This window comes from Senegalia massiliensis (assembly GCF_900626135.1).
GTDB lineage: Bacteria > Bacillota > Clostridia > Tissierellales > SIT17 > Anaeromonas > Anaeromonas massiliensis.
This window is the reverse complement of sequence record NZ_LR130785.1, coordinates 1292437-1350107: the sequence shown is the minus strand read 5'-3', so window position 1 is coordinate 1350107 and position 57671 is coordinate 1292437. Positions and strand designations below refer to the sequence as shown.

Below are 57671 nucleotides of genomic sequence, written 5' to 3'. Positions count from 1 at the left end.
ACTTCTTCTATTTTTTCATCTGTCATATATGTTCCGTGTTTTCTTATACTTGGAATAACCTCATGAGTAATCCATCTTTTAAACCTTTTTGCTGATGGTAACTTAGAACTTAAAATCAAGCTATACATTCCACTTTCATTTATAAGATATGTTTTTCTATTTTGCCTGCCATCCCAAATTGGGAATTCAGCTTTTTCATCTTCATCTACATGCATCAATACAGCTTTACTTGTATTTGAATATCCTAATATTTCTGCTATATCTTTTCCTACAAACCAAGGCTCATTATTCTTTCTAATTACTCTCACTTGTCCAAATTCTTCTTTTTCAAATATCTTCATGTTATTCAAGCTTGTACACCTCCTAGAATATCTTTTTTTATACAGTAATCATTTATTATAGGTAACAGTAAACTATAATTTGTAAAAGCTGCAGTGGATCCAGAATGATAATAAACAAATGCTCCTTCCTCTTTTAAAGATTTAATCTTACCTATTTCAACCATATCTCCATTTTTATAAATAACTAGTTGTCCTACTTTAAAATCTGTCATATCTCCAACCCTCTCCTTTTGTATTCATCTTCTATGGTCATACATTTGAAGATATAATTTGGATTCTTTGTATCTAAAACAGCTTGTCCAAATTCTTTTTGTAATTCTTCATCATTCAAGTGCTTCAAATAGAACAAATAATCTTTAGTGTTCTTTACTGATTTTGTTTTCATATAAGTTCACTCCCTATGTTATTTTCTAACCACTCATCTAGCTTTGATATAATAGTGAGTCTTGAAACTCCAAGAATAATAACTGGGAAATCTTTAGAATGAGTTAATCTTCTAGCTTTATCCTTACTTATTCCTAAGACCTTAGCTAATTCTGAAATATTAAGTGTTTTTCTTTTAATCTCTTTTTTATGATTTTCAATCATTTTAGATATATCTTTAGTTTCTGGTGGTGTCACAGTTATACTTGGTTCCATTTATATCTCCTCCTTTTTTACAAAACTTTATACTTAATTGACACTCCCTTTCTCCTTATGTTTATAACTTGATGATTCAAGTAAGTATTCAATTGAAACCCCAAAATAATTAGCTACTTTAAATATAGTATCTGCTCTAGGAGTTGATTTTTCCCATTTACAAATACTTCCTGTTGAAAGTTCTAATTGTTTTTCTAAATAGTAAATGGATATATTTCTGTCTTTACACAATTTTTTTATTTTTTGGTACATTTATATCACCTTCTTTCTTTTAATTTTAAAAATTTTGGGTAGACTATTGACAAGACGCTGAAAATATTCTATTATATAAGCACCACACTTAATTGAATATTTTCTGCACTTGTTTTTTTGTGCTGATTATTTTCTGTGCTTAATTACATTATACAGAATATTTTCTGTATGTCAATCTTTTTTTTGCAGAAAATATTCTAAAAAATTAAATATACTTATTTAGGAGGAACTTAAATGAATTTATTAGATAGAGTTAAAGAATTGTGTTTAGAAAATGGAATTTCTCAAAGAAAGTTAGAGTCAAAGTTGGAACTAAGTAATGGTGCAACTTCAAAATGGGGTAAATCATCACCAAGTGCAGATGTACTTCAAAAGGTGTCCGACTTCTTCAATGTCTCAACAGACTACTTGTTGGGTAAAGTACCATTTAAAAATGAAACTGAAGCACACTATTCTATAAATATAGCAGCAGTAAAATATTTGTTAAATCATAAAGAAGAAATCCCTTATTACTTTGCCCTAGGCACAGGTTTATATAATATGTCAGACAATGATTTTGATTCTGATATTATTGCTTACTCTGAAACTTTACTAAATAAATTTGATAAAAATTTATCCTTAACAGATTTAGAATTATATGAGTTATCTCATATAATGTTTTCTGAAGTTAAAGGACATGATTATACTGGAGTTATAATCCTTAAAAATTTTGAGGACGACTCATTTTCAATCCGTTTAGATTTAAATGAAATAAACAAAGTAAATAAGTTAAATTTAGATAAAAGTTTCTTTTTTAAATCTCACAATACGACTGATGATTCAGTCTTTAAATACAATTCAGTTTTAAGTGAATTAGTTGATTCCAAATTCAAAAATAAAAATGAAATAACTGAAGATGAACAAATAAATACAATAGCAGCCCATCATGCCGGGGAAAATTTTACTGAAGAGGAATTAGAAGAAATTCAAAGATTTAAGGAGTTTGTTAAGTCTAGAAGAAATAACTAAGGGGGGTTATCATGTACGAAAATCTAATAAGAGAAACTGAAGAAGAAGGAATAGAAATTGTGGAAATGAAACTGACAAATAATATAAAGGGTTTGTATGCTGATAAAATCATTGCAATAAATAAAAATATAGATACTAATACAGAAAAAAAGTGTATTCTAGCAGAAGAATTGGGACATTACCACACCTCCAGTGGTGATATATTAGACCAATCAAAATTAATTAATAGAAAACAAGAAAAGAGAGCTAGAATTTGGGGGTATAAAAAACTTGTAGGAATGACTAAATTAATAAATGCTTATAAAAACAACATTACAAATAGATATGAATTAGCTGATTTTTTAGATGTAACAGAAGAATACATAGATGAAGCTCTAGAATATTATAAAGAATATTACGGTATATCGTATAAAATTGATAATTATATAATATATTTTGATCCTTTATCTATCTTAGAAATCTGGGAGTGATAAAAATTGTCAAAGACAAGAACAAAAGCTAATGGAGAAGGTACTATATATACTCAAACAAGAAATAACAAAAAATATTATAGAGGCCAAATTGCCATAGGCTATGATGAAAAAGGAAATTTAATAAGAAAATCCTTCTCTGGATATGACAAAAAAGATGTGCTTAAAAGAATGAATGAATATCAATACAAAATGAATACAGGGTTAATATCAGAAGATGATAAGATAACTCTTCAAGAATGGTTTTACACATGGCTATTTGAATTTAGAAAAATAGATTTAAAACCTTCAAGCTTTGAAAGGTATGAAGGAATATATAGAAACTATATAGAAAATTCTCCTATAGGAAAAAAGAAACTTGCTGATATTAGACCAGCTCATATACAAAAATATATGAATACTCTTTTGGAAACTAAACCTATATCTACAGTTCATACAGTAAGTAAGTTTTTAAGTACTTGTTTAAATGAAGCAGTAAAACAAAACTATATACAAAAGAATCACTGTAAGAGTATTAAACTACCAAAAAAAGTTAAAGAAGAATCCTTCACTGTTTTTACATTAGATGAACAAAAACAATTCATTGAAGGAATTAAAGATCATAAATATGAAATGGCGTTTTTATTAAATTTAAGTACTGGTTTAAGACTTGGAGAACTATTAGCACTTAAATGGGATGATATAGATTTTACTAATAACACACTTACTATAAATAAATCTATAAAACGAGTAACTTTTGTAGATAAAGAAGGAAAAAGAAATAATAGGATAATAGAACAAACTCCTAAAACAGAATCAAGTAATAGAACTGTACCTATACCAGATAATATAATAAATAAACTTAAAAAATACAAAGTAAAACAGCTAGAAACAAAATTAAAAAACAAGGAATTTTATGAAGAAAAAAATTATATTTTCTGCGATAAATATGGTCATCCTTTAGATCCTAAGAATATACCTAGAAACTTTAAATCTGTACTTAAAAAAGCAGGCATTAGAGAGATTAAATATCATTCACTAAGGCATACATATGCCACAAGACTTTTTGAGGCTGACGTACCAATTAAAACTGTTCAGTCTTTACTTGGTCATAGTGATATAACTACTACTATGAATATCTATACTCATGTAACTAAAGAGAAAAAATCTGAAGCTGCAGATAAAATAAATAATTTATTCAGTGTGCAGTAGTGTGCAACGAGTGTGCAGTAGGAGAAATTTTTTTGATTTTCTTATTATAAAAATCGTAATATCAACTTATATATGCGTTGATATTACTACGTTTCATAAAAAACCATTAAAAACCAGAATATTAAAAAACGAGTCCCACCTTCGGCACCATAGAAAAAAGCTTTAAACTATTGAATTTACAAATTCAATAGTTTAGAGCTTTTTTATTTTATTTTATATTATAAACATTGCTACTACAGTAGTTACTACAAGTCCTATTATAACAGGTATCAAGTTTCTTCTAGCAAGCTCAAATGGATTTACTCCACATATAGCTGCTGCAGGTATTACTGCCCATGGTACAATTGTACCTCCACCTACCCAAATTGCAGCTACTTGCCCAAGAGCTGTTAATGTAGCAGCTCCACTACCTATAGCTGTAGAAAATAACCTTGCAATTGGTCCAACTAACGAAATTCCTGAAAACCCTGAACCATCAAGACCTGTAATACTACCAACACTAGTTAAAGTAATAGCACCAACCATATCATTTAAAGGCACTGAATGGGCTAAGGCAACACCTAAATCATTTACTATTCCTTGTGACATTTTAGGTAATACTTCCCCAAATACAGTCACAAAACCCATATCTCCCATATAGAAAAATGCAGCTATAGGTATTACAGGTCCAAAAATTTTAAATCCAAACTGGAATCCTTTAATTAAAAATTGTGTTATCTCTTCTAGACCTTTACTTTTATAAGTACACATAGAAATAAGAGTAAGTATAAATATTGCAGTTCCTCCAACTAAAGCTGTTGCATCTCCTCCTTGTAAATTAGCTTTTATCATAATAAATACATCTAAAGCAAATAATATAGGAATTATTATAGAAAATATCTTTTTTGCTCTACTAGATAGCATTGTCTTTACAATACCACCTTCAGTACCTTTTTCATTGGAATAAAGAGACATATTTATATTATTTTCTTCTGCACTTATCTTATTATTTTTCATATCTCTTTTAAGTATTATAAATGCTACTATAGTTGTAACCAAACCCATAGTAATCACAAGAGGTATACTTGCATTTATTACATCTCCCACAGGTAATCCTGCTGCCTCAGATGTTAATTTAGGAGCACCTTGTATTATAAAATCACTTGATAACGCTATACCATGACCAAATAAATTCATTGCTACAGCTACACCTATTGCAGGAAGACCTACTTTTACTGCTACTGGCAGTAATACAGCTCCCATTAAAGCTACAGCAGGTGAAGGCCAGAAAAACCAAGATATTATCATCATAAGTATACCTATTATCCAATATGCTAAAGTAGGAGTTTTTATAAATTTAGTAAATGGAGATATCATTACTTCACTTATTCCTGTAGCTTCTAAAACCTTACTCATTCCATAAATTATAGATATTATAAGTATAGTCCCTAATAATTCTGTTATAGCATATATAAGACTATTAAATACCCCTGAAATTGCAAGTGGTAAAGATTTAGTAGCGACTATACCAAGTATAAAAATTCCCATAATACATACTAAAGTCGTATCTCTCTTTTTCACCATTATTCCTATTATTAAAAATATGAATATAAGGTATATCCAGTGAAGTGAGTTTAATGTTATAGACATAAACATTCCTCCCATAAAAATTTATTTGTTAATAGTTTATGCCTATATATAAACTTTGTGAGCATTTGGAATTGACAAATAAATAAGCCTAGCATACTATTAATATATATTCATAAATAAAAGGTGGTGATTTTTTTGGACTTTAGACAACTAGAAACCTTTGTTCAAGTAATTGATTCTAAGAGTTTTTCTAAGGCAGCAAATAATTTATATTTAACACAACCTACTGTAACAAGTCATATTCAAAATCTAGAAAAAGAAGTAGGTACAGCTTTACTAAATAGATCAAACAAAAATATAACTTATACTAAAGCTGGTAGTATCCTTTATGATTATGCAAAAGAAATTATTAATTTAAAAGATACTGTCCATTTTAAGCTTGGAGAATATAAAGGTAAAATTGAAGGTAATCTATTAGTATCATCAAGTACTATCCCTAAATTATACATATTGCCTTATCTTTTAAAAGATTTTGTTGAAATATACCCTAATGTTACAATTGATATGATGCGTAACAATTCAAAAGATGTAATTAAAGATATTTTAGATAATAATATGAATTTTGGAATTGTAGGAGCAAAATTAGATAATAAAAATTTAGAGTATATTGAACTAATAGAAGATGAATTAGTTTTAATTTCATCAAAATCTTTAACTCCGAAAAAAAATCAAAAGCTAAGCTTAGATGATATAAAAAACGAAAAATTCATTATGAGAAAACCAGGCTCTGGTTCACGTCTTTTATTAGAAACTGCTTTAAAACAAGTTAATCAAAATATAAATAAATTTAACGTTGTTGCAACAAGTGAAAGTAATGAAACAATAAAAAAATTGGTAGAACTTAATGTGGGTATAAGTTTTATTTCTAAATTAGCTATAAAAGAAGAAATTAAAAGAGGTGTATTAAAATCTTATACAATTAACAATTTAAATTTAAATAGAAAATTTTATTTTGTATATCATAAAAAAAGAAATTTATCTCCTCTTGCAAATACTTTTAAAAACTTCGTCTTAGATTGGATTAAAAAAACAAAAAACGGGGACTAATTAAATTAGTCCCCGTTTATATTATGCTTTATAAAAAGCATTGTATCCCTTATATGTCATATATACATCTGCCTTACTAACTACTTCATAAGGAGCATGCATACTTAGTACTGGAACACCACAGTCTACTACCTCCATACCATATTTTGATAACATATATGCTATGGTGCCTCCACCACCTTGATCTACTTTTCCTAATTCACCCATTTGCCATACAATATTATTTTCATTAAATATTCTTCTTACATCAGAAATATATTCTGCATTAGCATCATTACTTCCACCTTTTCCACGAGCACCAGTATATTTTACAAGTGTTATACCTTTTCCAATGAAAGGTGCATTTCTTTTATCTAATACTTCTGGATAATTTGGATCAAATCCTGCTGATACATCAGCAGATAATACTCTAGAATTAAGTAATGTTCTTTTTAATAATAATTCATTATAGTTATCTTTTACTAAAGATACTACTTCTGCTGTTATATTTTCAAAAAATAAAGAATTCATACCAGTGTTTCCTACACTACCTATTTCTTCCTTGTCTGCAAATAATGCAACTGCAGTTTTAGTAGGATTGTCTATATCTAAAATAGCACGAAGAGATGTATATGCACAAACTCTATCATCATGGGCATAAGCTGCTATAAGACTCCTGTCTAAACCTAAATCTCTAGCCTTACCAGCAGGAACTGCTTGAAACTCTGCTGTTGTAAAATCTTGTTCTGTAATATCATATTTCTCATTTAATGTATTTAAAATATTTAATTTGATTTTTTCATTTAAATCTTTTTCATTATATGGAATACTTCCGATAACTATATTAAGCCCCTCTCCAGTTATACCTTCGCTTAACTTTTTAGACATTTGGTCTTTAGCTAAATGTGGTAATAAATCTGTTATCATAAATATAGGATCATTTTCATCTTCACCTATAGAAATATTTATTTTTTCCCCATTATTTTTTACTATAACACCATGAAGAGCAAGAGGTAATGATACCCATTGATATTTCTTTATTCCTCCATAATAATGAGTTTTAAGTAATGCTAATTCTGAATCTTCGTATAATGGAAACTGTTTTAAATCTATTCTTGGTGCGTCCACATGAGAGCCAATAATATTCATGCCTTCTGTAATATCTTCAGTTCCTATAATATACATAACTACTGATTTCCCTTTATTATTAGCATAAATTTTTTGACCAGGTTTTAACTTTGATTCATTTTTTATAAGCTTATCTAAGTTTTCATATCCATTTTCTTCAGCTATTCTTATAATTTCATCTGTTGCCAATCTTTCTGTCTTTGATACATTTAAAAACTCTTTATAATCATCTCCAAATTCAAATATCTTTTCATTTTCATTTTGTTCAATTTTTTCCCATACATTGTCCCACTTATGAGTTAAAGTTTTCTGTAGTTTTTTCCCCTTTGTTTCTTCTGACATTAAAATCCCTCCATTTTTAAATTATACTTTAATACATATACCCAATTAAATTAAATATATCTAATTCAAAATATTTATATTTTTTTTATGTTATTTTTAAATGCAAAAATGGCAGCTTGAATTCTATCAGTTACATCAATTTTTTTAAATATATTAGAAACGTGATTTTTAACTGTTTTTTCACTTATACATAACCTTTCGCCTATTTCTTTATTATTTAAGCCTTCTGCAATAAGTGTTATTACATCATATTCTCTTTTAGTTAATGAATCTCTTTTTAATTTTTGTTGATATTCATTTTCATCTTTATACCCCTTAACAAGTAATGTTGTTAAGCTTTGTTGGATATAAGTTTTACCATTATTTACATCTCTTATTGCATCCATCAATGTATCTGAATCAGCATCTTTCAATACATATCCATCTGCCCCAATTTTTATAGTTTGTTCCAAGTACTCTCTATCATCATGTATAGTTAAAATTATTATTTTAGAGTTTATACCCGATTCCTTTAAACGTCTTAATGCTTCTATTCCATTTATTTTTGGCATGTTAATATCTAATAATATCACATCAGGACATTTTTCTATACCTTTATTTATTGCTTCTCTACCATTAGAAGCTTCAGAAATAACTATAAATTCATTATCTAACTCTAAAATTTTCTTTAATCCTTGTCTCATTAATGAATGATCATCTGCTATCATCAGTGAAATCTTACTCATAAGACTCCCCCTCTCTATTCATTGGTATTGTAAGTGTTATTTTAGTTCCTTTGTCTTTCTCTGATTTTATATCTAAAATAGCATCTAATAATATTGCTCTTTCTTTTATTCCCATAATTCCATAACCACAGTTTATATCATTACTTGTAGTATCAACCTTATCTAAATCAAACCCTTTACCATTATCTTTTATTACTAAATTAAAACTCTTTTCATTAGATTCTATCAAAATGAGAACTTGAGTAGCTTCAGAGTGTTTTTTAACATTATTTAAAGCTTCTTGAACTATTCTAAAAATTGTAAGATTTCTATATACATCCAATTCTTGCTCCATTGCTAATACCTTTATATTTACTTCAATTGCTGTTTCTTCATAAAAGAATTCAGAATATCTCTTTATTGTTGGTATTAGACCTAAATCATCTAAACTCATAGGTCGTAAATCGTAGATAATTTTTCTTACATCCTTTAAGCTGGCCCGTACAATAGTTTTTAATTCTCTTAATTCTCCTACTGCTTTTTCATTATCAATGTTTATCATTTTTTCAGTTATTTCTGTTTTTAAAATTACATTTGCAAGCATTTGAGCTGGTCCATCATGGACATCCCTTGCAACCCTCTGCCTCTCTTCTTCTTGAGCTTTTATTATTTTAATTCCTAATAATTGTTTTTTGTTTAAATTTTCAACTGTTTTTGATACTTTATTAGCATTTTCAGTTAAATATTTTAAAGCAACACCTATTTGAGCTGTTACCCTCTCAGCTCTTTTTAAATTATTATAATTTGTTTTTAATTTCATTTCCAAATTATTTCGCTGATGAATTAAATCTTTTTCTTCTTTTCTTGTTATCATAAGTTTAATTCTATAATCATTTGCAACTTCATATGCATTTTTTATATCTTCTTCACTGTACTTTATAAAGTTCTTACTTACCTCAGCAAGTTTATTTCTACTTTTCATTTCTTCTATCTCTATTTTATCAATTTCTTTTATTTTATCTTTTATTTTTTTCTTTAATTCATCTATCTCGTTATTAAGTTTTTGACATTCTTCCCTTATAGTTTCAGATATTTCAAAAATTTCTCTCTTTCCGGCTTCTATTGAATCTATTGTTCTGTCAAGTACTTTACTTATTTTATTACCTGTTAGTATATCATCCAGTACAATCACCCCAAAAAGCTAAATTAATTAGCTAATACTTTAGTCAACTTCAAGCTTTTCTATTTTTTGTTTTTCACTATCCGTTAATACTTTTTCTAAATCAATTATTAAAATTAATCTATCTTCAACTTTTCCTACACCTGTTATATATTCTGAATCTATTCTAGTTACCATTTCAGGTGTATTTTCAATATGCTCTTCATCTATTCTTATTGTTTGTGAAGCTTCATCTACCACAAATCCTACTTGTTTATCATTTATATTTATAATTATTACACGTGTATTATTACTTATTATTAAATCATTTAAATTAAATCTTTTTTTCAAATTAACTATTGGAATAACTTCTCCTCTATAGTTAATTATACCTTCTATAAATTCTGGAGAATTTGGTATTTTTACAGGCTCTTTATATATACCAATTTCTTTTACATTTATTATATTTATACCATATTCCTCTCCATCTAATTTAAATACTACAAACTGTTTTTCTGACACATTTACTCCCCCTTTTAAATTGTATAGCATATAATATCTAAATATGTAAAATAAAGAGACTAAGAGTATTCTTAGTCTACTATTTCTATAGAATCTAACTGACTTTTAAAATTTTTTCTAAAAGATTTCAAATATTCTTCTCTTAGTTTTTTCTGTTCCTTTTTTTCATCGTCAGAAAGATTGCCTATCTTTGATTTTTTTGCTAATTCATTTATTCTTGAAATTTTTTCTTTTGATAACATTGTGTTACACTCCTTTAAACTCATATCTATAGTTTAAAGTATATTTGAATTTTTTTCAAGTCTATAGTTTTCTTGAGCTATCTCTTTTTTGTATTTGATAAGGCAGTTTTATATGTTTTTCTTCACTAGGTTCCTTAGATAGTTCTTTAATTATCTTTCTTATAGCAACTGCACCTATATCATAAAAAGGCTCTTTTACTGTTGTAAGTTTTGGTCTTATTAAAGAAGCTATTTGTATATCACCAAATCCTACAATTGATATGTCTTCAGGTGTTTTAATATTGTTATCATAGCAATAATTTAATGCTCCTATAGCTATTTTATCACTACTACAAAGAAGTGCTGTAACTCCATTTTCAGTCAATGAACTATTTAATGCGCTATATCCTTCTCGTATATTTAGTCCTTTTGTTTTAAATATATATGAAGAATCTAACTCCATTTCATTCATTGCCCTTTTATAACCATTTAGTTTTTCATATTGTGTGGAATTCTCATCTTCTAAATACCCTACATATCCAATTTTTTTATGTCCTAAACTTATAAGATATTTTGTCATTTCATAAGCAGCAAAATGATAATCAATACTTACTGTTGGATACTTCTCAGATTTAGAATACCTGCTTAAATATACAAATGGTATATCATACTCACTAACTTTTTTATCAACTTCATCATCAAGTGTAGAAGATATTAATATCATCCCCTCTACTTGCTTTCTGTTTAGCAGCTGAATATATTTAAGTTCAGCTTCTTTATCTCCATAGCTACTACAAAGTAAAATATCATAGTTATACATTTTTCCTATTTCTTCAATTCCTCTTACCATATCTGCAACATATGAATCTGCTAAATCTGTCACTATAACTCCTATCAAATAAGATTTCTTAGTAACTAATGTTCTTGCTATTTCATTAGGCTTATAACCAATCTCTTCTATCACCTCTAATACCTTTCGTTTAACTTCTGGACTTACGGGTTTTGAATCATTTATGACTCGTGAAACTGTTGATATTGATACTCCTGATAATTTTGCTACATCTTTGATTGTTACTGCCAAAATCTTCACCTCCAAAATTTATTTAAATAATAACTGAAATTATATTTGATATTATATTTACATAGTTGTATATGTTATAGTCAAATTCTTTTTCTTTTATTGGAACTGATAATTTGATTAAAGCCTTTATTTCACCATTTAAAATTGCAGGTGTTATTACAATAGACTTCCAATTAGGACTTAATGTTATATTATCAATATCATCAGTTTGTTCCCAATCTATTAAATATTCTCCAGTCTTATTTTCTATAACTCTATTAATTATATCTTCATTTATTTTACTATTATCTATCCATTTATCTATAAATCTTTCACGTGTATATATTCCACTTATTTGTTTTTGATCATTCAATAATATTAGTGAACCTTTTTTTGATTCAGTTATTTCTATTAATCTACCAAGTAATAAAAAGTATTTATTTTGCTTTGGAATATTTTTTTTAATTAATTCTATTATTTCAACTATTGCTAATACCATTCTATGATCATGTACAATATTTCCTGTTATTATGCCTGCTAATTTATCCAATGTTTGAGAAAAATCTTCTAAAGACTTATCCCATTTAACCGACATATTTCTATTTCTATTTTTAGCATTATACAATGCTTTATCCGCATTTTCAATTATCTCTTCTCGAAACTGTCCATCTTCAGGATATTGTGATATCCCTATACTAACAGTTATATCTCCTGGCTTATTTAACAATTTACTACTTGCAATACTTTTTCTTAATTTCTCAGCTACTAAATAAGAACTGTCTTTATTTGTTGAAGGAAGTATTATAATAAATTCTTCTCCACCATATCTAGCTATAATATCAGTATTTCTCAGTTGATTTCTAAGAATATTACCTATTTTTTCTAATATCATATCTCCAGTTGGATGTCCATAAGTATCATTGACTTGTTTAAATTTATCAATATCAAGCATCAAAATAGAAAATATTAAGTTTTCTTTTCTACATTTATTGTATAATTCACTGTAAATACTCTCCATATACTTTCTAGTATATACATTAGTTAACTTATCTATAGAAGATAATACTTTAAAATTATAATTATCAATATTTAAAGATATTAAATTAATTAACTTTTTAATTTTGATATAATTAACTTCATTAAATTTATTAAATAACTTATCTGTGTCTAAATAAATGTAGCCTTTAATCTTTTTTAGATCATTATTCTTATTTCTCCTATCATTTGTAATAAAAGTTGCTGAATTTATTTTACTATAAATAGGTAAAAATAATATAGCTGTAATATCCTGTGATAAATTATTTTCTCTACTTTCCCAAGGTTCTTTAGAATATTGTATATATCCATTTGAATTAGAATGTAACAATCTATCTATAATATTTTTAACCTTATTTGAGTCTTCAATTCCTCTATTCATTATAGTATTAAATTCATCTTTCTTTTCATCATATAAGGATACCATTGCTCTACTAGCTAATATCTCTCTCATTGCATACCTAACTATTAAATTAATATTCTTAAGATAATCTGAGCCTAAATTATCTAGTAAATCATCAATATCTATTATATCCATAATACAAGAATCAGCATATTGATTTGATACTAATGTTAGAAAATTTTCATCTGAAAATAATTCTTGATATTTATCAATATCAAAATAAGAATTAAGCGTCAATTTATTTTCATTTTTAAAATCATCATTCATTAGATTTTTTATTATATATAATTTTTCAATAACCTCATTTACGCGAAAACTTTTAGCAATATTAATCTTTATTTTTTGTTCTTTAAACTTTGATGAAATTTTATAAAAAGATTCTATAAAGATTAAATAGTAATTAGCTGAATCATAATATGTTTCATTTTCAAAATATTTTTTGGCAATTATTTTACTTGTAATTAATTTTAAGAGTGATATATTAAGATCTTGAAATTTCACATATATCAATTTTAATTGTTCCAAATTATTATCTATAGAATTTTTGATTAAATTTTTCATGTTTTTTATTAAATCATTACAATCTTTATATGACTTTTCTCTATCAATGTTAAATAATATTTCTGCTAAATTATAATCATCTTTTAAAACTGCCACTATACCAAATAATAATATAAAGAAGCGATCATACCATTTCACATTTATAGATTTATACATATCAATTAAATTATTAAATTCTATTTCATCATAATTTTTATTATTAATATACTTGATAATTACTTTAATAGTAGTAGCTTTAAAATAATTAATATCATTATAATTTGGATACAAATCTATTATGCCATTCGCTATATTTTCAGCTTTTTTATAATCTGATAATATAAAGTAATATAATAAACTTAATTCTAAATACTCATCTATTTCTTCAATAAAAATTAAATTTTTCTTATGAAACACCTTTAATTCTTCTATATAAGGTTTTATTTTCATTAATTCTCCTGTTTCTAAATAGATTCTTACAAATTTTATATAAGAAGACGCAATTAAACTTTTTTCATCTATATCAAATGCAATGTCCCTCATGGATTTGATATACTTTTTTGCTAAATCATATTTGTTTTTTCTAATATATATTTCAGAAATATTTATATAAAAATGGGACATATCATATCCAGAATTAAATTTCTTAGAAATCTGTAGCCCTTTTTCAAAATAATTCATTGCTTTATCCATATCTTCATAATTTTCACTATAAATAAGTCCTAAGTTATTTATAGGTTTGGTTATTTGTAAGACCTTTTTTGATTTTTCATAATAAAATATGCTCTTTTTATAATATAACTTTGACTCTTCTAACTCTCCTAATATAAAACTTATAATTCCCAATTGATTAAATAATTCAGCAGTATTATGATGACTATTATTTTCTAATGAAATTTTTAAGTACTTTAAACTAGTTGCTAGTATATCTTTATTTACACCAATGGAAAAATTAATCTTATTTATCAAAATTATTGATTTTAATAATCCTTCTATATAATTAATCTTATATGCTACTTCTTTTGAATTTTTTATTATATTAATTGCTTTATCATATTCTGATAACCTATAATATATATCGCTTAATAAGTTTTTTATATCTACAACAACTTTAAATTTGTTTAAATCATATGATATTTCAAGAGCTTTTTCATAATAAGCTATAGCTTTATTTTTTTTGCCTTGTTTATCATATAATTTAGCCAAATTAATATATATTTCAATGTTGTATTCACAAGGCTCAATATTATTTAAAATATCTTTAGCCATTTTCCATATCTCCATGGATTGACTATTTATATTTAACTGTTGCATAGACTTTGCAAAATTTATACTATAATATATAGATTTTTTATATTGTTTAGACATTTTTAAATGATATATTAGTTCTTCTATATTATTCCTATCCTCTTTTTCATATATTTCTTCTAATATATTTGATGCCTTTTCATGTAAAGCTATTCTATCTTCTTCAGATAAATTATAGTAAATATAATTTTTTATTTGGGTATTATATATATCATAAGTATATCCCCAATCCTCTAATTTCTCCTCCAATAACTTTATAGAGACTAATTTTTCAATATTTTCATCTATACCTTCACTTTTAACTTCATAATGCATTTTATTAATTATACTCTTAGAAATAGAAGTATTAAAAATAGCTATTTTTTCTATAGTTCTATATAATTTTTCTGGAAGCAAAGTTAATTGATTTTCTATTGCTTCAGTTATATTATTAGGTATATATAGTTTAGAATATTTACTCGCCTTATAATCCCAAACACCTTCTTGATTTATAAAGAGCTCTTTTCTAACAAATAGACTTTTTATAATTTCTTCTATATACCTAGGATTACCGTCAGTTTCCTTATACAAAAAAGTAGAAAAGTTCATAGGCTTCCTATTCATACCTAAAATATTTTTTATAGATAATGATGTCTCTTCTAAATTAAATTTAAGCAATTTAAAATTCATTACCTTTTTATTAAATTGCCACTTTTCTATTTGCTTTATCTTAGTTTCATTTCTAGTTAAAATATTAGAATTATAGGAAATTATTATTATAACAGATTTATTTTCAATATTGTTAATCATATAATTTATAATATTGAATGTATCATCATCTGCATAATGAATATCATCGAAAATTATGTATTTAGGTTCATTTGATATGTCAAATATATAATTAGATATTCTATCATATAAACGTAACTTTTCCTTTTCCTCACTTAAATATTCAGAAGGTAAAATGTTATATCTCTCTTTTAATTTAGGCATTATTTTTACTAATTCTGAACCATACTTATCTAATAATTTATCTTCATGTTCTCTAATTATAGATTTTAATATACTTTTCATAGAATTTAAGTTGTTTTTATTATCTTTTAACATTTTTACTTTATATACTTCTCTACTTTTCAGCATAAGCCTATATTTAATTTCTGATAATAAGCTTGTTTTACCTACACCTTCTTCACCATCTATTAATATAACTTTTTTTGAATTATTATTTTGTATTTTTTTATCATTTTCCATAATAAAACTTATTTCATCATCTCGAGCTATCAATGGTGTTTTAAAATTTAAGACCTCTCTTGTATCTTTTAATTTCTTTTCATAGTCTACTATATCAAGCATATTTAAATCTTTTAAAATACTTTTAAAATCCTTATATACTACTTTAATATTATGACTTAAAAGTCTATTTTTAATTGTATTTAATTTATTAAATATATTATCTTCATCAATATTATTATAATTTTCATTACTTAGCATATACTCTAAGACTCTTCCTAAAGAATAAATATACTCATAATTAGATGAAAAATTAGAACTCTTAATAATTTCAGGTGTTCTTGAAAACTCAAAATAGGAATTATATTTATTAGTAACTATTTCAAAGGTAACAGATGCTATATCTTTAATCTTTAAAGAAGTAATATCTTTATTACAAATCAGTATATTATCAGGGTGAATATATTCTTTACTTATACCTCTAAAAAACAAATAGTCTGATATAATACATAGTTTTGAAAATATGATCAAAATATCTTTAGAACTAAATTTTTTATTATAATTTACTATAGGAGTACCTTCAAAAAATTCTGTAGTGTAAAAATATTTATCTTTTTTAACTTTTTTGTTATCTATGGAATTAATTACAGAAAAAGTATAATCTCTTAATATTAAACTATTGTTTATAGTACAAAAATATATGAAGTTTTTTGTGAAATGGTCTTTTATTCTAGATATATTGTTTATTATGTTAAGAAATATAGTTCTATTTGAATCAATTAAATCTATAGCTTTATATGTAACTTCTTTATTATCTTCTTTATAAAGATCTAAAATTTTATACCTATTATTTATAATCTCCATATATATCCCCCTTGAAATACAACTATATTATTAATAATCAATATTATTTCATAACATTATATAATTTCATTAAATTTCTAGCTAATATCTCCTTTTCTTCAATATTAAAATCTTCTAATACTTTTGAAAGATAATCCTTTCTTCTATTTAATACATCTTCTACAACTTTGTTTCCTTTATCATTTACTTTAATTCTAACTATTCTTCTATCATTTTTATCCTTAAATCTAGAAACTAAATTATTCCTTTCCATTCTATCTACAAGATCAGTTATAGTACTACATGCAAGTGCCATTTCGTTACTTAACTCTCCTATAGTTAAATTCTCTTTTGATGCTATTCTTTGTAATGCTATAAATTGAGGAGCTGTTATAGAATGATCTTTTAAAATCTCTCTTCCTTTTTTTCTAATTATATAATCTATTTGTCTTAAGCTGTTCTCTATATCAGTAACTATATCCATTACTTCACTCTCCTTTAGAAGAATTTTTAGAACACGATTTACTTTTTTACAAATATAGGTAAAATATTGCGTTTTATTCTTACATTTATAGGTAACTCTCCTGCATACTCTCCGTCAATATCTACATGTATTTCTTTTAAGGATAAGTTTTCAATAGTAACATCTTTAGTTTTAAAATATTCTACTTTAGGATGATTTACATGTTCTCCAGTATATATTTTCAAAAATATTGAAACTATATCTTGAAAGTCTGCTTTTTTTATTATCATACAATCCAGTAATCCATCTTGTACTTCAGCAGTGGGAGATAATTTTTTAAATCCTCCAACTGATTTTCCATTTGATATAACAAATAAGAGAATATCTTCTTCACTGGTATATTCTTCGCTAGTAACCTTAACTTTTATTGTTTCAAATTTTTGTCTTGGAATTTCTTTTATACCTTCAAAATAATAAGCCATTCTTCCTAAAACTGTTTTAATTTCTGAGGGAACTGTATGTGCTACATTTGTAAGAAGGCCACCTGTTGCAACATTTATAAAATAACTATCATTACAAACCCCCATATCTACATATTCAATATTCCATGCTTCAATCATTTTTATAAAATCATTCGTAGCTTTAGGTATCTCCATATATGTTGCAAAATCATTAACAGTACCTCCTGCAAGTATAGCAAGAGGTAATTTCTTATCGCTCCGAGCTATACCAGATGCAACTTCATTTATAGTACCATCTCCACCACATGCAATAATTGCATCCCAACCTTCTTTACAAGTCTTAATTGCTTCATTTTGGGCGTCATTTTTCTTTTTTGTAGCATATTTTCCAACAATATATCCACGATCTAATAGATTAATTATTATTTCATCTATTCTCCTTTGAACCATTTGCCTTCCAGAAGATGGATTATATATTACTTTGATTTTTTTCATTTAATTTATTTCCTCCTGCAACTGATATTCTTATTTATATAAATATATATGATATTATACTTTTTAACTAAAATAGTCAACCTTATTATACCATTAATGCAGATATTAAAAAAGCAGACATATATTTAAACAAACAATTATAATATTGCCTCTAATACTTCTGAGCTTTACACAGCTAATATTTTAGCAATTAAACCAAATATAACAGTAATTAACTTCAAATAACTTCCTCAAGCCTTATATTGATTTCCATATTTAATAAACCTAATTATACTTATTTTACCATATATACTAACTCATAACTATAGAATTTACTGAATTTATTGAAAATAAATCTTGATTAATTGTAATGATTAAAACCATAATGATAATTGCTAAGATAAAGAATATATATTTTTTATAACTTAAACAATAAATAAGACCAACAAATATTATATTGGTCTTATTTTAATTACAAATTAAACATATATAATTTGTATTGATATTTTTCTAGATTAAGTCTTTTTTAATATGTCTTCTTATGACAAATTTATATTCTTTTATTTTTCGTCCATTTTTTCTAATATTGCTTGCAACCTTTTAGCTTGTACTCCACTTTCTTCTGCAAACATTTTAAAGGTTTCTCCTACTTCTGTATCTCTAATATTTTTAGAAAAAGATTCATAGTCTCTTACCATTTCTTGTGCATCTAATAATTTCTTTTTTACAATATCTTTTTCACTCATTTTCATAATTCTCACCTCCTAAATATATATTTACCTATGCATATTATTATTATGTATAAATTGTTTTTATAAAAATTATATGCTTAATAAATTTATTAATATATTTTTTATTTGTAATCTAAAGGGTATAATACTTAGTAATGCGAAATTATAAAAATGGAGGTAACTTATGAAGCATTTTAAAACTTTAAAAAATTTTCTTTTAGAACATAAAAAAAGATATATTCTAGGAATAATATGGTTAGTCATAGTAGACGTTTTACAATTAATATTTCCTCAAATATTAAAAAAGATAACTGATTTATTACAATCAAATCAACTTTCTTTAGATGAATTGTTAAATTATGCGATGTTAATAATATTATTAGGACTAGGTACAGGTGTTGGTAGATATTTTTGGAGAATTTATATTCAAACTACTGCAAGGAAAGCTGAATATTATTTAAGAAATAGATTATTTTCACATTTACAATCTCTTTCTACAAATTATTTTAATACACATAAAACAGGAGACTTAATGGCTCATGCTACAAATGATATAAATGCAGTAAGAACTGCCCTAGGACCTGGAGTAGTTATGATTATTGATTCTGTATTTATAACTATTGCTACATTAATAATGATGATTAAAACTACTAATTTATTATTAGTAATACTTGCCTTATTCCCTTTACCTTTTTTAGCATTTAGTGTTCAAAAAATGGGAAAAGTTATACATAAACGTTTTAGAAATGTTCAAGAGACATTTTCTGACCTTTCTGATAGAGCACAAGAAAATTTTGCTGGTGTAAGAGTAGTAAAATCTTTTGTACAAGAAAAAGAAGAAATTAAAAAATTTTCTAAAGTTAATAAAAATAACTTTGATAAAAATATGAAGTTAATAAAAGTATCTGGTTTACTAAGACCACTTATTCAATTTATATCAGGAATTAGTTTTCTAATTGTTATATGGTATGGTGGAATTTTAGTAATAGAAGGTCAAATATCACTAGGAGATTTTGTAGCATTTAATAGTTATCTGTCATTATTAGTATGGCCAATGATGGCTATAGGATGGGTTATTAATATTCTTCAACGTGGTTCTGCTTCTATGGAACGTATAAATAATATTTTATTTGAAAAGCCTGATATTACAGATTCAGATAATACATTAGATAATATTAAAGATATTGATGGTCATATTATTTTTGAAAATGTATGGTTTAAATATCCTAATTCTAATAATTATGCTCTTAAAAATATAAATATTGATATTGAAAAAGGGACTACATTAGGTGTTGTTGGTAGAACAGGAAGTGGTAAAACTACATTGGTTAATCTTATTTTAAGACTTTATGATATAGATAAAGGCAATATTTTTATTGATAATATCCCTATACAGAATTTTTCAATAAAAAATTTAAGAGAAAATATTGGTTATGTTTCTCAGGATAATTTTTTATTTTCAACAACAGTAAAACAAAATATATCTTTTGCATTTGAACAAGATATTGATGATAACAAAATATACGATGCTGCAAAAAAAGCTGAAGTTTATGATAATATAATTGAATTCCCAAATGGATTCAATACCTCATTAGGAGAAAGAGGTGTTACAATGTCAGGAGGACAAAGACAAAGAACTGCCATTGCAAGAGCAATTATTAAAGACCCTAGTATTTTAATATTAGATGATAGTTTATCTTCCGTTGATACTCAAACTGAAGAACGTATACTTAAAAACCTTAAAGATATTATGGAGAATAAAACTAATATTATCATTGCCCATAGAATATCTACAGTTAAAAATGCTGATCATATAATAGTCTTAGATGAAGGTAAAATAGTAGAAAGAGGTACTCATGAAGAATTAGTTAATAATAAAAAAATTTATAATGATATATATGTAAAACAAATGTTAGAAGAAAAAATTGAAAATATATAAGGTGGGAATATTATGAATAATATACATGAAGAAGAACAATTAAATAAATCTTATGATTCTAAGTTAATGAAAAGACTATTGTCTTATGCCAAACCTTATTGGAAACTATTAACTATTTCAATAATTCTCTTGATATTTGTTACATTAACAGATTTAGCTCGTCCTTATATAATTAAAATTGCTATTGACAATCATATCTCTGCTATAAATGAACCTATGTATGTATATGATTTAAATAAATCACCAGTTGATGGTATTGAATTTGATGGAAAAGAGTATGTAAGAAAATCAAGACTTGAAGATATAGATAATTCATCTAATACCACACAATTATCTACATTAATAAAGTATGACAATAAATATTATTTAGCAAATGGCAATATAACGAATGATTTTAATGATATAAGTATTACTAACAATAATATTAATACAAATATTATAATTAACAACAATACATATTCTGCAACTAGATTAACAGATGAAGAATATAGTCAATTTAGAGAAGAAGATATTTCTAATTTAAATAGGCTAGCTTTAGTATATTTAGCAATTATTTTTATAGGATTTGTTTTTAATTATACACAAACTTATATATTAAATTATGCTGGAAAAAAAATAATTTATAATATTAGAGAAGAAGTATTTACTCATATACAGAAAATGTCACTCACTTTTTTTGATAATAACCCTGTAGGACGATTAGTTACGAGAGTTGCTAATGATACTGAGAAATTAAATGAAATGTATACAGAGGTATTAATAAGCTTTTTTAAAGATATTTTTATGCTTATTGGTATAATAATAATAATGCTTCAAATGAATTTAAAATTAGCCCTTATGAGTTTTACTGTTATTCCGTTTATAGTTATAGCTTCTATAATATTTAGAATACAAATTAGAAAGGTATATAGACTTGTAAGAGTAAAGCTTGCCAAAATAAATTCAACATTAAATGAAAATATAACAGGGATGCAAACTGTTCATATTTTTGGAAAAGAAAATAAAAAATTTAGAGAATTTGATAATATAAATCAAAGTTATTTTAATACTACAAAAAAAGAAGTTAAAATATTTGCTTTGTTTAGACCTTCCATAGAAATTATAAGATCTCTTGGTATAGCACTTATAATATACTATGGAGGCGGACGTACTATTTCTGGTGCTATAGAATTTGGAGTATTATATGCATTTATAAATTATCTACAGAGATTTTTCCAACCAATTATGGAACTTACACAAAAATTCAATATATTACAGTCTGCTATGGCATCTTCTGAAAGGATATTTCAAATTCTAGATAAAACTGAAGATATAAAAAATATTAAAAATGCTAAAAATTTAAAGAAATTTAATGGTAAAATTGAATTTAATAATGTATGGTTTGCATATGATGATAAAAATTGGGTTTTAAAAAATGTTAGCTTTACAATTAATCCAGGAGAATCCATTGCATTTGTAGGAGCAACAGGTGCCGGTAAATCTTCCATTATAAATTTAATTAATCGTTTTTATGATATTCAAAAAGGTAAAATATTAATAGATGGAATTGATATAAAAACGATTGATAAATACTCGTTAAGAAAAAGAATAGGTATTGTACTTCAAGATGTATTCTTATTTACAGGAGATATAAAAGAAAATATAAGACTAAATAAAGAAAATATATCCCTAAATGATATTAAGTATGCTGCAAAACATGTTAATGCTGATAATTTCATTGAAAAACTACCTAAAAAATACGATGAACCAGTAATGGAGAGAGGTTCTACCCTTTCATCTGGTCAAAGACAATTACTTGCATTTGCAAGAGCACTTGTTTATGATCCAGATATACTAGTATTAGATGAAGCTACTTCAAATATAGATACAGAAACTGAGGTTTTAATACAAGATGCTTTATTAAAATTAATAAAAGGAAGGACTTCTATTGCAGTAGCTCATAGACTATCTACAATACAACATTCTGACAAAATAATTGTACTTCATAAAGGTGAAGTTAAAGAAATAGGTACACATCAAGAATTACTAGATGAAGAAGGTATTTATTATGATCTATATAGATTACAATACAAAGAAGACTTTAATATAGAAAATAGTAAGCTATAAATAAGGGTGGAGTTAAATCTCCACCCTTTGTATACTTATCCTCTTATCATCATTACATTCTTTACATTGAAATAAATGGGTACATTCACTTTTCCTTACTCCATCAACTAATTGAGTTATATCATTGGATAAATAAGGACTATAATTATCTAAATAATCTACTATTGGCCCTTGATCAATCATATCTCCTCCACACTTCTTACAACTTTTAATTATTTCTTGTATACCATTACATAAAGGACATACTTCTTTCAAATATTATCACCTCTTTAATGTTTATAATATCGAATTTATCATTTTATTATACATTTTATATAAATGATTTGAATATTTATTAAATATATAATTTTTCTAAGAGGTGATATATTGAATAAAATAAAATTCATATATGGTGCTATAATTTTAGCTTTAGTAAATTTTTTAGTTAGAGCTATGGGATTTGGATATAAGATCATTTTGTCAAAAATAATAGGAGCAAAAGGAATAGGTCTTTTCCAACTCATAAATCCTATTTTAATGCTATTTTTAACCATAACTACTGCTGGATTACCTATAGCTGTTACTAAACTAGTTGCTAAACAAGAGGCTAAAAATAATAGTTTAGCAAGTAAACAAATATTAAAAACTTCGATTTATATCACAATTTTATTTTCACTAATTTTAAGTTTAATATTATTTTTATTATCACCATTTATAAGTTCTAATATATTAAAAAATAAAGACACATTATATTTCTTGTACTTCTTAATTCCAGCAATCTTACTAATTTCTCTATCTTCTGTAACTAGAGGATATTTCTATGGATTAAAGAAAATGGGTATCTCAGGATCATCACAAATTATTGAGCAAATCATAAGAATAGTATTTGTTTTACTCTATTTATATTTTTCTTACCCTATAGATTCTACCTGGGGAGCTTTTATAGCGCTTTTAGGAATTAGTGTAGGAGAATTTTTTGGATTATTATGGCTATTTTTAAATTATAATATTATAAATTTTAAATCTAAAAAAAATATTGTTAATAAGAAATTATCATTAAAAGAAATAATAACTTCATTATTTTTTATTGCTATGCCAATAACTATTTCACAATTTTTTCACGTTTTATTACAGATATCAAATACAATATTAATACCTAGAAGATTGATATTAGCAGGTTATACAATGGAACAATCATTAGAAACATTTGGAAGAGTAGTAGGTATGGCTATGCCTTTTGTATTTTTACCATTTATTTTTACTGGAGCCTTAGTAATGAATATAATACCAAATATATCAGAACAAATTAGTAAAAATAATTTATATGATGTTGAAAAAAGTTCAAGTTTATGTTTAAGAATAACATTCATTTTAACAATTCCTATAACCTTAATATATATTTTTTATTCTATTCCAATAACTAATTTTGTTTATAATGATGTTTTAGTTGGAAGATATTTATATGTCCTATCATATAGTACTATATTCTTATCACTTCATCATACAGCCTCTGGTATCTTACATGGGTTAGGAAAACAAATACAAGCAAGTATAAATCATTTTATAGGTATGAGTATCCAATTACTTGCAACTTTCTTTTTAGTCTCTAATCCTAACTATGGAATATATGGATTTCTTATTGGTTTCTTAGTATGTTCCATTGTAATGTTTAGTCTTGATTTTATAACTCTAAAAAAATACATTAAAATAAAATGGGATATTACAAACTTCATATTAAAACCTGTTATTTCGGGAGCAATAATGCTACAATTTATTAAATTAGGTTATTATTTTATAAATTATTTTGACTTAAATCAATTTTATATAATACTTAATTATTTAATTTCAATATTTATATATTTCATTCTTTTGATTATAACTAAAGCATTGCCTATTAATATAATATTAAAATTATTATCTAAAAAAAGACATAAATAAACCCTTAAGCTTTGCTTAAGGGTTTACCCGACATGCCGTCATGCTCATTAATTCATACCCGCTACTCTCGCAGGTGGGTGCTCTGCTAATAAGTTCTGATGTCCTTTAAAAGGCATACCATACATTATCAGACTCCAAGCTCCCATATTATATATGTCGGTTGAATTAAAGAGAATCTAACGAACATATCAGGAAATTATCTTTAAATACATTATACTACAAAACTCATAATAAATAAACTGTTAATTTATACTACTAACTTTAATACGCCATAATTATTCTGATTCATTGTTTAATACTTCTAATAATTTATCAAGTTTTTTATTTTGACTTTCATTTAACATAGGTCTTAATCTTTCTAGTTTTTTTATTTTTTTCATAAACTCCTCTTTATTATTTTCTTGAGATAATTTTTTATTTAAATTTATTATCTCAAAATATAATTCGTCTTCAGACTTATCCGAATATTTGCTAGCTAAATCCTTTAATTTCTCCATATCTTTATCTTTAGGATTAACAGTTGATTTTAACTTATCAACTAATTCTGATATATCTTTCTTTCCTTTTTTATCATCCATTTTAATTCCTCCTTTATAATATCTATTTAAAAGATATGTATCATAAAGTTTCATTATTACAAACAAAATAAAGATATTAATTTTATCACAAATTATATATTAACCTCATATAATATTATACAGAATTTTAATCTATAGTAAGGAGGTAAAAATGTGAATGATCTCTCTACAACTTTCAAAAAAAAATATGAAAATATACTAGAAAATCCAATAATATTAATTTTTCTTATCCCAATTATTAAAAAATTTTTATCCCAAGAAAATCATAATATTTTAAATTTAAACTTTAATCATTTATCAAAGAATAATTTTTCAAAAATATTTGAAAAAATTGATATTTTAGTTAAAGTAGCTCCTTATCTTCCCAAAGATTTTATAAATATCATAAATAAATATCTTCCTATTTATGATAGAATTAGCAAAGCATTTATTGTTATGGAGTTTTTCCAAAGAACAAGTACTGTGTCCCCTGTTGTTGTTGCTAATGACTTGAATCCAAAAGAAAAAACAAACAGAGTTTCTTACATATTAAAAGAAGAATTACCCCAAATAGAATACCAGAAAATAAGTCCTTTTATTTCCATGGCAACTAATTTAGACATGTATAAAGGAATTCTTAAAGTATTAACTAATATAAATACATCTAATAATAATTCTGATTCTAATAATATTGATAACTTAATTGATGTTATAGGGCCTATACTAGCTAACAATAACCAGAAAACCGAAACTTCACAAGGTAAATCTCCTGATATCAATAAATTGTTAGGTTTGTTAGATTTATTTAATGATAATGATGAAAATAATGAAGGTAATAATGAAAATCAACATGAAGAGGATAATGAAAGTAAAGATAAAAATATAGATTAATTTCAAACATCACAATTATCTAATTTTTACATATTATATAGTGTAACAAATATTACTTTTCGGAGGGATTTTAATGTCAAATAAAATTTTAGGCGGATTTTTTGATGGGGAAAATGATTCTACTTTATTATTTTTCTTTTTATTATTAGTTGTTTTATTTACTAATTGTTATGGTGGATATAAATACTAATACATTGATTTTAAGTCAATAATTAAAGTGAAATGATTAGTTGTTTTAAAACAACTAATCATTTCACTTTTTCTATTAATGATTTTATATCGTAAGGGAAATCTGATTTTAATTCTATTTCGTTTTTATCTCTAACCCTATTAAATTTTAAATAATATGAATGTAAAGCTTGTCTAGATATAAAGTCACTTTCTTCACTATATAAACTATCTCCTATAATAGGATGACCTAAGTATGATAAATGTACCCTTATTTGATGAGTTCTTCCTGTAACTATCTTTAGACTTACAATAGTAACATCTTTAAATCTTTCAATAACTTCAAATTCTGTTACAGATTCTTTTCCATTCTTATCTACTACTTGTTTAATACCTTCTGTGGATTTCATAAGAGGAAGATTAATTATTCCCTTATTTTCTTTTACTACCCCTTTAACAACTGCAATATATTTCTTTGTTATAGTATTTTTAAACTGATCTGCCATTTGGCCATGTGCATAAGAGTTTTTTGCAACAATTAATATTCCAGAAGTATCCATATCTAATCTATTTACTAACCTTACTTTTTTATCTATGTTATTCTTTTTAAAATAATAAGCTATACCATTTGTAAGCGTATTTTGCGGATGATTTTTAGTTGGATGAACTAAAATATTAGGCTCTTTATCTATAGCAATAACATCAACATCTTCATATATTACATTTAAATCCATTTTCTGTGGTTTATACACATTCTGTTCTTTTTCAAACTTTATAGTAATGATATCATTACTATAAACATAAAATTCATTACTCAAAGGTTTATTATTTATAAATATATTTTTTTGTCTAATAAGTTTCTTAAATAATCTTGATGATATATTCATTTTATTATTTAAAAAATCTTTTAACTTTATTTCCTTTTCTTCAACTTTTAAATTTATAATATTATGGCTTTCTTTGGGTATAATCATATTATCATTCCTTTTAGTTTTTTTACATAATTTATTGTATAATGTAATTAAAAGATTTATTCGTGTATTATTTAAGGAGGTTTTTTAATGAATAATTCTACATATAAAAATAAAAAGATAAATGTAATATATAATAAAGATGAAGAGTCGTCAAATACAGCTGCATTATTAAAACAAAAATTAAATATTAGAGGATATACAGTCACTAAAAATTATGATACAGAAGCAATGTTAAATATATGTGTTGGTGGTGATGGTTCCTTTTTAACAGCAGTACATCATTATGGATTCCCTGATATTCCATTTGTTGGAATAAATACTGGGCATTTAGGTTTTTTCCAAGAGATATCACCTACAAATTTAGAAGAATTTTTAGATAAATTAGACTCTAATGACTATATAGTTGATTCTTTATATTTAGTTGAAGCTTTAGTATGTACAAGAACAAGTTGTATTGATCTTATAGGAATTAATGAAATTGTAGTAAAAGGAATAGAATCTAAAGTTATACATTTAAATATTTCAATAGATAATACATACCTTGAAAGATTTAGTGGTGATGGAGTAATTGTATCTACTCCTGTGGGAAGTTCTGCTTACAATTTTTCTTCTGGTGGAAGTATAGTATATACTACTTTAGATGTACTACAATTAACACCTTTATCTCCTATAAATTCAAAGGTATATAGGTCCCTTACTACTAGTGCAATAGTTCCAAGTGATATGGAAATAAAAATAGCTCCAGAATATAGAGATGAAAATTCAATACTTATAACAGTAGATGGAAATCAACATAAATATGAAAATATAACTGAGATTAGCTTTAAACTTTCTAAAATGACTATAAATCTACTCAATATGGGTAAAAAAGATTTTTGGAGTAATGTCAGAGATAAATTCTTATAAAATCTCATATAAATAAACTCCCTTAAAGGGAGTTTATTTATATGAGTCTTTCCATTTTATCTACTAATTCACCAAAAAGTTTTAATGCATCATCTATAGGTTTCTTTGTAGTCATATCTACTCCAGCTTTTTTCAATACTTCTATAGGATAATCTGAACTTCCACTTTTTAAAAATTCTAAGTATTTTTCTACTGCTCCCTCTTCATTATTAAGTATCTTCTGAGATAAATAAACTGCTGCTGAAAAACCTGTTGCATATTGATATACATAAAAATTATAGTAAAAGTGTGGAATCCTTGCCCATTCCATTGCTATTTCTTCATCAATCACTATTTCTTCTCCATAATACTTTCTATTTAAATTCTTATATATATTACTAAAAGATTCAGCTGTTAATGATTCTCCCTTTTCTGTTTTTTCATGTATTATCTTTTCAAATTCCGCAAACATTGTTTGTCTGTATATAGTCCCTCTAAATTGTTCTAAAAAATGATTTAAAAAATATAGTTTTTTTCTTGGATCAACTTCATTTTCTAACATATAATTTATAAGAAGCGCTTCATTTACAGTAGAAGCTACTTCAGCTACAAATATACTATATCCTGAATATATATGAGGCTGATTACTCTTTGAAAAATAACTATGCATTGAATGACCCATTTCATGTGCAATAGTAAACATATTATCTAATGTATTTTGATAATTTAATAATATAAAAGGCTTTGAATCATATGTACCCCATGAATATGCTCCACTTCTTTTTCCTTTATTTTCATAAACATCTATCCAGCCAGAATCAAAGCCTTTTTTAACTATTTCTAAATACTCTCTTTTTAAAGGATTTAATCCTTTTAGTACAATTTCTTTAGCCTCTTCATACTCTATATCCATGTCTATTTCTTTTACTATTGGAGTATATAGATCATAAAAATGAATATCTCCTAAATCAAGAGCTTTTTTTCTTATTTCTATATATTTATGCATCTTATCCAAGTTTTCATTTACTGATTCTAATAAATTGTCATATACCTTTATAGGGATATTGTCTTCATCTAATGCTGCTTCCAAAGATGAATTATATTTTCTAACTTTAGAGTAAAATATATTTTTCTTTATATTAGTGTTCAAAATACTTGCAAATGTATTTTTATAATTGCCATAAGTCTCATATAATGCTTTAAATGCATCTTCTCTTACTCTTCTATCTTTATTCTCCATTAAAGGTATAAATCTGCCGTGAGTAATCTGTATCTCTTGACCATTTTCATCTTTTATAAAAGGAAATTCTAAATCTGCATTGTTGAGCATAGAAAAAGTATTTTCAGGACCATTTGCAATGTCCCCTACCCCTGCTATTATAGCTTCCTCTTTTTCACTTAATATATGTTCTTTTTGTCTGAATATCTCATCTAAATAATGAGAATATTCATTTAAGCTAGGATTTTTCTTCTTAAATATCAAAACATCTTCTTTATTTAATTCCAAAATCTCAGGTACTATAAAAGAAGAAACTTCACCTATATTTACCATTAAAGTTGTTGCTCTATCAGTAAACTGTTGATATTTTGAATTATTAGTATCTTCATCTTGTTTCATTTTAGCAAATGTATATACATTACTTACTGTTCTAGAGATTTCATCTTTTAATTTTAATAATCCTAATAAATTATCTGGACTTTTAATTACATTTCCTTTAAATAATTTCAATTCACCTATTAATGATTTAACTTTTTTAAAATCTTTTTCCCAATCTTCATCATTTTTATACATAGATTCAATATCCCATTTAAATTTAGAATCTATTTCATCTCTTAATTTAACCTTACTCATTTACACACATCCTTAAATTATATTATTTTTTATTATCATAATACTTTACATCCTTTAAAAATTTTATCATACATCCTGCAGTGGTTCTTTGTGCAAGAGGCAGTGAACATTTTGTTATCTTATAATATCTTTCTCTTGAATTTTCCAAATTTTTGTATTTCTCATATTGTTTTAATGCAGTTTTAGCATTAAAAACTATATAGCTGTTTAATTTTTTAAATTCTATTGGACTTTTACTTGTTCTGAACTCTTTCACTATATCATATGTTGTTTTTACAAAATTTTCATATTGTCTATGATTATCTAAAAGACGTATATTTACATGTTGAGGTATTGTCATATCTTGTATTATATGAAGTGATGCTCCTAAATAAAACATAGACCTACTTTTATAACCTTTTTTCCAATATGAAATTGCTTTTTTATAATAATTATTTGTCAAATTCTTTGCATTAGAATGACCAAACATCCCTCTACGTTTTGTAGGACTATAAAAATGACTTGTACTTTTAAAATCTTGATCAGCCCAAACTGCTCCTCTATTTACTTCTTCTAAATAATGATTATATACTTCAAATTCTTCTATATAATTATTATCGGCTAAAAGCTTCATTGACTGATAGTTAATAAATCTATGAACTTTGCATTCTGTAGTTATTATTTTCTTTTTAAACGGATTTAAAGCCCATAAGACGGATTTAAAAGCCATCCCATAATATTTTTCAAGTCTATTCATATTATACCATTCCTTTATGAATATTTATTCTATAATATATATATTACCCAAAAAAGCATAAAAAAAAAGGTGACAAGTCACCTTTTTTGTTTTATCTTAATACTTTTACAAATTTAATTGAATATAAATCTCCAATTATATAATCATCTGTTTCTGCTTCTTGTAAAACTACATAATCTACTCCTACATCTAATAATCTACCTTCTTTGTCTAAAAAGGTATTTGTTCCTATTAAGAAATCTATCCTTACGTATTCTCCTATTAGATTCATTAAATAACCTTGTAAGTATTCTTGATCTTTAAATACTGGGAGTGTCTCTCTATCTTCCATATCTGGCTTTGGAATATTAGGATTTACTGGTCTATTAGGATAGTTATAGTTAGGCATATTTGGATTATTTGGCATAGGACTATAATTAGGCACATTATAATTATTTGGATACATTTATGAAAACCTCCTTGATATTTTAAGTTTCTTTATAAAGTTCAGTCGGATCAAAAAAACAATGCTTTCTTATTCTAGTATTTATCACCCCAGTTCTATTTCGTGGAAAATAAGTAGGACATTCAGGGACAAAAGGATTCATATACCATAAAGACTTCACAATATTCCATTGCTTATTACCTGCCAAGGCCCAATCTGCAATATCATAGTGAATTTGTTCTGGTGGAGTAGCCCAAATTGTTTGAGGATTTCTTCTTCCGCCTATAACATTTCTTACACAATCAAATTGCCCTTCTTGAAATATTACATTTCTTAAATTCCCCATATTCACTCTTTGATACTCTCCATAAGGAATATGAACTCTATTCATAACTACAGTAGCAACTGCTTTCATTCCAGTATCTCCCTCTCCCCCTGCCTCACATTTGATAATCCTAGCTAATAATTCTCTTGCTGACATTGGCATGGAAATCCCTCCTATCTAGCTACTATTAGTATATTTATAATCTTTGATTTTTGATACACTTAATTAAAAAGACTTGTTAATAACTTTTGTTATCAACAAGTCTTTTATTTTATCTAGGAATAAATCCAGTTTTTTTATAAACTTTTCTAAGCGTTTTACGAGCGACTATACTAGCCTTTTCACTTCCTTCTTTATATACCTTTTCTAAATAAGCTTTATCATTCATATATTCTAAATATTTTTCTCTTATCGGTTTTAAAGTATCAATTATAATTTCTGAAATATCCTCTTTAAATTCTCCATATCCTTTCCCAATATACTTATTTTCAATATCTGAAATCTTTTCTCCAGTTAATTTAGAGTAAATTGTAAGAAGATTTTTAATTCCAGGTTGCTCCTCTGAGTATTTAACTTTATTTATTGAATCAGTTACACTTCTCTTTACCTTTCTTCTAATAGTCTCTGAATCATCTTTTAATAATATATATCCATTTTCGTTTTCAGCTGATTTTGACATCTTTTGGGAAGGGTTTTGTAAATCCATTATCCTAGATCCAACACTAGATATAAGTGGTTCTGGAACTTTAAATGTTTCACTATATCTATTATTAAACCTAGAAGCTAAATCACGTGCAAGTTCTAAATGTTGTTTTTGATCTTCTCCTACTGGAACTACATCGGTACCATATAATAAAATATCTGATGCCATTAGCACAGGATAAGTTAATAGTCCAGCATTTAAATTCTTTTCATTTTTCTTGATTTTATCTTTAAACTGAGTCATTCGATTTAATTCACCTAAGTAAGTCATTGAAGATAAAACCCAGGATAATTGAGTATGTTCTGGAACATGTGATTGAATAAATATTGTAGATTTTGAAGGATCTATTCCGCAAGCCATATATAATGACATAATTTCTAATGTTCTTCTTCTTAAGTCTTTAGCTATTTGTGGTACTGTTATAGAATGTAAGTCTACAACACAATAATAACAATCATATTTTTCTTGCAAATCTACCCAATTTCTTATAGCTCCTAAATAATTACCTAATGTTAGTTCACCTGAAGGCTGTACTCCACTAAATATAACTTTTTTTTCACCCATATTCATTCTTCCTTTCAAAAAATAATAAAACCCATCGTCTCTATATATAGAGACGATGGGTTAAGTCGCGGTACCACTCTAATTGACATTTAGTCATCTTTTATCCTATAACGGGGAAAGCCGTCAAATTCTACTATTTTTCAAATTTGAACTCCTAAGTCCATTCAGCAAATACTTAACACTGATCTTCCACCATCATCAGTTCGCTATAGAAAGACTTTTGCTTACTACTCTTAATCAACGCTTTTCATTTATTTAATTTAATATTATATATTATAATATTAAATTTGTAAATAAAACTATATTAATTTTTTAATTTCTTCTAATGCTTTATCATAATCAGGATGGTTAGTTACTTCATCTAAATATTCTACATATTCTATTTTATTGTCTTTATTTATAACTAACACTCCTCTTGATAGTAATCTAAATTCTTCTATAGTAAATCCATACTTATCGCCAAAATTTAAATCTTTATGATCTGATACTACTTCTATATTTCCTATGCCTTCTGCCCCACAAAATCTCTTTTGTGCAAAAGGTAAATCTACAGATATTGTTACAATAAATACATCATCTGACAATTTAGTTGATTCTTCATTAAATCTTTGTGTTTGCAATGAGCATACACCTGTATCTATTGAAGGTACTACAGATATAACTTTTATTTTTCCTTCTGTTTCATTATAGAAGTCAAATTCAGATAAATCTTGTTTTAAAGCTTTAAAATTCTCAGCTTGATCACCTACTTTTACTTGAGTACCTTTTAATGTAACTGGTTTTCCACCAAATGTTATATTTTTATTCGTCATTGAAATCCCTCCACAACTTTTAATTAATAAATCATCTATAACATATACTACCCAAATAAAAATTATTTAAAATTAAATAACTAAAAAGCTATTATTATTCCACCTTCATTTGCATATACCGTACTAATTCCTCTAGCTTCAACTATAATTACATCTTTAAATTTATATTTTTTTAGAATATCCTCTTTTAATTTTTTTGCCCTATCATATGCATTAACATGTGAAATCCCTAATATCTTTTCACTGAATTTAGTAGACTCTCCTTCTTCTCCTATTACATCTAAGAGCTTAGATAGTGCTTTATTTGTGCCTCTTACTTTTCTTACTAATCTTATGTTACCATCGTCTGTAGAACCCATTATAGGCTTTATAGAAAGGGCAGATGCAATACGTCCTTTTAACTTACTCATTCTTCCAGCCTTTATTAGATTATCTAATGACTCTAAAACAAAAAAAGTTTTCATTTCTTTTATATATTGATTTGTTTTTATAACAATATCATTTTCTGATAAATTTTTTTGAATTAACTCGTTTATCTTAATACAAGTTAATGTCTCTCCAACTGAAGCACTCACTGAATCAAATACATGAATAAATTTATGATTTGCTTCTTCTAATATCATATTTTTTGCCATCATTGCACTATTATAAGTACTACTTAATGCTGAAGACAAAGTTACTACAAAGCTTTTATCATCTAATTTATACTTCTCAACAAAATTCATAGGAGATGGACTAGCTGTTTTAGGATAATCATTACTAGCTTTCATTTTCTTTATAAGTTCATCTTTATCTAATTTCTCATCATCTATAATTTCCTCATCATCTATTCTTATAGTTAAAGGAACTAAATCTATATCTAAATTATTTTTTAGTTCATCATTTAAATCACAACAACTATCTGCTATTATCTTCATACTTGTTTCTCCTTTACATTTTTAATTTAATATTATAATATCATATTATCAATATATTGAATAGAATTATAAATATTTATCATATTATTATATGTATTTAGATAAATCTATAATATATATATAGTTTTGAAAGGGGAAAATAATGAATAATATTAAGCTTTTTTCTGATAGTACATGTGATTTACCAAAAGAATTATTAAACAAATTAGATATCTCTATAATACCGTTATATGTTGTATTTGGAGATAAATCATTTAAGGATGGAAAAGATATAAATATTGAAGAATTGTATAAAAAAGTCGATGAATTAGATACTTTACCTAAGACTTCAGCACCTTCTCCTATTGATGTTCATAATGCTTTTAAACCTTATATAGATAAAGGAGACTCTATTATATATATAGGCCTTTCTTCAGAATTATCGTCTACAATTTTGAATGCTAAAATAATTGAAGAAGAATTTCAAGATGCTGATATAACAATTATAGATTCTAAGAATTTATCTGCTGGAATAGGATTATTATTGCTTAAAGCAAATGAGCTGATAGAATCAGGTATTGATAAAGAAAAAATAGTAGAAGAAATTAAAAGCCTTGTTCCTAAAATAAGAACATCATTTATTGTAGATGACTTTGATTTTTTACATAAAGGTGGAAGATGTAGTAGTATACAATCTTTAATGGGAGGACTTCTTAAAATTAAACCTATATTAAAAGTTAATGAGGGTAATATAATACTTGGTCAAAAACCTAGAGGTAAGAAAAGAAAAGCAATTGATTTAACTTTGCAAAACATTTATAAAAATAAAGATTCTATTGATTTAGATAGAATAATAATTGGAGAATCAATGTCTATAGAAGACTCATTATATATTAAAAAACAATTAGAAAAAAATATGAACTTTAAAGAAATATTATTAATAGAAGCAGGATGTGTTATATCTAGCCACTGTGGTAAAAACACTACTGGAATATATTATATAGAAAAATAAAATAGAGGCTTATAAGCCTCTATTTTATTTTTCTATATTTAATTTTTCTCTTAGTTTTTCTAACATATCTTTAGTCATAGACTCTAAATCATACTTAGGATTCCATCCCCATTCTTCTTTAGCAGCACTATCATCTAAAGAATTTGGCCATGAATTTGCAATTTTTTGTAAGTCACCATCTACATCATAATCCATTGTAAATTCAGGAATATGTTTTTTAATTTCATTAAATATCATTTCAGGATTAAAACTCATAGCTGTTACATTAAATGCATTTCTATGTTCTAATTTACTACCATCTGCTTCTATTAAATCAATTATAGCATTTATTGCATCTGGCATATACATCATATCCATATAAGTATCTTCATCAAGAGGACAAGTAAACTTTCCTTTTTGTAAAGCATCATAATATATATGAACTGCATAATCAGTTGTTCCTCCACCTGGAAGTGCAGCATAAGATATTAAACCTGGAAATCTAACTCCTCTTGTATCAACTCCAAATTTCTCATAATAATAATCACATAAAAGTTCTCCAGCTACTTTTGTAACTCCATACATTGTATTCGGTCTCTGTATAGTATCTTGAGGAGTATCATCTTTTGGCGTATTTGGACCAAAAGCTGCTATAGAACTAGGTGTAAACACACCACAATCATTTTCACGGGCAACTTCTAATATATTAAACAATCCATTCATATTAACTTCCCATGCCATAGTTGGTTTCTTTTCTCCAACAGCAGATAATATAGCTGCTAAATTTATTATCCAATCTACATTATGTTTTTTTACTACCTCATTTAACCTATCATAATCAGTTATATCTACAACTTCAAAAGGACCAGAGTTTACTACCATAGAATCTCTCTTACTACGTCCACTAGCTATTACATTTTCATCTCCATAACGTTTTCTTAATTCCATAGTTAACTCAGAACCTATTTGTCCTAAAGCTCCTGTAATCAAAAACTTTTTCACTTGCAGCACCTCCAAATAAATTTTATATTTACAAATAAAGAATAACCTAAAAAAGGATAAAAATCAAGTTACACTTATTTAAAAATAATAAAAAGACTGAGTTTTACTCAGTCTTTTTATTATTTTGATTCTGGTATCCAACTATTTACTAACTCTTCGTTTTCATTCATCCATTCTTTTGCTACTTCTAAAGGATCTTTATCACTATCTGATATAGCACCCATTAAACCACCTAATTGTTCATCATTTAATTTGAAGTTTTCTAAGAATGTTTTAACTTCTGGCATATCTTCAGCTATATCTTTTCTAGCTATAGTATGAATACTTTCACTTTCCCCATATACTTTTTTAGGATCTTCTAAAAATTTAAGATCATATCTTGCAAATTTCCAATGTGGTTTCCAACCTGTTACTACAATTGGTTCCTCATCTGCAATTGCACTAGAAAGTTCTGTAGTCATAACTGGTCCACTACTTTCTAATAGTTCAAGATCTAAATCATATTCTTCTATTGCATTTTCTGTAGCTTTCATTATACCAGCTCCAGAGCCAATACCAACTATTTCTCCACCAAATAATTCTTTATTATCATTTAATTCTTCTATTGAATTAACATCTACATAAGATGGTACTACTAATCCTGTTCTAGCACCTTCATAATTAGTTCCTAAATCTAATACATCATCACCAAATTGATCCATATAGTCACCATGAGTTAAAGGTAACCATCCATCTAAAAATGCATCATAATCTCCTTCTGCAAGAGAAGTATATATAAGGCCTGGTTCTGCTGTAGTTGACTCAACATCATATCCCATTTTTTCTTCTAAAATAGCTTCTGCTAAATTAGTCATTGCTATACCTTCTGCCCAGTTTACAACACCAAGTTTAACTTCTCCTTTGGAATCACCATTTGAAGTGTCATTCCCATCTGAATTATTTGTATCATCACTACATGCTGATAATACTACACTCATTGATAATAAAATTACTAAAAATATAGTTCCTAATTTTTTCATAATAACCTCCTATTTTTATTTATTCTTTTTTAAACTACCTAAACCTTGTGTTATTCTATCTAACACCATAGCTAAAATAACTACAGCTACTCCACCTTCAAATCCTAAACCTATCTTATATTCTTGGATACCTCTAAGTACTACTTTTCCAAGACCTCCTGAACCAATCATTGCAGATATAACAACCATAGATAATGCAAGTAATGTTGTTTGATTTATTCCTGCTAGAATAGTCGGCATAGCTATAGGTATTTGAACTTTAAATAACATTTGACGTGAAGTAGATCCAAATGATTTGGCAGCTTCTACAACTTCTTTAGGTACTTGCCTTATAGCTAAATTTGTAAGTCTAACAACTGGTGGCATTGAAAATATTATAGTAGCAAATGCACCAGGTACTTTTCCTAAACTAAAAAATAAAACTGCTGGAATTAAATATACAAAAGCAGGCATAGTTTGCATAAAGTCCAAAACAGGTCTTAGTATCTTATCAACTGTATCACTTTTTGAAGCTAATATCCCAAGTGGTATTCCAATTATTAGGGTAATAAAAGCAGAGCTTAATACCAATGCTAGTGTTGAAATTGTCTCAGGCCACAATTCCATAGCATCTATCAATAATAATCCAAGTATAGAAAATATTGCTGTACCTCTACCTGCTGATTTCCATGCTATTAATCCTATTATTAGAATTAATACTATGCTTGGTATAAAATTCAATACATTTTCCAGTCCTTCGATAGAACCTTCTAAAATATTCTTTATAAAATCAAATAAAAATTCAAAAGTGTCTTGTAACCATAAAACAAAAGTTTCAAAATATGGCCCTATATGAAATGTAAACATATTATGATTCCTCCCCTACTATTCCAAGTATTATTGATGCTCTTACAATTATTCCAAGCAGAGTATCTTCTTCGTCTACAACTGCTATAGGATAATCTGAGCTCTTAGCAATAGGTAATAAATCAATTATTTGTTCTTGAGGAGAAACTTTTGGAACATCTTTTATTAATATATTTTCTAATGTTTTCTCTCCTCTATCTATAGCTTTACTCGCATCTTCTATAGTAATTATTCCTTGAAGTTTTTTATTTTTATCAGTTACATATACACTACTAAATTCATTTTCTTTCATATTACGAACGGCTACTCTAGGCCCATCTTTAGACGAAACTAAAGCTTCTGGCTTTTTCATTATAGCTTCTGCCGTAACTACTCTAGATCTATCTACATCTTGTACAAACTCTTTAACATAATTATTTGCAGGATTGGTTAATATATCTTCGCTAGTTCCAATTTGTACTATTACTCCATCTTTCATAACTGCTATTCTATCACCTAATTTTAGAGCTTCATCTAAATCGTGAGTTATAAAGATTATAGTTTTATGCATTTTAGCTTGTAATTCTAATAATTCATCTTGCATTTCTTTTTTTATTAGTGGATCTAATGCACTAAATGCTTCGTCCATTAATAATATATCTGGATCATTTGCAAGTGCACGCGCAAGACCTACCCTTTGTTTCATACCTCCACTTAATTCATCTGGCATACTATCTTCATAACCTTTTAAGCCAACAAGTTCTATAGCTTCAATTGCCTTAGATCTTCTTTTATCAGGATCTACTCCTTGAACTTCTAATCCATACTCTACATTTGAAAGTATTGTTCTATGAGGAAATAGACCAAAGTTTTGAAATACCATTGAAATTTTCTTTCTTCTTATTTCACGAAGTTTATCATTATCTACTTTAACAATATCTTCACCATCTATTAATATTTGTCCTTGTGTTGGTTCTATTAATCTATTTAGACATCTTATTAAAGTGGACTTTCCACTTCCTGACAATCCCATTATTACAAAAAATTCATCTTTTTCTACTGTAAAACTTGCATCATTTATTCCTATAGTATTTCCAGTCTTTTTCAATATTTCTTCTTTTGTCATTCCTTTTTCTAAAAGCGGGAATACTTTTTTAGGTTTATTTCCAAATACTTTATAAACATCTTTAACTTCAATTGCTGACATTAAATTCCTCCTTCTATTCTCTTTTTTCGCCCACAGTATTACACGGTTTACAATGGTAACAAATATAAAGTGATATGTCAAATCTATATTAGATATAATAGCCTATTTTTAAAAAATTATCCTACACAATAAAGTGATATAGCTTAACTCTAGAGTTAAGCTATATCACTTTATTAGATCCTTTCTTTGTTTATATCTATCTATTATTAAATTTTCTTCGTCTTTTAGGTTTAAATTTTTAATTCTCTTTAATTCTTCATCTAACTTTTTTTCTATAATTTTTCTAGCTAAATCTTTATCTTTCTTTTTTATAAATTCAGGCTCATTTAATGCTAAATATTTTATTGCATCTCTTATTTCACTATTTATAAATCCATTTATTGATTTATATTTTTTAACTTTAGGTTCTATTTCTTTCTTATAAATATTTTTAATTATATTTCTATGGTAATATTTAAGTAATTTTACAGATCCTTCAGTCAATGCATATATAGAAATCGAATCATCACATCGTTTATTCTCAAATTTATTTTTTAACTTTTGTGGTATTTTTTCCTTATTATTAGTTCTTTCTATTACATACTTTTTACCTCTATAATTATATATTTCAATGATTACCATTGGATTTATATTTCTTTTGATTTTAGGATCTAAGTTAAATTCTTTATCATTGAATATAATACCATCATAATCTTTACAATGATAGTAAATTACTCCTTTTGTTATTGTATGTTTTTCTAGTAGCTCCCCCCACATCTGAACTGCCAAATCATCACTTATATTTTCTAAGTTAAAGTTTTTCTTCATATCCTTGTCCAACTCCTCTTAATAAAAGAATAGAACATGTATTCGTAATTGTCAAGAATTTATTTTAATAATTTATATAATATATTGATTATTTTATTTTTTTATTGTAAAGTAAATTCTATAAGGTGGTGAATATATGAATACAATAAACCAATTTGTAAAATATGTCAAATTAGATGAAGAGAAAAGAATTCTTTTAGCTGTTCAAAATAGTTATCAAACTTTCTTACATGAAAAAGAGAGTAAAAAAATGATATTAGAAGGTTTAAAATCTATTTTAAATGATGATTTTAAAAAATTAGAAATAGGTAAGAATGTTTGTAGAATAACAGTTCAAGAAGGAAAAGAAGAAGAATGCAAAGATAAAATATATGAAGAACTTGTAAAAGGTCTAGAAATGGCAATGGCTTTTATGTCACAAATGCAAAATAAGGATAATCAATAATTGATTATCCTTATTTTGCATTTAATATGATGCTTTATCTAAAGCTATAATAGCTTGTAATGGTTTATTACCTTTTACAGTTCCTACAGCATATACAGTATAATACTGATTTGGATTTAAAATTACATTTGGAACAGTTAAAACTACATCATCTGTTCCAGCTATTCTAACTTGTAATGTATATCTACCAGGATCAACTAATATTTTTTTACTAACTTCTCTGAAACCAATATTTTCAAATAATTTTTTTCCATCTGATAGAGTTACATCTACTTTAGGTGCATCAGGTACTAAATGAACAAATTTCACTTGTGACATATTAGGAGGAATATTATAAGAGGTATCATTTATAACTAATGGTTGTATATCCTTTAAAAAGCCAGTGGCTGCAATAGTATAATCAGAATTAGGCATTATATTTATAACCGTATCTATAACTGGGTTTGACCTGGTTCCTGTAGCAAAAACTTGAACATTATATCTACCATTCATTAATGGTAAATATTCAGTGAAATTTTCATAAGTTAAATTTTGTGCAATTAATGTGTTGTTTAAATATACATCAACACCAGGAGCATCTGGAGATGCATGTAATATTCTTGCATAAGAAGTATTATATCCATATCCATAATTGTTTGTATTATAATACATATTTATCACCTTTTACTTGATTTTTTTATTATCTACTTTATAATATTCAAATTAACTTATTTAGTTACATTCTCAAAAAATAAAATTAACTAAATGTATAATATTTGAAAAGCTAGTAATACTATTCATATACAAATTTAGTTTATTAGGAGGTTATAAGTATGGATAGATTGGCTTTGATTTTAGTTATTGTTGGAGCACTTAATTGGGGACTGATTGCATTATTTCAATTTGATTTAGTCGCTTCATTATTTGGTGGTCAATCAGCTTTTTTAAGTAGAATAGTATATGGATTAGTAGGACTTGCAGGTTTATACTGTATCTCACTTTTATTTAGAGATAGAAATGAAACTGAAAAATAAAAAATAGGATCAAGTATTTACTTGATCCTATTTTTCTAATATGTTATATAAGTCCTTTCTTCTATGTTGTAATAGAGGTAGCTGCATTCTAATATCTTTAATTTTATTTAAATCTATTTTCTCAACAATAATTCCTTCTTCAAATTCTAAATTATCTACTATATCCCCCCAAGGATCTACAATTAATGAATGTCCATAAGAATCATAGGAAAGTTCATCATTTAATGCACCACTACATCCAATAGTATAAACTTGATTATCTAGTGCTCTCACTTTAAATAAATCTTTCCAATGTGCCGGTCCTGTAGTCATGTTAAATGCAGCTGGAGTAATTATTATTTTAGCTCCTTTATCTACCATCAGTCTTGATAATTCTGGAAAACGAATATCATAACAAATTTGAAGTCCTATCTTACAATATTCAGTATCAAATACAGTAAATTTATCACCTCTACTTAATACATCTGATTCTTTAAATTTGGCTCCATTTTTAATATTAATATCAAATAAGTGTATTTTTCTATGTTTTGCTATAATTTGTCCCTTTTTATCAAATACATAACTAGTATTATATATCTTTCCATTATCCTTTTCAGGAATAGAACCTGCCACTATGTATTTTTTAAATTGAATGGCAAGATCTGAAATCATTTTTAATGTTTTACTATTTTTCTCTTCTTCACTATATTCTTCAAAATATCTTATATCATATGGACAATTAAACATTTCTGGCAAAATTATTATATCAGCACCTAATTCTGATGCTTCTTTAATCATTTTCTGTGCTTTAACTAAATTAATATCTTTATTTTCTCCTACTCTCATTTGACACAAACCAATTTTCAAAATATCACTCCTTAGATGTAGTTAATAAATTTATAACCTTTTCTATTTTTGTAATTTTACTATTCATATCTTCCCTAAGAATAGGTTTGAAACAATTCATAAAAGATATAGCTGATTCTAATTTGTCAGTAGTTTCATATCTAAATGAATTATTATGAGCTTTTATATTATCTTTAGTTTTATATATATTTCTTTTAGTATTTACTAATTTTGAAACTAGTTCTTTACTTTCACCTCCACTATATTCACCAATTTCTGTTAATATCATTTCTATTCTATCAATAGTCGGTAAATCTGCTTTGGCCTCTATTATACCATCGTATCTATTCAGTCTAATTCTATTTATCTTGTCTAAAATTTCGAATGCATCTTCTACTTTTGACAAAGTTACCTGTTGGTTTTCTGGAAAATATCTTTTAATATTTCTTATCATTTTTACTTCATTTCTATAATTTTTATTCAAAATACACACCTCTATTCTTATATGAATTTCATATAATTATGATATGCATTTTATAAAATAAAAGTGAGGAACTTACTCTAATCCTGCATCACGTCTCAACTCAGTAATTGACTTAGTAGTTATTTGACTTTTATCTAATTCTAATAATTCTATTGCTCTATCTAAATCTTTCTTGTTTTTTATTTCTATTTCCATATAAGTTTCTGGATAAGTATCTTTATCCCAAGTATCAATTTCAAATAAAATACCTTGAAACTCATATGAAATTCTTTCTTTATACCCAATATAATTTGTTACAAGACCTAACATTTCAAATATTTCAAACATATTTTCACTATTATCTATTCTCACTTCAATTTCTTTATTTTCCCTATATTCTTTGTCAGATAATATTGTTTTTAAGGTTACCTTTTCTACACAGTTATTATTAATGTTATGATTTGTTGTTCTTATTCTTAAATATCCATTATATTCATTTTCTATTTTTTTATCTTTAGTATCTAATATTATGTTTTTTTGTTTTTCATCTTTTATTTTTTTAGCACCCATTTTTTCTAACTTATTTATCATTTTTTGTTTGTCTACACCTAAAACTTTTACTTCAAGCTCTTTAGTCAAAAAATCACCTCTAATCTAATATTTTTATAGGGATAAAATTTATATAATCACTTGCTATACATCTAAATTCTATTCCATCAATTATTCCTTCTTTTATGTGTTTATGTCCTTCTCCATGAAGATGACCATAAACACATATATCCACATTATATTTTTTCATAATTTCTACAAATTCATTAGGTTTACCAGATATATTAAAAGGAGGATAATGAATCATAACTATCTTTACTGGCATTTCTTTAATACATTCCAATGATAATGTAAGTCTATTAAGTTCTCTTTCAAATATTTTTTTATCTTTATCTTGAAACTCATCACTATCTTTAGAAATCCAACCTCTTGTTCCAGCAATTCCTACGTTATTATACTTATATCCATCATTGAATAAAAAATGAATACTATCAAGTTGTAATTTATTCAATTTTGACTTAGTTTCCCACCAATAATCATGATTTCCTTTGGAAATTATTTTGTAACCTGGAAGGTTAACAATCTTTTTTAAGTCAATTTCTGCTTCTTTTAATTTTAGTCCCCAGCTTATATCTCCAGCTAAAAGTACTATATCATTATCTTTTATTCTTTTGTTCCAATTGTAAAATATTTTTCTTTCATGATCTTCCCACTTAGAATCAAAAACATCCATAGGCTTATCACCAATAGGATCTAAGTGTAAATCTGCAATTGCATATACAGCCATTTTTTCACCTCTGTTAAATTTCAATATAATTAAAATTATATCCTTTGTTTTTCAATATATTTTTCTCTCGTGTTTGACAAGTAAATAGTATAACTTGTCTTTGTTTTGATTGTTCATAAATAAAATCTAATATAGAATCCAGCCTTATATCATCATATTGTATAAAACAGTCATCTAATATTAATGGTATCTTCTTATCTTTTTTTATTATATCAATGATGCCAAATCTAAGAGAAAAATATATCTGATCTATAGTTCCATAACTTAAATTCTCTATATCAATTAACACGTCATCCTTAGCAACAATTTTAGTCTCTAAGTTTTCTGTTATCTTTATGTCTTTATATTTACCTTTTGTAATTGTAGATATAATATCAGATACTTCTTTGTTAAGTTTAGGAGCAAACTCCCTATGAATACTTTTAGATATCTTTTCAATTGTTTCTTTAGCAATTTCTATAGATTTAATTTCATTTTCACATTTTAATATTTTTTGTTTTTTTGTATAGATTTGTTCTTCAATTTCTTGAATTGGACGAAATAAGGAATGCATAGTTTTTATTTTTTCTTCTAAATTAGAAATCTCTTTATCTTTTTCAATAATAACATTATTCAATTCCGATAATTTTTCCATTAAAGAATTATCTTCTAAATACAGATTATTTATATCAATATCAGAACACCTTTTTACTTCTTCTTCTAATTCTTCAAAAGTTTTATTATATAATATACTACTTAATATCTCTCTTTTATAATTTATTTCATGTATTATATTTTCAAATTTTCTCTTCTTTTCTATACCTTTTTTTAACTCTTCAGGATTTTCAAATTTATTTTTATCTAATATAAATTTAATACCCATATTTTCATTGTTTAATTTTGCTTTAAGCCTTTCTAGTTCAACATTTTTTTCTACTAGCTGATTTTGTAAAAACCTTTCATCTTCTCTTAATTCTTCTCTTTGTAAATCTTTTTCTCTATTGTATATATTAATTAAATTATTATTATCACTAATAACACTTTGCTTGTTCTTAATTTTAATATTAAGATAAAAATTTATTATTATAAATATAAATGACATAATAAAAAATTTATTATCTAATAAAAATCCTAGAGTTAAAGAAAAAATTAAACAAACTAAAAATATTATAAAAAATGTTTTAGTAAGCATAAGAGAGTTTTTAAAATTTTTGTTTTCTTTTAATTTTTCTGTATTAGTATTTAAATTACTATTTAATTCATATTCTTTAATTTGATCATTTATAGAATTTAACTTTTCTTTTATATCTAAGATGTTTTTATTTATTCTTTCTATATTTTCTTTTATTGTATCTATAGTATTTTCATATTTTATTATTTCGCCATAATCTTCTATTTTAATATCTTTATATTTTTTAATCTTATAAGAGTTTTTATGAAGAATATCTATTTCTTCTAATAATTTATTTGCTTTTTCATATTTCACATTTAATTCTTTACAATTATGTTTATAAATATCCTCTTCTAACTTTTCTTTTTTCTTATATAGTTCATCTAATATATTCTTTTTTTCTTTTAACTCTAGTTGAAATTCTTTAGTATCAGAAAATAATTTATAGGCCTTTTCTCTTTCTATATCTAAATCATTAACCTCTCTAATTAGATTCCCATAAGGAGAAGTCCTAAGCCTATTTTTAGTCCCTATATCATTTAATCTTTTTTCTAATCTTTCTAATACTTTTTTTATTGATATTTCGTTATCTAAACTGCCTCCTAGATTTATTAAGTTATCTTTTACTTCTTTAGAAAATCTATCTTCAGTCTTACTTTTAAGCTGTGAAATACTTATAGTATTTTTATATATAATTTTATTTATTCCAAAATGAAGACTACTAGGTTCTATTGTTCTGGAAATAGGATTATATTCAAACATTCCACTTATATTTTCGCCTGTTCTTTCATCAAAGATTTTTACATCATCATTACCTTTTATAAAATTGCGTTCTACTCTAAATAAATCATTATTATAACAGTATTTTAATATTCCTTGATATTTACTATCATTCCATGGAAAATACTTTTCATAATCCTTATTATATCTTTTTGTTTTTGTATATGACTTAACAAATCCAAAAAGCATTGATTCAATAAATTTATGTATAGTACTCTTTCCTGCTTCATTCTCACCATAAACTATATTTAAACCTGGTTTCAATATAATTTTTTTATTGTTAAACTTCCCAAAAGAAAGAATATTTAATTCACTTATATTCATTATATACCCTTCTCTCTTAATAATTCTTCTAACCCTATAGTTAATGCATTAGTTATAGTTTCATCTTCTAAACCTTTATCTTTCATTTCCATTATATATCTGCCAATAATATTTTCTTCATTATCTTTTAATAAACCTTCTAAATCATAATTTTCTTTTGTATTATCTATTATTTTTATAAAATAAAATTTATCTTTTAATTTATATTCTAATTCTTTTATTTTAGGCTTTATATCTTTGTCTATAAATCCATTTAAAATTATCCTAAAGAAATCTTTTTGTAATACTTCATTATCACCTACATTAATTACATTATCTAATATTTCATTATAAGTCATATCTTCATTTATATTTAATCTTTTTATATGATATCTTCTATTAGATAATGGTATAAACTTTGTTTCTAAGCCATTTTTATCTATTAGCCCTTCAATGATCCCATGATCACCTGTTTCACCAAAATCTAAAGGTTCTGGGCTTCCACAATAGCAAATATTATTAGATATACATTGATGCTTGTGTATATGCCCTAGGCCTATATAATCAAAGTCTAAATTTTTTAGATGATTTTTATCTATTGGCATATATTTTGATTTTTTATCTATTATATCTCCATGAAGTAATAATATATTATTTCTATCTTTATTCAATTTGATATCTTTAAATCTTTGTGCTGATTTTTCTCTTTCATACCAACTAAGACCCCAAATATCAGTATTGTATTCTTCAAATGATAATTTACTCAAATTTTTCTCTTTGATTATATATACATTTTTATTCCAATCAATTAAGTTATATAAAGATTTATCATTCAAATAATCATGATTTCCAGTTATCATAATTATTTTTGTATTTTTTATATCTTTAAAACTATCATTTATAATTTTTAAGTCCGCTATAGTACATAATTCATCTTCAAATAGATCTCCTGCTATAAGTAAGAAATCTATTTTTTTACTTTTACATCTTTTAACTATCTTTAAAAAAGTATCTATTATTTCAATTCTTTTATTTTTACTTGTATCATGATCTAATTTACTTGTAGTAAATTTCATGCCAATATGGACATCTCCTGTATGAATAAAACTAATACTCATTTTTCCACCTTCCTTTAGAACATATATTCGATATTTTCCCCTAAAATCCTTTATTTAAATTTAATTTTATTTGCAATTGAAATACTACCATTATTATAACAGTATGATAATAATAATTTCGACAAATTTCATAAATTAATAATAAATTAAATTATGAAATGATACGAAAAATAAAATATTTATTGTTGAAATAATAATACTATTGATGTAACATACTTATTGAAATCTAAACTTAAGGAGGAATAAAATGAAAAAATTATGGAAAGGCCTCTCTTTTGTTATTTCTATATCTATAGTTTCTATGATACTTAATGCATATTTGTTAGGTTTTATTGAAACATTAACCATCGGAATAATTTTAGGAATAATAATTACTAATACAATAGGATATAGTAAAGAACTAGATGCTGGCATAACTTATTCATTAAAAAAAATCTTGAAATGGGGTATTATATTATTAGGTGTTAATTTAAATTTCAGTGCTGTAATTCAATTAGGACCTATGATACTTATTTTAGTTATAACAATAGTAACCTCTTCTCTTTTACTTGCAAATTTAATTGGAAGATATTTTGGTTTAAATAAAAAATTATCTACACTTCTAGGCGTTGGTTCATCAATTTGTGGTGCTTCTGCAATAGTAGCTATGGGACCTGTCATTGACTCAGATGAAGAAGACATTGCCATATCTGTTGCTATAATAAGTCTACTTGGTGCAATTGGTGTATTTGTTTATTCTTCACTTTCTTTTGTATTGCCTTTATCTGATTTAGAATATGGTATATGGGCTGGCAGTTCTCTTCAAGGAGTTGCTCATGCTTTAGCTGGAGCTGGTGCAAGAGGTGCAGATAGTATAAGCATAGAAATAGGAACTATTGTAAAAATGGCAAGAGTAACACTCTTAGCTCCTGTAGCAATCATTTTAGGTATTGTATTTAATAATTCTAAATCTGGAGATAGAAAAAAGGTCAGTTTCCCTATATATGTATTATTATTTATATTAGTAGGAGCATTTTTTACTATAAATAACGTATATAATATATTTCCTACTCAATTTCTTATAAGTAACTTAAGGATTGATCTAATATTAATTTTTAAAAAACTAAGTAGTTTTTTTATACTTATGGCAATGGTTGCAATGGGATTAAAGGTGAATATAAAATCTTTTACTTCAACTGGTTTAAAAGCTCTTTATGATTGTAGTATTTTATTTCTTATAATATCAATACTTAGTTTAATATTAACAAAAATAATAAGCTAAAAAGCTTATTATTTTTGTTTGTATATTATTTTTTTTAGTTCTAAGAAATCATGAGCTTCATATTTAGGTTTTATTTCTGTATTGTTTTTATTATTATTTGGATTATACCAAAGAGTATCAATACCGAAATTTAAACCACCTTTAATATCTGATCTTAAACTATCTCCAACTATTATTACATCTTCCTTTTTAGTATGATTTATCCTATCTAAAGTCAATTTAAATATTTCTGAGTCAGGTTTTTTAACTCCTACATCTTCAGATATTATTATTTCTTCAAAATAATTAGCTATCTCTGAATTTCTTATTCTCATATTTTGAACTTTTGATAATCCATTTGTAATTATTACTAGTCTAAAATCAGTATGTATTTCTTCTATTAATTCTTTTGCTCCTTTTAAAAGAAAGGAACTTTCTTTTAAAAAATCCATATATTTATCACTAAATTCATTAGGGTTAATTTTTATATTTGTTTCTTTAAAAAACCTTCTAAACCTTTCTGTTTTCAGATCTTGTGCTGATATTTTACCATCTTCAAATTCATCCCATACTGATTTATTATGTGTTTTATACATAGGTAAATGTTCTTTCTCACTATATATATAATTAAAATAACTAATTGAATTTTCAAGGGCATATTTTTCTGCTTTTTCAAAGTCAAAAAGTGTCATATCAGCATCAAATATTATTATATTATATTTCAATATTAACTCTCCTTTCATTCATTTTCTAATTTTATCACATTATATATATTTATTTAAGTATTATATATTATGAATGTGATACAAATCACTTATTTATTACTTTTTTATGGGTATAATTATACTAGATATAAAAGGAGGTATTTTTATGAGTAGATTTTTAGGTCCAATTCACCATTGGCTATTCAATAAAATAAAATTACATGAAAAATTAGAAAAAAATATTGTAGAAAGTTTAGAAGACAAATATGGTCTAGAAATAGAACAAACACATTCATATTTTATTGACTCTCATGGAAGTTTAATAGATGATAATCCCCTAGAAGAACTTATAGATACAAATAATATTCATGGGTGGTTACAAGAAAGAATTAATATTGCTGAAACAAGATTTGCAGATTTCATCACTACTGTATTAGATAAATTTCCTGGTGAAGCTATAGAACTTATTGAAAATGAATATAAAAAACAAGGCAGAGAATGCGGCATAAATTCAAAAGAAAAATATCCAATAAATAATGCTATAGAAATTTACAAATCGCTAAATAATTATATATTAGATGGTATGCCTTGTGATAATGCCAATAATATAATAAACTCAACTGAAAAAGAAATAGAGTGGCAGATTACAAATTGCCTTCATAAAAAATATTGGGAAAAAGTTGGCGGTAATACTGAAATATTTCATAATTTAAGATCTCTTTGGAATAGTAATTTTGTAGAAAATGCGAATGCTTCATTTAGATATGAATACATTAATAATGAAGGTAATTTAAATCATAAGATTTATAAAAAATAACATAAAAATAAAGAGTGAAATTAATTTCACTCTTTATTTTTATGTTTATATTATGCAGTTTGTCCTTCACTCATGAACATTTCAATATCACTTTCAACTTCTCCATTTGGAGCTATACCAAATTTTTCAACTAATACATTAGCTACATTTGGTGAAAGGAAAGCTGGTAATGTTGGTCCTAAATGAATATCTTTTACCCCTAATGCAAGTAGAGCTAATAATACTATTACTGCTTTTTGCTCATACCATGCAATATTATATGATATTGGTAATTCATTTATATCTTCTAATTCAAATACTTCTTTAAGTTTCATTGCTATAACAGCTAATGAATATGAATCATTACATTGTCCTGCATCAAGCACTCTAGGAATTCCTCCTATATCACCAAGTTGTAATTTATTATATCTGTATTTTGCACATCCAGCTGTAAGAATAACTGTATCTTTTGGAAGTTTATCTGCAAAGTCTGTATAATAATCTCTTGATTTCATTCTTCCATCACAACCTGCCATTACAAAGAATCTCTTAATAGCACCTGATTTAACAGCATCTACTACTTTATCAGCAAGTTCCATAACTTGATTATGTGCAAATCCACCTACTATTGATCCAGTCTCAATCTCTGTTGGAGGATCCAGTCTCTTAGCCATTTCTATTATTTCTGAAAAGTCTTTTTTACCATTTTCATCTGATTCTATATGTGTGCAACCTGGATATCCTGAAGCTCCTGTTGTAAATATTCTATTTCTTATTTCTTCTTTTCTAGGTGGAACTATACAATTTGTTGTAAATAATATAGGACCATTAAAACTTTCAAATTCAGTCAATTGCTTCCACCATGAGTTACCATAGTTACCTACAAAATGATCGTACTTCTTAAATGCTGGGTAATAATTTGCTGGTAACATTTCACTATGTGTATAAACATCTACACCAGAATCTTTTGTTTGCTCAAGTAATTGTTCAAAATCTTTTAAATCATGTCCTGATACTAATATAGCAGGATTGTTTCTTGTTCCAATATTCACCTCTGTTATTTCAGGGTTTCCGTAAGTTGAAGTATTAGCTTCATCAAGTAATGCCATTGATTTTACTCCAAAATTCCCTGTTTCCATTGTTAAAGCTACCAATTCATCAGCTGATAAACTATCATCTAATGTAGCTTGAAGTGCCTTATATATAAATTCACATATTTCATCATCTGATTTTCCTAAATTAACAGCATGGTCAGTATATGCTGCCATACCTTTTAAGCCATAAGTAATTAATTCTCTTAAAGATCTTACATCTTCATTTTCCGTGTCAAGAACTCCTACATTTTCACCTTTTTTAATCATGTCTTCTTTTCCATTAACTTTAAAAGTAGCTGAATCATGTAATTCACTTACTTCTACTTTTCTTCTTAATTCATCTCTTATTTCAATCATTTTTTCTATTTCTTTAACTATTGAATCTTCATCAAAATTAGCATTAGTTATTGTTACAAATAAACCATTTAGCATCTTATTGTTAACATAACCTAATTCACTTACAGATAAATCTCCTTTTACAACTATTTCAGATATCCCTTTTAATGTGTATATTAAAAGGTCTTGTAAATTTGCTACTGTGCTGGTTTTACCACAAACACCTCTTACAGTACATCCTACATTTTTTGCTGCCTCTTGACATTGATAACAAAACATTGACATCATAAAACCTCCCTGTTTTTTCTTTATCTATATCATAATACATACCCTAAACTCTATCTGTGATTCATATCACAATAAAGGTTATTTTAATCTATGATGTCTATAATTTCATATTCTTTGTTTTTAAGAAGATCTACAAAATTACCATTTATATTTACTACAGGTCGTGTAGGAATTGCTTTATTTGTATATATTATTTCTCCAATTGAACCGTCATTTAATCTTACAATATTTCCTATATAAAACTTAGAAATATTATTTAAGAAAGTAGTAGTGATCTCACCATCTAATATACCAAAGCTATTATAAAGCATTTCTTCTGCAGCAATAAAAGGAGATTTTCTCTTCCTATATATTTTATCAGTTGTCATAGCATGAAATACATCTGCAATTGCTATAATTTTACCAAACTCATGTATTTGATTAGATTTAAGCCCTAATGGATAACCACTACCATCTTCTCTTTCATGATGTTCAAGTACTCCATATAATACCTCTGAATTTATATTATTAATTCCCTTTAATATCTTATAGCTATTTATTGTATGATTAATTATTACAATAAATTCTTCTTCGCTTAAAGGTCCTGGCTTATTCATTATTTTTTCTGGGACTTTTAACATACCTACATCATGAAAAATACCTGTTATTAATAAATTTTTTAATTTATCACTTGAATACCCTAGTAATTTACCAATCGTGGATGCTAATAAACTGACATTAACAGAGTGATTAATTAAATAACTACCACTATCATCTAACTGCCTTAATCTTGACAATATATTATTATTAGTTGATATGGATTTTATCATTTCACATACTTCATGATCTATATCACTAATCAAAAATTTCTTTCCTATTCTAATTTGATTAAATAATAGTTCTAATTTATATTTTAACTTATTATGATTTTCAAAAAATCTATCTCTTTTACTTTTATTATTTAGATGTTTATTTTCTACTAATACATTGATTCTATTTACATTTAATTTTTTCAACCTATTTATATGTGCTTTTGATAATATGGCCCCTGCTGATAAAGCTATAGCATTTTTTTTAGGTATGTATACATCTTTATTTAATATCATCCCAGGCACAACTTCAGTAATTTTTATAATCGCCAATATAATCCCCTCTTTTAAATAATATAATTCTATAAATAAATCCATTTTCCTTCTTAAAAAATAATAAAATTAAAATATTTTAAAATACTATAAAAGGAATATATTAATAAAATGAATGCTACAATATTTTCTATAGTTCCACCAGTTTTAATTGGTAAAGGAAATGAAAAATTTTCACTAAAAGGATAAAGTAATTCTATTCCTCCCTTAGTAAAAAAGTCTGCTATCAGATGAAATAAATATCCAATATAAAACCCTAAGTATAATTCTTTATACCCAAATTCTAAGGTTAAATCTTTTCCTAATTTTATAAAAAGAAATATTCCTAATAAACTATGTGTGAAACCTCTATGTTTAGATACTCCAATTAAAATAGTTATAGTTCCACCAAGCAAAAATAAAGAATTATTATTTAAACTATAAATATACAACAAAGCAATTCCTACCAAAGTATAAAATAAAATTTTATATGATTTATTTTTATGTTGGAGTAGTTTCTGATTAATTTTACTCTTTGGATGATCAATATCAGGCATTAATGAACCTATTGATGTTCCAAGAATAACTAAAGAAATACTTTCTACTTCTCTATATAAGGCAATTGTAACCCCAGCTGCTAATCCTACTATTAAATGTGTCTTGCCTTTCATTTCAAACCTCCATATTTAAAGATAAAGAACGTTAGTTCTATTATACCATATAATAAAAGACTTGTTAGTAAGAAACACAAGTCTTTTATTATATCTAGTTTATTAATTTATCTATATGAGAATAATATTCTAATCTTTCGTAATCCACATTTAAAAGTCCATATTCTTCTAAAAATAATTTTAATATATCATAATTTCTATAATTTAATACTATACTTTTAATTATGACCGAAAGATCCACATACCTATCACCTATTCCAGATCTTCCCAAGTCAATAAACCCAGATATATCGTTGTTATTTATAATTATATTTGGAAAACAATAATCTCCATGAGTAAATACTAAATCTTCCTTTTTAGGTTTAGATTGCAACAGGAATCTATAAATTTTGGGAATTCTATTTTCACTATACATATTTTTAATTAATTTTAATTTATCTTCTATAGTTTCATTAAAATTACAATCAGATATATCTATATTATGTATTGTTCTTAATCCATTAGCTACTTTTTCCACTAAAACATATGGTTTTTTTAATATGTCCTGAGTTAATGCATCTTTACCAGGTATCTGAGTTAAAAGTAAATATTCATATCCATTTGCCTTTTCATAATAGTGTACATGTGGAACAGGTAGCTTTCCCTTTAACCAATTTAGCTTTACACTCTCTGATTTAAGATAAGAAAAGTTGTTATCTAAAGCAATTTTCAGAAAATAATCTTGCTCATTGTTCTTATCTTTCAATAAGAATACTTGAGAACTAGAGCATCCTTTGTTGTTTCTTATAAATATTTTATCTTTAATAATTTTTCTTAACTTTATTGGCATATCATATTTCAAGATTCACACCCCATTTTAATTCTTTACTTTATGATATGATTAAAAATAAATTTATATTAATCTTCCTTTTACTTCAAACCCTGAATTTTTTCCTGTATCTTTAAAAATAATGTTATTATTTTTATCTTTCAATTCTACATCTATATAAGATGTTAGGCTTTCTTCAACTGTTCCATTCATGTTCCCATTTTTAGGTGATATAAGCCTAGTAGTATTGTTTTTAATTATATTTAAATTTAAAATATATTTAGACTCGCTTACTGAAATTTCTATATTTCTATCATAATATTTTAATTTATCAATTTTTGCACCTGTGTAAGTAGTAAATCTATATAATTTTTTATCATATAATAATCCAATTAAAAACCCATTAAATTCTCTACCTAAAAAAGGAATATTTGCAATAGATATAAATATAGAATTATTTTCTTGGGAAAAATGGTTAGATTGAGCCCATATCCATGATTTAGGAAATGAAGTCCCCCAATCTTTTTCTATATATCCCTTACCTTTATAAAAATCAATATCTTTTGAATTTATAGTCAGATTACCTATAATATCATGATTCATACTAACTACTCCATGATAACATTCCATAAAAGGTAAAAATCTATACCATCCCATTGCACCTGGAGAAAAGATTTTAACTGGCCATTCAAATATATTATTAAATTCTAATGTCCCTTTTAACTTTAAACCTTTATAATCTATATCTAATATAATTTTTTCTTTACTAAAAACATTATTTCCTATCTTCACATAAAATTCATCTTCTTCATAAATAAAGTCATCATAGGAATACTTTATATAATAAGCTTTGTTACTATTTCCATCATTTATTTGAATGAAACTATGTCTTTTATCTTTAGATTCAATTGAAATTCCAGGTATTAGTGCAAGTCTATTTTCTCCACTTTTGTCTACTATTTTAAAATACCAACCTTCAAAATATTCTTTTTCTCTATATTTACCTTGAAAATTTTCTGGTTTCCATATATTTTTTATTCTTTTCATTTATAACCCTCATTTGTTTTTATACGTTTAAACTTGGTAATAAAAATAATATAGTGAAAAAATGACATATACTTCCACCTAGTACAAATAAATGCCATATAGCATGATTAAACTTTATTTTTTTATTTGCAAAAAATATTGTTCCAATAGTATACGACAAACCACCTGCAATTAAAAATATTATACTTTTTAAACTTATTGTATCAATAAGAGGTTTAATTGCTATAACAACTAACCATCCCATTCCCAAATATAATAGTAAAGATAATATCATAAATCTCTTTACAAAAAATATTTTAAATATTATTCCTACAATAGCTATTCCCCAAACTATACCAAATAAAGTCCAGCCTAACTTTCCTCTTAGTGGAATAAGAGTAAGTGGTGTATAAGTACCTGCTATAAGTAAATATATAGATGCATGATCAAATATTTGAAAAACATTTTTAACACTTCCTGCTGGAAAACTATGATAAAGAGTTGATGATAAGTATAATATTACAAGTGTAGCACCATATATAGCAAAACTTACTACATGCCATACCTCACCATATATTGAAGCTAATACTACTAGAAGAGTAAGTGCTGCTATTGAAAATCCTAATCCTATTCCATGTAGTATAGCATTAGTTATTTCTTCACTTTTTGAATATAATGATTTTGTACCCATTTTTATTCTCCTTTATAACTTTATATTATTATTATATAGTATTGACTATGTAATTGTAAAAATATCTTATATTAATTAAAAATATTGGGTATAAATTATTGAATTGGAGGTGTCTTATGAAATACTTAAAATGGTTTTTATTTATACTACTTATACTAATTATTTTGATAATAACCCTTATTTTTTCAAATGAAGAAATAATATCTAGTGATAAATTAAATAAAGAATTCTTAATAGATAGGGTTGTATTTCAATCAAATTTAGATATTTATGATAAAAACACTGTTAATTTCAATGAAAAAGAAGTAAATGGATTATTAGCTAAAAGATTAGTAGAAAAGTTAAATTCAAGTATATCTAATGATAAAGAAATAAAAAACATATATTTACATTTAAAAACCGAAAAAATAGTTGCAAAAACTTCCTTTAAGAACTTACCTTTTATAATCACTATGGATTTTGGTGTAAATTTACAAAATGATAAAATTAATTTTAAAGCTTCAAATTTTAAAATAGGTAAATTACCACTACCCAAATTATTATTAAATAGTTTAGGACTTAAAGATATAAATGATTCTTTATATATAAATACAGATGATTTAAAAGAAATAGATATTTTAAATATTAATTTAAATGAGAAAAATATAGAAATTACTTATAAAACTAATAATAATGAAATTATTGAAAAATATATACCAAGTAATCAAAAAAAGTTTATAAAAGAA

General features: G+C 25.6%; 60 protein-coding genes, 1 other RNA gene and 1 other annotated feature (2 of these 62 only partly in view). Of the genes, 15 read left to right on the top strand and 46 right to left on the bottom strand.

The genetic code is table 11. The annotated features are described in order from the left end of the window. The 5 genes in view from E0D94_RS06570 to E0D94_RS06555 are tightly spaced (at most 33 nt apart) and all read right to left on the bottom strand, a layout consistent with a single transcriptional unit that may run on beyond the window. Positions 1-341 carry the start of a phage antirepressor gene (locus E0D94_RS06570; protein WP_242620524.1) on the bottom strand. It extends 388 nt beyond the left edge of the window, so the window shows 341 of its 729 coding nt (coding positions 1-341); the start codon lies at positions 339-341; its stop codon lies beyond the left edge, outside the window. Between the two features lie 5 nt (positions 342-346). Beyond that, a complete protein-coding gene (locus E0D94_RS06565; RefSeq protein ID WP_130806485.1) occupies positions 347-553 on the bottom strand; it encodes a hypothetical protein in 207 nt (68 codons plus the stop codon). Beyond that, positions 550-726, bottom strand: a complete 177-nt coding sequence (locus E0D94_RS14770) for a hypothetical protein (RefSeq protein ID WP_165442888.1) — start codon at positions 724-726, stop codon at positions 550-552. Before E0D94_RS14770 ends, E0D94_RS06565 begins: the two co-directional genes overlap by 4 nt. Further along, complete coding sequence (locus E0D94_RS06560) at positions 723-980, bottom strand: helix-turn-helix domain-containing protein (protein ID WP_130806484.1); 258 nt, start codon at positions 978-980, stop codon at positions 723-725. Before E0D94_RS06560 ends, E0D94_RS14770 begins: the two co-directional genes overlap by 4 nt. Positions 981-1013: 33 nt before the next feature. Then, positions 1014-1232 carry a helix-turn-helix domain-containing protein gene (locus E0D94_RS06555; protein ID WP_130806483.1) on the bottom strand — a complete coding sequence of 73 codons (219 nt, stop codon included), beginning with the start codon at positions 1230-1232 and terminating at the stop codon, positions 1014-1016. Positions 1233-1466: 234 nt separating this feature from the next. On the opposite strand from E0D94_RS06555, the gene E0D94_RS06550 reads away from it, so the two are divergent. Genes E0D94_RS06550 through E0D94_RS06540 form a run of 3 tightly spaced genes read left to right on the top strand, consistent with a single transcriptional unit; the run spans position 1467 to position 3901 of the window. Continuing rightward, positions 1467-2240, top strand: coding sequence for a helix-turn-helix domain-containing protein (locus tag E0D94_RS06550; protein ID WP_130806482.1), 774 nt, complete (start codon positions 1467-1469; stop codon positions 2238-2240). An 11-nt stretch (positions 2241-2251) separates the two neighbouring features. Then, positions 2252-2710: an ImmA/IrrE family metallo-endopeptidase gene (locus E0D94_RS06545; protein ID WP_341274563.1), complete on the top strand. Its 459-nt coding sequence runs from the start codon at positions 2252-2254 to the stop codon at positions 2708-2710. A 6-nt stretch (positions 2711-2716) separates the two neighbouring features. Further along, positions 2717-3901, top strand: coding sequence for a tyrosine-type recombinase/integrase (locus E0D94_RS06540; RefSeq protein ID WP_130806480.1), 1185 nt, complete (start codon positions 2717-2719; stop codon positions 3899-3901). Between the two features lie 213 nt (positions 3902-4114). Here E0D94_RS06540 and E0D94_RS06535 read toward each other — a convergent pair whose 3' ends face one another. After that, positions 4115-5530, bottom strand: a complete 1416-nt coding sequence (locus tag E0D94_RS06535) for a hypothetical protein (protein ID WP_130806479.1) — start codon at positions 5528-5530, stop codon at positions 4115-4117. Positions 5531-5665: 135 nt separating this feature from the next. Here E0D94_RS06535 and E0D94_RS06530 point away from each other — a divergent pair, with 135 nt between their 5' ends. Further along, positions 5666-6577 carry a selenium metabolism-associated LysR family transcriptional regulator gene (locus tag E0D94_RS06530; protein WP_130806478.1) on the top strand — a complete coding sequence of 304 codons (912 nt, stop codon included), beginning with the start codon at positions 5666-5668 and terminating at the stop codon, positions 6575-6577. A gap of 21 nt (positions 6578-6598) precedes the next feature. On the opposite strand, the gene E0D94_RS06525 is transcribed toward E0D94_RS06530, so the two are convergent. From E0D94_RS06525 to E0D94_RS06480, 10 genes are all read right to left on the bottom strand, one after another. Next, positions 6599-8026: an aminopeptidase gene (locus E0D94_RS06525; RefSeq protein ID WP_130806477.1), complete on the bottom strand. Its 1428-nt coding sequence runs from the start codon at positions 8024-8026 to the stop codon at positions 6599-6601. Between the two features lie 74 nt (positions 8027-8100). Continuing rightward, positions 8101-8751 (bottom strand): response regulator, encoded by a 651-nt coding sequence (locus E0D94_RS06520; protein WP_130806476.1) that lies wholly within the window; start codon positions 8749-8751, stop codon positions 8101-8103. Next, positions 8744-9922 carry a sensor histidine kinase gene (locus tag E0D94_RS06515; RefSeq protein WP_130806475.1) on the bottom strand — a complete coding sequence of 393 codons (1179 nt, stop codon included), beginning with the start codon at positions 9920-9922 and terminating at the stop codon, positions 8744-8746. The genes E0D94_RS06520 and E0D94_RS06515 overlap by 8 nt, the downstream gene beginning before the upstream one ends. 30 nt (positions 9923-9952) lie before the next feature. Then, positions 9953-10411, bottom strand: coding sequence for a chemotaxis protein CheW (locus E0D94_RS06510; RefSeq protein ID WP_130806474.1), 459 nt, complete (start codon positions 10409-10411; stop codon positions 9953-9955). 71 nt (positions 10412-10482) lie between these two features. After that, positions 10483-10653: a DUF896 domain-containing protein gene (locus E0D94_RS06505; RefSeq protein ID WP_130806473.1), complete on the bottom strand. Its 171-nt coding sequence runs from the start codon at positions 10651-10653 to the stop codon at positions 10483-10485. 61 nt (positions 10654-10714) lie between these two features. Then, positions 10715-11713, bottom strand: a complete 999-nt coding sequence (locus E0D94_RS06500; RefSeq protein WP_130806472.1) for a substrate-binding domain-containing protein — start codon at positions 11711-11713, stop codon at positions 10715-10717. Between the two features lie 22 nt (positions 11714-11735). Further along, complete coding sequence (locus tag E0D94_RS06495) at positions 11736-17051, bottom strand: diguanylate cyclase (RefSeq protein WP_130806471.1); 5316 nt, start codon at positions 17049-17051, stop codon at positions 11736-11738. Between the two features lie 43 nt (positions 17052-17094). After that, positions 17095-17514, bottom strand: a complete 420-nt coding sequence (locus E0D94_RS06490; protein WP_130806470.1) for a MarR family winged helix-turn-helix transcriptional regulator — start codon at positions 17512-17514, stop codon at positions 17095-17097. Positions 17515-17552: 38 nt separating this feature from the next. Continuing rightward, a complete protein-coding gene (locus E0D94_RS06485; protein ID WP_130806469.1) occupies positions 17553-18449 on the bottom strand; it encodes a diacylglycerol/lipid kinase family protein in 897 nt (298 codons plus the stop codon). 539 nt (positions 18450-18988) lie between these two features. After that, positions 18989-19180, bottom strand: coding sequence for a hypothetical protein (locus E0D94_RS06480; RefSeq protein ID WP_130806468.1), 192 nt, complete (start codon positions 19178-19180; stop codon positions 18989-18991). 163 nt (positions 19181-19343) lie between these two features. Here E0D94_RS06480 and E0D94_RS06475 point away from each other — a divergent pair, with 163 nt between their 5' ends. Beyond that, the gene (locus tag E0D94_RS06475) at positions 19344-21098 is read left to right on the top strand and encodes an ABC transporter ATP-binding protein (RefSeq protein ID WP_130806467.1); all 1755 of its coding nucleotides are present in this window, start codon (positions 19344-19346) and stop codon (positions 21096-21098) included. A 12-nt stretch (positions 21099-21110) separates the two neighbouring features. Further along, positions 21111-23204 carry an ABC transporter ATP-binding protein gene (locus E0D94_RS06470; protein WP_130806466.1) on the top strand — a complete coding sequence of 698 codons (2094 nt, stop codon included), beginning with the start codon at positions 21111-21113 and terminating at the stop codon, positions 23202-23204. A 12-nt stretch (positions 23205-23216) separates the two neighbouring features. Here the strand turns inward: E0D94_RS06470 and E0D94_RS06465 are convergent, their stop codons facing one another. Continuing rightward, a complete protein-coding gene (locus tag E0D94_RS06465) occupies positions 23217-23459 on the bottom strand; it encodes a hypothetical protein (protein ID WP_130806465.1) in 243 nt (80 codons plus the stop codon). A gap of 111 nt (positions 23460-23570) precedes the next feature. On the opposite strand from E0D94_RS06465, the gene E0D94_RS06460 reads away from it, so the two are divergent. Continuing rightward, a complete protein-coding gene (locus E0D94_RS06460; RefSeq protein WP_130806464.1) occupies positions 23571-25121 on the top strand; it encodes a putative polysaccharide biosynthesis protein in 1551 nt (516 codons plus the stop codon). 20 nt (positions 25122-25141) lie between these two features. Here the strand turns inward: E0D94_RS06460 and ssrS are convergent. Then, positions 25142-25319, bottom strand: a non-coding RNA gene (ssrS, locus tag E0D94_RS06455) — 6S RNA. 77 nt (positions 25320-25396) lie between these two features. Next, positions 25397-25699: a hypothetical protein gene (locus E0D94_RS06450; RefSeq protein WP_130806463.1), complete on the bottom strand. Its 303-nt coding sequence runs from the start codon at positions 25697-25699 to the stop codon at positions 25397-25399. Between the two features lie 153 nt (positions 25700-25852). Between E0D94_RS06450 and E0D94_RS06445 the strand changes: the two genes are divergently transcribed. Beyond that, positions 25853-26569 (top strand): hypothetical protein, encoded by a 717-nt coding sequence (locus E0D94_RS06445; RefSeq protein ID WP_130806462.1) that lies wholly within the window; start codon positions 25853-25855, stop codon positions 26567-26569. A 248-nt stretch (positions 26570-26817) separates the two neighbouring features. Here E0D94_RS06445 and E0D94_RS06440 read toward each other — a convergent pair whose 3' ends face one another. Continuing rightward, a complete protein-coding gene (locus E0D94_RS06440) occupies positions 26818-27711 on the bottom strand; it encodes an RluA family pseudouridine synthase (RefSeq protein WP_130806461.1) in 894 nt (297 codons plus the stop codon). A gap of 87 nt (positions 27712-27798) precedes the next feature. Here E0D94_RS06440 and E0D94_RS06435 point away from each other — a divergent pair, with 87 nt between their 5' ends. After that, positions 27799-28617 (top strand): NAD(+)/NADH kinase, encoded by an 819-nt coding sequence (locus E0D94_RS06435; RefSeq protein WP_130806460.1) that lies wholly within the window; start codon positions 27799-27801, stop codon positions 28615-28617. Between the two features lie 37 nt (positions 28618-28654). On the opposite strand, the gene pepF is transcribed toward E0D94_RS06435, so the two are convergent. The 7 genes from pepF to E0D94_RS06400 all read right to left on the bottom strand — a co-directional run bounded on the left by pepF (position 28655) and on the right by E0D94_RS06400 (position 34929). Further along, the gene (pepF, locus tag E0D94_RS06430; RefSeq protein WP_130806459.1) at positions 28655-30448 is read right to left on the bottom strand and encodes an oligoendopeptidase F; all 1794 of its coding nucleotides are present in this window, start codon (positions 30446-30448) and stop codon (positions 28655-28657) included. Between the two features lie 22 nt (positions 30449-30470). After that, positions 30471-31184, bottom strand: a complete 714-nt coding sequence (locus E0D94_RS06425) for a zinc dependent phospholipase C family protein (protein ID WP_130806458.1) — start codon at positions 31182-31184, stop codon at positions 30471-30473. Between the two features lie 91 nt (positions 31185-31275). Continuing rightward, a complete protein-coding gene (locus tag E0D94_RS06420; protein ID WP_130806457.1) occupies positions 31276-31629 on the bottom strand; it encodes a hypothetical protein in 354 nt (117 codons plus the stop codon). Between the two features lie 22 nt (positions 31630-31651). Further along, entirely contained in the window at positions 31652-32095 is a 444-nt protein-coding gene (locus E0D94_RS06415) for a cell wall hydrolase (RefSeq protein ID WP_130806456.1), read from the bottom strand. A 109-nt stretch (positions 32096-32204) separates the two neighbouring features. Next, entirely contained in the window at positions 32205-33200 is a 996-nt protein-coding gene (gene trpS / locus E0D94_RS06410; RefSeq protein ID WP_130806455.1) for a tryptophan--tRNA ligase, read from the bottom strand. A 45-nt stretch (positions 33201-33245) separates the two neighbouring features. Next, positions 33246-33450, bottom strand: a binding site (T-box leader). A 49-nt stretch (positions 33451-33499) separates the two neighbouring features. Beyond that, a complete protein-coding gene (gene tpx / locus E0D94_RS06405; RefSeq protein WP_130806454.1) occupies positions 33500-34012 on the bottom strand; it encodes a thiol peroxidase in 513 nt (170 codons plus the stop codon). Between the two features lie 80 nt (positions 34013-34092). Further along, complete coding sequence (locus tag E0D94_RS06400; RefSeq protein WP_130806453.1) at positions 34093-34929, bottom strand: DegV family protein; 837 nt, start codon at positions 34927-34929, stop codon at positions 34093-34095. A 142-nt stretch (positions 34930-35071) separates the two neighbouring features. Here E0D94_RS06400 and E0D94_RS06395 point away from each other — a divergent pair, with 142 nt between their 5' ends. Then, on the top strand, positions 35072-35920 hold the full coding sequence (locus tag E0D94_RS06395; protein WP_130806452.1) for a DegV family protein: 849 nt from the start codon (positions 35072-35074) through the stop codon (positions 35918-35920). Between the two features lie 24 nt (positions 35921-35944). On the opposite strand, the gene E0D94_RS06390 is transcribed toward E0D94_RS06395, so the two are convergent. The 5 genes from E0D94_RS06390 to E0D94_RS06370 form a co-directional block, all read right to left on the bottom strand. Next, positions 35945-36901, bottom strand: a complete 957-nt coding sequence (locus E0D94_RS06390) for an L-threonine 3-dehydrogenase (RefSeq protein ID WP_130806451.1) — start codon at positions 36899-36901, stop codon at positions 35945-35947. Positions 36902-37020: 119 nt separating this feature from the next. Then, positions 37021-37920, bottom strand: coding sequence for a glycine betaine ABC transporter substrate-binding protein (locus E0D94_RS06385; RefSeq protein WP_130806450.1), 900 nt, complete (start codon positions 37918-37920; stop codon positions 37021-37023). Positions 37921-37935: 15 nt separating this feature from the next. Further along, on the bottom strand, positions 37936-38766 hold the full coding sequence (locus E0D94_RS06380) for an ABC transporter permease (protein ID WP_130806449.1): 831 nt from the start codon (positions 38764-38766) through the stop codon (positions 37936-37938). 1 nt (position 38767) lies between these two features. Continuing rightward, positions 38768-39952 carry a quaternary amine ABC transporter ATP-binding protein gene (locus E0D94_RS06375; protein WP_130806448.1) on the bottom strand — a complete coding sequence of 395 codons (1185 nt, stop codon included), beginning with the start codon at positions 39950-39952 and terminating at the stop codon, positions 38768-38770. A 165-nt stretch (positions 39953-40117) separates the two neighbouring features. Continuing rightward, positions 40118-40759: a hypothetical protein gene (locus E0D94_RS06370; protein ID WP_130806447.1), complete on the bottom strand. Its 642-nt coding sequence runs from the start codon at positions 40757-40759 to the stop codon at positions 40118-40120. 136 nt (positions 40760-40895) lie between these two features. Between E0D94_RS06370 and E0D94_RS06365 the strand changes: the two genes are divergently transcribed. Next, the gene (locus tag E0D94_RS06365) at positions 40896-41204 is read left to right on the top strand and encodes a hypothetical protein (RefSeq protein WP_130806446.1); all 309 of its coding nucleotides are present in this window, start codon (positions 40896-40898) and stop codon (positions 41202-41204) included. 21 nt (positions 41205-41225) lie between these two features. Here E0D94_RS06365 and E0D94_RS06360 read toward each other — a convergent pair whose 3' ends face one another. Next, entirely contained in the window at positions 41226-41855 is a 630-nt protein-coding gene (locus E0D94_RS06360; RefSeq protein ID WP_130806445.1) for a DUF4397 domain-containing protein, read from the bottom strand. Positions 41856-42016: 161 nt separating this feature from the next. Between E0D94_RS06360 and E0D94_RS06355 the strand changes: the two genes are divergently transcribed. Beyond that, positions 42017-42217 (top strand): DUF378 domain-containing protein, encoded by a 201-nt coding sequence (locus tag E0D94_RS06355; protein ID WP_130806444.1) that lies wholly within the window; start codon positions 42017-42019, stop codon positions 42215-42217. Between the two features lie 27 nt (positions 42218-42244). On the opposite strand, the gene E0D94_RS06350 is transcribed toward E0D94_RS06355, so the two are convergent. The 6 genes from E0D94_RS06350 to E0D94_RS06325 form a co-directional block, all read right to left on the bottom strand. Next, positions 42245-43066: a carbon-nitrogen hydrolase family protein gene (locus E0D94_RS06350; RefSeq protein WP_278044695.1), complete on the bottom strand. Its 822-nt coding sequence runs from the start codon at positions 43064-43066 to the stop codon at positions 42245-42247. A gap of 1 nt (position 43067) precedes the next feature. Continuing rightward, complete coding sequence (locus tag E0D94_RS06345; RefSeq protein WP_130806443.1) at positions 43068-43526, bottom strand: hypothetical protein; 459 nt, start codon at positions 43524-43526, stop codon at positions 43068-43070. A 72-nt stretch (positions 43527-43598) separates the two neighbouring features. Further along, positions 43599-44144, bottom strand: coding sequence for a class IV adenylate cyclase (locus E0D94_RS06340; RefSeq protein ID WP_130806442.1), 546 nt, complete (start codon positions 44142-44144; stop codon positions 43599-43601). A 10-nt stretch (positions 44145-44154) separates the two neighbouring features. Next, a complete protein-coding gene (locus E0D94_RS06335) occupies positions 44155-44865 on the bottom strand; it encodes a metallophosphoesterase (protein WP_341274561.1) in 711 nt (236 codons plus the stop codon). Continuing rightward, on the bottom strand, positions 44855-47095 hold the full coding sequence (locus E0D94_RS06330; RefSeq protein WP_130806440.1) for an ATP-binding protein: 2241 nt from the start codon (positions 47093-47095) through the stop codon (positions 44855-44857). The genes E0D94_RS06335 and E0D94_RS06330 overlap by 11 nt, the downstream gene beginning before the upstream one ends. Continuing rightward, positions 47095-48192: a metallophosphoesterase family protein gene (locus tag E0D94_RS06325; RefSeq protein ID WP_130806439.1), complete on the bottom strand. Its 1098-nt coding sequence runs from the start codon at positions 48190-48192 to the stop codon at positions 47095-47097. The genes E0D94_RS06330 and E0D94_RS06325 overlap by 1 nt, the downstream gene beginning before the upstream one ends. 247 nt (positions 48193-48439) lie before the next feature. Between E0D94_RS06325 and E0D94_RS06320 the strand changes: the two genes are divergently transcribed. Further along, positions 48440-49453 (top strand): YeiH family protein, encoded by a 1014-nt coding sequence (locus tag E0D94_RS06320; protein ID WP_130806438.1) that lies wholly within the window; start codon positions 48440-48442, stop codon positions 49451-49453. Positions 49454-49461: 8 nt separating this feature from the next. Here E0D94_RS06320 and E0D94_RS06315 read toward each other — a convergent pair whose 3' ends face one another. Beyond that, a complete protein-coding gene (locus E0D94_RS06315) occupies positions 49462-50157 on the bottom strand; it encodes a YjjG family noncanonical pyrimidine nucleotidase (protein ID WP_130806437.1) in 696 nt (231 codons plus the stop codon). 145 nt (positions 50158-50302) lie between these two features. Between E0D94_RS06315 and E0D94_RS06310 the strand changes: the two genes are divergently transcribed. Continuing rightward, positions 50303-50953: a hypothetical protein gene (locus E0D94_RS06310; protein ID WP_130806436.1), complete on the top strand. Its 651-nt coding sequence runs from the start codon at positions 50303-50305 to the stop codon at positions 50951-50953. A gap of 50 nt (positions 50954-51003) precedes the next feature. On the opposite strand, the gene hcp is transcribed toward E0D94_RS06310, so the two are convergent. The 6 genes from hcp to trhA all read right to left on the bottom strand — a co-directional run bounded on the left by hcp (position 51004) and on the right by trhA (position 56946). Next, positions 51004-52647 (bottom strand): hydroxylamine reductase, encoded by a 1644-nt coding sequence (gene hcp / locus E0D94_RS06305; protein ID WP_130806435.1) that lies wholly within the window; start codon positions 52645-52647, stop codon positions 51004-51006. 86 nt (positions 52648-52733) lie between these two features. Beyond that, positions 52734-53771: an HD-GYP domain-containing protein gene (locus E0D94_RS06300; protein ID WP_165442887.1), complete on the bottom strand. Its 1038-nt coding sequence runs from the start codon at positions 53769-53771 to the stop codon at positions 52734-52736. Between the two features lie 53 nt (positions 53772-53824). After that, positions 53825-54421 (bottom strand): metal-dependent hydrolase, encoded by a 597-nt coding sequence (locus E0D94_RS06295; RefSeq protein WP_130806433.1) that lies wholly within the window; start codon positions 54419-54421, stop codon positions 53825-53827. 94 nt (positions 54422-54515) lie between these two features. Beyond that, on the bottom strand, positions 54516-55262 hold the full coding sequence (locus tag E0D94_RS06290) for an APH(3') family aminoglycoside O-phosphotransferase (protein ID WP_130806432.1): 747 nt from the start codon (positions 55260-55262) through the stop codon (positions 54516-54518). Positions 55263-55313: 51 nt separating this feature from the next. Continuing rightward, a complete protein-coding gene (locus tag E0D94_RS06285; RefSeq protein WP_207289657.1) occupies positions 55314-56276 on the bottom strand; it encodes a tocopherol cyclase family protein in 963 nt (320 codons plus the stop codon). 19 nt (positions 56277-56295) lie between these two features. Then, positions 56296-56946, bottom strand: coding sequence for a PAQR family membrane homeostasis protein TrhA (trhA, locus tag E0D94_RS06280; RefSeq protein WP_130806431.1), 651 nt, complete (start codon positions 56944-56946; stop codon positions 56296-56298). 116 nt (positions 56947-57062) lie between these two features. On the opposite strand from trhA, the gene E0D94_RS06275 reads away from it, so the two are divergent. Next, positions 57063-57671, top strand: partial view of a hypothetical protein gene (locus tag E0D94_RS06275; protein WP_130806430.1) — the 5' portion only. The gene runs 219 nt beyond the window's last position; the window shows 609 of its 828 coding nt (coding positions 1-609); its start codon is at positions 57063-57065; the stop codon falls past the right edge of the window.

What these genes read in the sequence shown, in the direction of transcription:
- E0D94_RS06395 (WP_130806452.1), top strand. Translation starts at nt 35,072, where the DNA reads ATGAATAATATTAAGCTTTTTTCTGATAGTACATGTGATTTACCAAAA.
- E0D94_RS06360 (WP_130806445.1), bottom strand. Translation starts at nt 41,855, where the DNA reads ATGTATTATAATACAAACAATTATGGATATGGATATAATACTTCTTAT.
- E0D94_RS06525 (WP_130806477.1), bottom strand. Translation starts at nt 8,026, where the DNA reads ATGTCAGAAGAAACAAAGGGGAAAAAACTACAGAAAACTTTAACTCAT.
- E0D94_RS06420 (WP_130806457.1), bottom strand. Translation starts at nt 31,629, where the DNA reads ATGTATCCAAATAATTATAATGTGCCTAATTATAGTCCTATGCCAAAT.
- E0D94_RS06365 (WP_130806446.1), top strand. Translation starts at nt 40,896, where the DNA reads ATGAATACAATAAACCAATTTGTAAAATATGTCAAATTAGATGAAGAG.
- E0D94_RS06435 (WP_130806460.1), top strand. Translation starts at nt 27,799, where the DNA reads ATGAATAATTCTACATATAAAAATAAAAAGATAAATGTAATATATAAT.
- E0D94_RS06320 (WP_130806438.1), top strand. Translation starts at nt 48,440, where the DNA reads ATGAAAAAATTATGGAAAGGCCTCTCTTTTGTTATTTCTATATCTATA.
- E0D94_RS06440 (WP_130806461.1), bottom strand. Translation starts at nt 27,711, where the DNA reads ATGATTATACCCAAAGAAAGCCATAATATTATAAATTTAAAAGTTGAA.
- E0D94_RS06565 (WP_130806485.1), bottom strand. Translation starts at nt 553, where the DNA reads ATGACAGATTTTAAAGTAGGACAACTAGTTATTTATAAAAATGGAGAT.
- E0D94_RS06545 (WP_341274563.1), top strand. Translation starts at nt 2,252, where the DNA reads ATGTACGAAAATCTAATAAGAGAAACTGAAGAAGAAGGAATAGAAATT.
- E0D94_RS06310 (WP_130806436.1), top strand. Translation starts at nt 50,303, where the DNA reads ATGAGTAGATTTTTAGGTCCAATTCACCATTGGCTATTCAATAAAATA.
- E0D94_RS06400 (WP_130806453.1), bottom strand. Translation starts at nt 34,929, where the DNA reads ATGAAGATAATAGCAGATAGTTGTTGTGATTTAAATGATGAACTAAAA.
- E0D94_RS06425 (WP_130806458.1), bottom strand. Translation starts at nt 31,184, where the DNA reads ATGAATAGACTTGAAAAATATTATGGGATGGCTTTTAAATCCGTCTTA.
- E0D94_RS06560 (WP_130806484.1), bottom strand. Translation starts at nt 980, where the DNA reads ATGGAACCAAGTATAACTGTGACACCACCAGAAACTAAAGATATATCT.
- E0D94_RS06355 (WP_130806444.1), top strand. Translation starts at nt 42,017, where the DNA reads ATGGATAGATTGGCTTTGATTTTAGTTATTGTTGGAGCACTTAATTGG.
- E0D94_RS06450 (WP_130806463.1), bottom strand. Translation starts at nt 25,699, where the DNA reads ATGGATGATAAAAAAGGAAAGAAAGATATATCAGAATTAGTTGATAAG.
- E0D94_RS06520 (WP_130806476.1), bottom strand. Translation starts at nt 8,751, where the DNA reads ATGAGTAAGATTTCACTGATGATAGCAGATGATCATTCATTAATGAGA.
- E0D94_RS06505 (WP_130806473.1), bottom strand. Translation starts at nt 10,653, where the DNA reads ATGTTATCAAAAGAAAAAATTTCAAGAATAAATGAATTAGCAAAAAAA.
- E0D94_RS06380 (WP_130806449.1), bottom strand. Translation starts at nt 38,766, where the DNA reads ATGTTTACATTTCATATAGGGCCATATTTTGAAACTTTTGTTTTATGG.
- E0D94_RS06485 (WP_130806469.1), bottom strand. Translation starts at nt 18,449, where the DNA reads ATGAAAAAAATCAAAGTAATATATAATCCATCTTCTGGAAGGCAAATG.
- E0D94_RS06490 (WP_130806470.1), bottom strand. Translation starts at nt 17,514, where the DNA reads ATGGATATAGTTACTGATATAGAGAACAGCTTAAGACAAATAGATTAT.
- tpx (WP_130806454.1), bottom strand. Translation starts at nt 34,012, where the DNA reads ATGACGAATAAAAATATAACATTTGGTGGAAAACCAGTTACATTAAAA.
- E0D94_RS06415 (WP_130806456.1), bottom strand. Translation starts at nt 32,095, where the DNA reads ATGCCAATGTCAGCAAGAGAATTATTAGCTAGGATTATCAAATGTGAG.
- E0D94_RS06470 (WP_130806466.1), top strand. Translation starts at nt 21,111, where the DNA reads ATGAATAATATACATGAAGAAGAACAATTAAATAAATCTTATGATTCT.
- E0D94_RS06325 (WP_130806439.1), bottom strand. Translation starts at nt 48,192, where the DNA reads ATGAGTATTAGTTTTATTCATACAGGAGATGTCCATATTGGCATGAAA.
- E0D94_RS06295 (WP_130806433.1), bottom strand. Translation starts at nt 54,421, where the DNA reads ATGAAAGGCAAGACACATTTAATAGTAGGATTAGCAGCTGGGGTTACA.
- pepF (WP_130806459.1), bottom strand. Translation starts at nt 30,448, where the DNA reads ATGAGTAAGGTTAAATTAAGAGATGAAATAGATTCTAAATTTAAATGG.
- hcp (WP_130806435.1), bottom strand. Translation starts at nt 52,647, where the DNA reads ATGTCAATGTTTTGTTATCAATGTCAAGAGGCAGCAAAAAATGTAGGA.
- E0D94_RS06330 (WP_130806440.1), bottom strand. Translation starts at nt 47,095, where the DNA reads ATGAATATAAGTGAATTAAATATTCTTTCTTTTGGGAAGTTTAACAAT.
- E0D94_RS06385 (WP_130806450.1), bottom strand. Translation starts at nt 37,920, where the DNA reads ATGAAAAAATTAGGAACTATATTTTTAGTAATTTTATTATCAATGAGT.
- E0D94_RS14770 (WP_165442888.1), bottom strand. Translation starts at nt 726, where the DNA reads ATGAAAACAAAATCAGTAAAGAACACTAAAGATTATTTGTTCTATTTG.
- trpS (WP_130806455.1), bottom strand. Translation starts at nt 33,200, where the DNA reads ATGGGTGAAAAAAAAGTTATATTTAGTGGAGTACAGCCTTCAGGTGAA.
- E0D94_RS06370 (WP_130806447.1), bottom strand. Translation starts at nt 40,759, where the DNA reads ATGAAGAAAAACTTTAACTTAGAAAATATAAGTGATGATTTGGCAGTT.
- E0D94_RS06550 (WP_130806482.1), top strand. Translation starts at nt 1,467, where the DNA reads ATGAATTTATTAGATAGAGTTAAAGAATTGTGTTTAGAAAATGGAATT.
- E0D94_RS06375 (WP_130806448.1), bottom strand. Translation starts at nt 39,952, where the DNA reads ATGTCAGCAATTGAAGTTAAAGATGTTTATAAAGTATTTGGAAATAAA.
- E0D94_RS06495 (WP_130806471.1), bottom strand. Translation starts at nt 17,051, where the DNA reads ATGGAGATTATAAATAATAGGTATAAAATTTTAGATCTTTATAAAGAA.
- E0D94_RS06555 (WP_130806483.1), bottom strand. Translation starts at nt 1,232, where the DNA reads ATGTACCAAAAAATAAAAAAATTGTGTAAAGACAGAAATATATCCATT.
- E0D94_RS06535 (WP_130806479.1), bottom strand. Translation starts at nt 5,530, where the DNA reads ATGTCTATAACATTAAACTCACTTCACTGGATATACCTTATATTCATA.
- E0D94_RS06285 (WP_207289657.1), bottom strand. Translation starts at nt 56,276, where the DNA reads ATGAAAAGAATAAAAAATATATGGAAACCAGAAAATTTTCAAGGTAAA.
- trhA (WP_130806431.1), bottom strand. Translation starts at nt 56,946, where the DNA reads ATGGGTACAAAATCATTATATTCAAAAAGTGAAGAAATAACTAATGCT.
- E0D94_RS06475 (WP_130806467.1), top strand. Translation starts at nt 19,344, where the DNA reads ATGAAGCATTTTAAAACTTTAAAAAATTTTCTTTTAGAACATAAAAAA.
- E0D94_RS06480 (WP_130806468.1), bottom strand. Translation starts at nt 19,180, where the DNA reads ATGAAAATGAGTGAAAAAGATATTGTAAAAAAGAAATTATTAGATGCA.